The sequence below is a fragment of the Lacinutrix sp. YIN62 genome (assembly GCF_057219185.1).
On record NZ_JBXVVH010000015.1, the window covers coordinates 57,672 to 109,683 of the forward strand.

Annotated in this window: 51 protein-coding genes and 1 tRNA gene (1 of these 52 running past the window's edge); 30 read left to right on the forward strand and 22 right to left on the reverse strand. The window is 32.9% G+C overall.

Annotated features, from left to right (window positions below; all coding sequences use genetic code 11):
* On the reverse strand, nucleotides 1-456 hold the beginning of the coding sequence (locus AC2D8I_RS11140; RefSeq protein ID WP_484706088.1) for a 3-deoxy-D-manno-octulosonic acid transferase. 825 nt of this gene lie to the left of the window's left edge; the window shows 456 of its 1,281 coding nt (coding positions 1-456); it begins with the start codon at nucleotides 454-456; its stop codon lies beyond the left edge, outside the window.
* A gap of 26 nt (nucleotides 457-482) precedes the next feature.
* Here AC2D8I_RS11140 and AC2D8I_RS11145 point away from each other — a divergent pair, with 26 nt between their 5' ends.
* Together AC2D8I_RS11145 and galE are read left to right on the forward strand one after the other, a co-directional pair.
* On the forward strand, nucleotides 483-1,634 hold the full coding sequence (locus AC2D8I_RS11145) for a DegT/DnrJ/EryC1/StrS family aminotransferase (protein WP_484706089.1): 1,152 nt from the start codon (nucleotides 483-485) through the stop codon (nucleotides 1,632-1,634).
* Nucleotides 1,635-1,782: 148 nt separating this feature from the next.
* Nucleotides 1,783-2,793 carry a UDP-glucose 4-epimerase GalE gene (gene galE / locus AC2D8I_RS11150; protein ID WP_484706090.1) on the forward strand — a complete coding sequence of 337 codons (1,011 nt, stop codon included), beginning with the start codon at nucleotides 1,783-1,785 and terminating at the stop codon, nucleotides 2,791-2,793.
* A gap of 222 nt (nucleotides 2,794-3,015) precedes the next feature.
* Here the strand turns inward: galE and lspA are convergent, their stop codons facing one another.
* The 3 genes from lspA to AC2D8I_RS11165 all read right to left on the reverse strand — a co-directional run bounded on the left by lspA (nucleotide 3,016) and on the right by AC2D8I_RS11165 (nucleotide 6,115).
* Complete coding sequence (gene lspA, locus AC2D8I_RS11155; protein WP_484706091.1) at nucleotides 3,016-3,519, reverse strand: signal peptidase II; 504 nt, start codon at nucleotides 3,517-3,519, stop codon at nucleotides 3,016-3,018.
* A 6-nt stretch (nucleotides 3,520-3,525) separates the two neighbouring features.
* Entirely contained in the window at nucleotides 3,526-4,410 is an 885-nt protein-coding gene (fabD, locus tag AC2D8I_RS11160) for an ACP S-malonyltransferase (protein WP_484706092.1), read from the reverse strand.
* 148 nt (nucleotides 4,411-4,558) lie between these two features.
* Complete coding sequence (locus AC2D8I_RS11165) at nucleotides 4,559-6,115, reverse strand: NAD(P)/FAD-dependent oxidoreductase (RefSeq protein ID WP_484706093.1); 1,557 nt, start codon at nucleotides 6,113-6,115, stop codon at nucleotides 4,559-4,561.
* Nucleotides 6,116-6,406: 291 nt separating this feature from the next.
* Between AC2D8I_RS11165 and dnaG the strand changes: the two genes are divergently transcribed.
* Nucleotides 6,407-8,371 (forward strand): DNA primase, encoded by a 1,965-nt coding sequence (dnaG, locus tag AC2D8I_RS11170; protein ID WP_484706094.1) that lies wholly within the window; start codon nucleotides 6,407-6,409, stop codon nucleotides 8,369-8,371.
* On the opposite strand, the gene AC2D8I_RS11175 is transcribed toward dnaG, so the two are convergent.
* Both AC2D8I_RS11175 and nadE read right to left on the reverse strand, forming a co-directional pair.
* Nucleotides 8,348-8,977, reverse strand: coding sequence for a response regulator (locus AC2D8I_RS11175; RefSeq protein ID WP_484706095.1), 630 nt, complete (start codon nucleotides 8,975-8,977; stop codon nucleotides 8,348-8,350). The two genes, dnaG and AC2D8I_RS11175, sit on opposite strands and share 24 nt — an antisense overlap.
* Before the next feature lie 94 nt (nucleotides 8,978-9,071).
* On the reverse strand, nucleotides 9,072-9,863 hold the full coding sequence (gene nadE, locus AC2D8I_RS11180; RefSeq protein ID WP_484706096.1) for an NAD(+) synthase: 792 nt from the start codon (nucleotides 9,861-9,863) through the stop codon (nucleotides 9,072-9,074).
* 178 nt (nucleotides 9,864-10,041) lie between these two features.
* Here nadE and gldB point away from each other — a divergent pair, with 178 nt between their 5' ends.
* Both gldB and gldC read left to right on the forward strand, forming a co-directional pair.
* Entirely contained in the window at nucleotides 10,042-11,004 is a 963-nt protein-coding gene (gldB, locus tag AC2D8I_RS11185; protein WP_484706097.1) for a gliding motility lipoprotein GldB, read from the forward strand.
* Nucleotides 11,004-11,336, forward strand: coding sequence for a gliding motility protein GldC (gene gldC / locus AC2D8I_RS11190; protein ID WP_484706098.1), 333 nt, complete (start codon nucleotides 11,004-11,006; stop codon nucleotides 11,334-11,336). The genes gldB and gldC overlap by 1 nt, the downstream gene beginning before the upstream one ends.
* 32 nt (nucleotides 11,337-11,368) lie before the next feature.
* Here the strand turns inward: gldC and AC2D8I_RS11195 are convergent, their stop codons facing one another.
* The 8 genes from AC2D8I_RS11195 to AC2D8I_RS11230 all read right to left on the reverse strand — a co-directional run bounded on the left by AC2D8I_RS11195 (nucleotide 11,369) and on the right by AC2D8I_RS11230 (nucleotide 20,146).
* The gene (locus AC2D8I_RS11195; protein WP_484706099.1) at nucleotides 11,369-12,115 is read right to left on the reverse strand and encodes an alpha/beta hydrolase family protein; all 747 of its coding nucleotides are present in this window, start codon (nucleotides 12,113-12,115) and stop codon (nucleotides 11,369-11,371) included.
* 64 nt (nucleotides 12,116-12,179) lie between these two features.
* Nucleotides 12,180-13,451: a rod shape-determining protein RodA gene (rodA, locus tag AC2D8I_RS11200; RefSeq protein ID WP_484706100.1), complete on the reverse strand. Its 1,272-nt coding sequence runs from the start codon at nucleotides 13,449-13,451 to the stop codon at nucleotides 12,180-12,182.
* The gene (mrdA, locus tag AC2D8I_RS11205; RefSeq protein WP_484706101.1) at nucleotides 13,435-15,336 is read right to left on the reverse strand and encodes a penicillin-binding protein 2; all 1,902 of its coding nucleotides are present in this window, start codon (nucleotides 15,334-15,336) and stop codon (nucleotides 13,435-13,437) included. The genes rodA and mrdA overlap by 17 nt, the downstream gene beginning before the upstream one ends.
* Nucleotides 15,333-15,692, reverse strand: coding sequence for a rod shape-determining protein MreD (locus AC2D8I_RS11210; RefSeq protein ID WP_484706102.1), 360 nt, complete (start codon nucleotides 15,690-15,692; stop codon nucleotides 15,333-15,335). The genes mrdA and AC2D8I_RS11210 overlap by 4 nt, the downstream gene beginning before the upstream one ends.
* A 142-nt stretch (nucleotides 15,693-15,834) precedes the next feature.
* The gene (mreC, locus tag AC2D8I_RS11215; RefSeq protein WP_484706103.1) at nucleotides 15,835-16,656 is read right to left on the reverse strand and encodes a rod shape-determining protein MreC; all 822 of its coding nucleotides are present in this window, start codon (nucleotides 16,654-16,656) and stop codon (nucleotides 15,835-15,837) included.
* A gap of 13 nt (nucleotides 16,657-16,669) precedes the next feature.
* Nucleotides 16,670-17,698: a rod shape-determining protein gene (locus AC2D8I_RS11220; protein ID WP_484706104.1), complete on the reverse strand. Its 1,029-nt coding sequence runs from the start codon at nucleotides 17,696-17,698 to the stop codon at nucleotides 16,670-16,672.
* Nucleotides 17,699-17,923: 225 nt separating this feature from the next.
* On the reverse strand, nucleotides 17,924-19,456 hold the full coding sequence (purH, locus tag AC2D8I_RS11225; RefSeq protein WP_484706105.1) for a bifunctional phosphoribosylaminoimidazolecarboxamide formyltransferase/IMP cyclohydrolase: 1,533 nt from the start codon (nucleotides 19,454-19,456) through the stop codon (nucleotides 17,924-17,926).
* Nucleotides 19,457-19,687: 231 nt separating this feature from the next.
* Nucleotides 19,688-20,146 carry a GAF domain-containing protein gene (locus AC2D8I_RS11230; RefSeq protein WP_484706106.1) on the reverse strand — a complete coding sequence of 153 codons (459 nt, stop codon included), beginning with the start codon at nucleotides 20,144-20,146 and terminating at the stop codon, nucleotides 19,688-19,690.
* A 93-nt stretch (nucleotides 20,147-20,239) separates the two neighbouring features.
* Between AC2D8I_RS11230 and xrtF the strand changes: the two genes are divergently transcribed.
* From xrtF to AC2D8I_RS11260, 6 genes are all read left to right on the forward strand, one after another.
* Complete coding sequence (xrtF, locus tag AC2D8I_RS11235; RefSeq protein ID WP_484706107.1) at nucleotides 20,240-20,791, forward strand: exosortase family protein XrtF; 552 nt, start codon at nucleotides 20,240-20,242, stop codon at nucleotides 20,789-20,791.
* A complete protein-coding gene (locus tag AC2D8I_RS11240) occupies nucleotides 20,784-21,212 on the forward strand; it encodes an exosortase F system-associated membrane protein (protein WP_484706108.1) in 429 nt (142 codons plus the stop codon). The genes xrtF and AC2D8I_RS11240 overlap by 8 nt, the downstream gene beginning before the upstream one ends.
* A 79-nt stretch (nucleotides 21,213-21,291) precedes the next feature.
* Entirely contained in the window at nucleotides 21,292-21,702 is a 411-nt protein-coding gene (locus AC2D8I_RS11245) for an HYC_CC_PP family protein (RefSeq protein ID WP_484706109.1), read from the forward strand.
* Between the two features lie 88 nt (nucleotides 21,703-21,790).
* On the forward strand, nucleotides 21,791-22,027 hold the full coding sequence (locus tag AC2D8I_RS11250) for a hypothetical protein (RefSeq protein ID WP_484706110.1): 237 nt from the start codon (nucleotides 21,791-21,793) through the stop codon (nucleotides 22,025-22,027).
* 2 nt (nucleotides 22,028-22,029) lie between these two features.
* The gene (locus AC2D8I_RS11255) at nucleotides 22,030-24,270 is read left to right on the forward strand and encodes a TonB-dependent receptor (protein ID WP_484706111.1); all 2,241 of its coding nucleotides are present in this window, start codon (nucleotides 22,030-22,032) and stop codon (nucleotides 24,268-24,270) included.
* A gap of 10 nt (nucleotides 24,271-24,280) precedes the next feature.
* A complete protein-coding gene (locus tag AC2D8I_RS11260) occupies nucleotides 24,281-24,634 on the forward strand; it encodes a heavy-metal-associated domain-containing protein (RefSeq protein ID WP_484706138.1) in 354 nt (117 codons plus the stop codon).
* A gap of 96 nt (nucleotides 24,635-24,730) precedes the next feature.
* On the opposite strand, the gene groL is transcribed toward AC2D8I_RS11260, so the two are convergent.
* The 7 genes from groL to miaB all read right to left on the reverse strand — a co-directional run bounded on the left by groL (nucleotide 24,731) and on the right by miaB (nucleotide 31,998).
* Nucleotides 24,731-26,377, reverse strand: a complete 1,647-nt coding sequence (gene groL / locus AC2D8I_RS11265) for a chaperonin GroEL (RefSeq protein WP_484706112.1) — start codon at nucleotides 26,375-26,377, stop codon at nucleotides 24,731-24,733.
* Nucleotides 26,378-26,473: 96 nt separating this feature from the next.
* Entirely contained in the window at nucleotides 26,474-26,752 is a 279-nt protein-coding gene (locus tag AC2D8I_RS11270) for a co-chaperone GroES (protein ID WP_484706113.1), read from the reverse strand.
* 166 nt (nucleotides 26,753-26,918) lie between these two features.
* The gene (secG, locus tag AC2D8I_RS11275; RefSeq protein ID WP_484706139.1) at nucleotides 26,919-27,284 is read right to left on the reverse strand and encodes a preprotein translocase subunit SecG; all 366 of its coding nucleotides are present in this window, start codon (nucleotides 27,282-27,284) and stop codon (nucleotides 26,919-26,921) included.
* Nucleotides 27,284-28,234, reverse strand: coding sequence for a hypothetical protein (locus tag AC2D8I_RS11280; RefSeq protein WP_484706114.1), 951 nt, complete (start codon nucleotides 28,232-28,234; stop codon nucleotides 27,284-27,286). The genes secG and AC2D8I_RS11280 overlap by 1 nt, the downstream gene beginning before the upstream one ends.
* The gene (locus tag AC2D8I_RS11285; RefSeq protein ID WP_484706115.1) at nucleotides 28,234-28,737 is read right to left on the reverse strand and encodes an LptE family protein; all 504 of its coding nucleotides are present in this window, start codon (nucleotides 28,735-28,737) and stop codon (nucleotides 28,234-28,236) included. The genes AC2D8I_RS11280 and AC2D8I_RS11285 overlap by 1 nt, the downstream gene beginning before the upstream one ends.
* 328 nt (nucleotides 28,738-29,065) lie before the next feature.
* A complete protein-coding gene (locus AC2D8I_RS11290) occupies nucleotides 29,066-30,331 on the reverse strand; it encodes a sigma-54 interaction domain-containing protein (RefSeq protein WP_484706116.1) in 1,266 nt (421 codons plus the stop codon).
* 221 nt (nucleotides 30,332-30,552) lie between these two features.
* Entirely contained in the window at nucleotides 30,553-31,998 is a 1,446-nt protein-coding gene (gene miaB, locus AC2D8I_RS11295; protein WP_484706117.1) for a tRNA (N6-isopentenyl adenosine(37)-C2)-methylthiotransferase MiaB, read from the reverse strand.
* A 138-nt stretch (nucleotides 31,999-32,136) separates the two neighbouring features.
* On the opposite strand from miaB, the gene AC2D8I_RS11300 reads away from it, so the two are divergent.
* From AC2D8I_RS11300 to AC2D8I_RS11340, 9 genes are all read left to right on the forward strand, one after another.
* Nucleotides 32,137-32,904 carry a hypothetical protein gene (locus AC2D8I_RS11300; protein ID WP_484706118.1) on the forward strand — a complete coding sequence of 256 codons (768 nt, stop codon included), beginning with the start codon at nucleotides 32,137-32,139 and terminating at the stop codon, nucleotides 32,902-32,904.
* A gap of 397 nt (nucleotides 32,905-33,301) precedes the next feature.
* Nucleotides 33,302-34,213 (forward strand): lipid A-modifier LpxR family protein, encoded by a 912-nt coding sequence (locus AC2D8I_RS11305; RefSeq protein ID WP_484706119.1) that lies wholly within the window; start codon nucleotides 33,302-33,304, stop codon nucleotides 34,211-34,213.
* Nucleotides 34,214-34,307: 94 nt separating this feature from the next.
* The gene (topA, locus tag AC2D8I_RS11310) at nucleotides 34,308-36,821 is read left to right on the forward strand and encodes a type I DNA topoisomerase (RefSeq protein WP_484706120.1); all 2,514 of its coding nucleotides are present in this window, start codon (nucleotides 34,308-34,310) and stop codon (nucleotides 36,819-36,821) included.
* A 3-nt stretch (nucleotides 36,822-36,824) separates the two neighbouring features.
* A complete protein-coding gene (locus tag AC2D8I_RS11315) occupies nucleotides 36,825-37,991 on the forward strand; it encodes a formimidoylglutamase (RefSeq protein ID WP_484706121.1) in 1,167 nt (388 codons plus the stop codon).
* A gap of 169 nt (nucleotides 37,992-38,160) precedes the next feature.
* On the forward strand, nucleotides 38,161-39,543 hold the full coding sequence (gene porK, locus AC2D8I_RS11320; protein ID WP_484706140.1) for a T9SS ring complex lipoprotein PorK/GldK: 1,383 nt from the start codon (nucleotides 38,161-38,163) through the stop codon (nucleotides 39,541-39,543).
* Nucleotides 39,544-39,612: 69 nt separating this feature from the next.
* Nucleotides 39,613-40,248, forward strand: coding sequence for a type IX secretion system motor protein PorL/GldL (porL, locus tag AC2D8I_RS11325; RefSeq protein WP_484706122.1), 636 nt, complete (start codon nucleotides 39,613-39,615; stop codon nucleotides 40,246-40,248).
* Between the two features lie 44 nt (nucleotides 40,249-40,292).
* On the forward strand, nucleotides 40,293-41,867 hold the full coding sequence (gene porM, locus AC2D8I_RS11330) for a type IX secretion system motor protein PorM/GldM (protein WP_484706123.1): 1,575 nt from the start codon (nucleotides 40,293-40,295) through the stop codon (nucleotides 41,865-41,867).
* Between the two features lie 36 nt (nucleotides 41,868-41,903).
* Nucleotides 41,904-42,803 (forward strand): type IX secretion system ring subunit PorN/GldN, encoded by a 900-nt coding sequence (porN, locus tag AC2D8I_RS11335; RefSeq protein WP_484706124.1) that lies wholly within the window; start codon nucleotides 41,904-41,906, stop codon nucleotides 42,801-42,803.
* A gap of 141 nt (nucleotides 42,804-42,944) precedes the next feature.
* The gene (locus AC2D8I_RS11340) at nucleotides 42,945-43,985 is read left to right on the forward strand and encodes an NAD(P)/FAD-dependent oxidoreductase (RefSeq protein WP_484706125.1); all 1,041 of its coding nucleotides are present in this window, start codon (nucleotides 42,945-42,947) and stop codon (nucleotides 43,983-43,985) included.
* 13 nt (nucleotides 43,986-43,998) lie between these two features.
* Here the strand turns inward: AC2D8I_RS11340 and AC2D8I_RS11345 are convergent, their stop codons facing one another.
* Entirely contained in the window at nucleotides 43,999-44,379 is a 381-nt protein-coding gene (locus AC2D8I_RS11345; RefSeq protein ID WP_484706126.1) for a DUF983 domain-containing protein, read from the reverse strand.
* 153 nt (nucleotides 44,380-44,532) lie between these two features.
* Between AC2D8I_RS11345 and AC2D8I_RS11350 the strand changes: the two genes are divergently transcribed.
* The 10 genes from AC2D8I_RS11350 (at nucleotide 44,533) to AC2D8I_RS11395 (ending at nucleotide 51,872) form a co-directional block, all read left to right on the forward strand.
* Complete coding sequence (locus AC2D8I_RS11350; protein ID WP_484706127.1) at nucleotides 44,533-46,443, forward strand: ABC-F family ATP-binding cassette domain-containing protein; 1,911 nt, start codon at nucleotides 44,533-44,535, stop codon at nucleotides 46,441-46,443.
* A gap of 91 nt (nucleotides 46,444-46,534) precedes the next feature.
* Nucleotides 46,535-47,062: a hypothetical protein gene (locus tag AC2D8I_RS11355; protein WP_484706128.1), complete on the forward strand. Its 528-nt coding sequence runs from the start codon at nucleotides 46,535-46,537 to the stop codon at nucleotides 47,060-47,062.
* 102 nt (nucleotides 47,063-47,164) lie between these two features.
* Entirely contained in the window at nucleotides 47,165-47,299 is a 135-nt protein-coding gene (locus tag AC2D8I_RS11360) for a hypothetical protein (protein WP_484706129.1), read from the forward strand.
* On the forward strand, nucleotides 47,286-47,729 hold the full coding sequence (locus AC2D8I_RS11365; protein ID WP_484706130.1) for a transposase: 444 nt from the start codon (nucleotides 47,286-47,288) through the stop codon (nucleotides 47,727-47,729). The genes AC2D8I_RS11360 and AC2D8I_RS11365 overlap by 14 nt, the downstream gene beginning before the upstream one ends.
* A gap of 209 nt (nucleotides 47,730-47,938) precedes the next feature.
* Entirely contained in the window at nucleotides 47,939-48,343 is a 405-nt protein-coding gene (locus AC2D8I_RS11370; protein ID WP_484706131.1) for a hypothetical protein, read from the forward strand.
* 468 nt (nucleotides 48,344-48,811) lie between these two features.
* Nucleotides 48,812-48,884, forward strand: a tRNA-Met gene (locus tag AC2D8I_RS11375).
* A gap of 547 nt (nucleotides 48,885-49,431) precedes the next feature.
* Nucleotides 49,432-50,049 carry a hypothetical protein gene (locus AC2D8I_RS11380; protein WP_484706132.1) on the forward strand — a complete coding sequence of 206 codons (618 nt, stop codon included), beginning with the start codon at nucleotides 49,432-49,434 and terminating at the stop codon, nucleotides 50,047-50,049.
* Nucleotides 50,050-50,093: 44 nt separating this feature from the next.
* Nucleotides 50,094-50,447 (forward strand): hypothetical protein, encoded by a 354-nt coding sequence (locus tag AC2D8I_RS11385; RefSeq protein ID WP_484706133.1) that lies wholly within the window; start codon nucleotides 50,094-50,096, stop codon nucleotides 50,445-50,447.
* Between the two features lie 187 nt (nucleotides 50,448-50,634).
* Nucleotides 50,635-50,958 (forward strand): hypothetical protein, encoded by a 324-nt coding sequence (locus AC2D8I_RS11390; RefSeq protein ID WP_484706134.1) that lies wholly within the window; start codon nucleotides 50,635-50,637, stop codon nucleotides 50,956-50,958.
* The gene (locus AC2D8I_RS11395; protein ID WP_484706135.1) at nucleotides 50,955-51,872 is read left to right on the forward strand and encodes a hypothetical protein; all 918 of its coding nucleotides are present in this window, start codon (nucleotides 50,955-50,957) and stop codon (nucleotides 51,870-51,872) included. Before AC2D8I_RS11390 ends, AC2D8I_RS11395 begins: the two co-directional genes overlap by 4 nt.
* The last annotated feature ends 140 nt before the right edge of the window (nucleotides 51,873-52,012 follow it).

Here is a 52,012-nt window from a genome sequence, read left to right on the forward strand (position 1 = left end):
TAAAATATTAGGCCAAATATCATACTTTACAAAAACAGTGAGTTCTGGATTCACAAGATCTAAAAAACGTTTAGCATTTTTTACGGTGTCTAGCGGTAAATAGGTAACGATATTTGCAATGGGGGTGTTTTTTCTTATTTCATAACCAGAAGGCGAAAAAAAAGTAAGCACGATTTTATGGTTTGGGTAACGCTGTCGTATTTCAGAAAAAACAGGAAGCCCTTGTTCATATTCTCCTAGCGATGCGCAATGAAACCATAATGTTTTGTCTGTTTTGCAAAGCTTGTTTTCTAGAACTTTAAAGGTATTGTTACGACCTTCTACGCCAAGTTTTATCTTGTGGTTAAAAGGTGAAATAAATTTTAGACCCAAATTAGCAAGGTGTATTCCTAAAGAGTAAAGCATATTTAATTTAAAAAACGTTTGTGCTAAAATACATAATTCATTGTTTAACATTTATGAATTTTGTAATTTCGTTGGGTATGAAAAAAATTCAAATGGTAGACCTTAAAGGTCAATACGCAAACATAAAAGATGTTGTAAACGATTCTATACAGGAGGTTATAGAAAACACTGCATTTATAAATGGACCAAAGGTTCATCAATTTCAAAAAAATCTTGAAGATTATTTAGACGTAAAGCATGTTATTCCATGTGCTAATGGTACAGATGCGCTACAAATAGCGATGATGGGACTTGGCTTAAAGCCAGGAGATGAGGTAATAACAGCCGATTTTACTTTTGCTGCAACAGTAGAGGTTATTGCACTGTTAAATTTAACACCAGTTCTTGTAGATGTAGATCCAGAAACCTTTAATATAGATATAGAGGCGGTAAAAAATGCGATTACACCTAAAACGAAAGCAATAGTACCTGTACATTTATTTGGACAATGTGCTAATATGGAAGCTTTAATGGAGATTGCTAAAACGCATAACTTATTTGTTATAGAAGACAATGCACAAGGGATTGGTGCAAAATATAAGTATAGCAATGGTAAAGACGTTATGTCTGGAACTATGGGTCATGTAGCTTCTACATCCTTTTTTCCATCAAAGAACTTAGGATGTTATGGCGATGGAGGTGCTATTTTTACTAATGATGATGATCTAGCTCATGTCATTAGAGGTATTGTTAATCATGGGATGTACGAGCGTTATCACCATGATGTTGTAGGAGTGAATTCGCGATTAGATTCTATTCAAGCAGCAGTTTTAGATGCAAAATTACCGCATTTAGATGCATATAACAGTGCAAGACGAAATGCAGCAATAAAGTATAATAAAGCGTTCGAGAATCATCCTAATATTATAACACCTAAAACAATAAATGGAGAGCTAAGTGAAACTTACACATACCATGTATTTCACCAATATACATTAAAAATAAAAGGAGGACATCGCGATGCTTTGGTAAAACATTTAAATGATAAAGGGATTCCTTGTGGGGTGTATTATCCAATTCCATTGCATAAACAAAAAGCATATTTAGACTCTCGCTATAAGGAAGAAGACTTTACGGTAACGAATCAATTGGTGAAAGAGGTTCTTTCTTTACCCATGCATACAGAGCTAGACGATGAGCAAATTAATTTTATAGCGCAAACAGTGATTGATTTTGTGAGTAATAATTAGTGTTTCTTAAAGCTGTTGTAAAATAGACTCTTAAAAGAAACTAGTAAATACAAATTTAATAAGCACTCTCTGTCAGAGTGCTTTATTTGTTGTGTTGCACAAATTTATACTGTGTTTTCCTTTTTTAATTAGAAAAATATTTGAGAATATGAAAATATTAGTAACAGGAGGGCTGGGGTTTATAGGTTCTCATACTGTTGTAGAGTTGCAGAATTCGGGATATGATGTTGTTATAATCGATGATTTGTCTAATGCATCAACAGACGTTTTGGATGGCATTACTACAATTACAGGAAAGCAACCTACTTTTGTGTCATTAGATTTAAAGGTAAAAGAAAAGGTGCAAGCCTTTTTTAACGAGCATAAAGATATAGAAGGTGTTATTCATTTTGCAGCAAGTAAAGCTGTAGGAGAGAGTGTAGAAAAGCCTTTGATGTATTATGAGAATAATATTAATACTTTGATTTATGTTTTACAAGCACTTACAAACTTGAAGCATGCTCATTTTATTTTTAGTTCCTCATGTACGGTTTATGGACAAGCTAGTATTATGCCTATAACAGAAGAAGCGCCAACTAAATCTGCGGAATCCCCTTATGGTAATACAAAAAAGATAGGCGAGGATATTATTAGAGACAGTTGTAAGGCCATTCCTAATTTTAAAGCTATAGCTTTACGGTATTTTAATCCTATAGGAGCTCACCAATCTGCAATGATAGGAGAATTGCCCATAGGTGTACCGCAAAATTTAGTGCCATATATAACACAAACGGGTATTGGTATACGATCGGAATTATCGGTATTTGGAAATGATTATCCAACGGTAGACGGCACTTGTATTAGAGATTATATTCATGTTGTGGATTTGGCAAAAGCACACGTTATTGCATTACAACGGTTATTGAAGGATAACAATGAATCTAATTATGAGGTTTTTAATTTAGGGACAGGAACAGGGAGTTCTGTTTTAGAGGTTATCCAATCTTTTGAACGTGTTGCAAATAAAAAGCTAAACTATAAAGTTGTAAATCGCCGAAAAGGGGATGTGGTCTCTGCTTATGCCGATACTACAAAAGCTAATACTGTTCTAGGATGGCGTGCTGAATTATCATTGGATGATGCGATGCTTTCAGCTTGGCAATGGCAGCAAAAGTTATAATGTTATTAATGAGTTTTTTGTATTCTTATGGTATTTAGTTATTTAAGAGATGGTAGTTAGCGGAATACGCATATAGTAAATTAAAGATTGTTCTTTAGATAAAAGATATTGTAATTAAAAGAGGGCGTGTTATAAATAATAAGAGCTCGATGGTTTATCGAACTCTTAATTATAATTTTAATTGGGAATTTAACTTTAAAAAGCCAATGCAATGATAGCGTTTTATAGCGTAACTTTTTCCGTTTTATTTTTTTTGTTTCTAAAATTAGATAGTAATAAGCATCCCATCCCAACCATTACGGAAACATCTGCAAGGTTAAAAATACCTGTTCTAAAAACACCACCTAAATCTATGTGTAGAAAATCGGTTACAGATCCGTAAAGTATTCTGTCGTATATATTCGCAATACCTCCTCCTACAATAGATGAAAAACCAATAATAGATAAACGGTCTAAGGTTTTGTCTCTAAAAAGGTGAATAAGTACAAATGCTAAAACAATTATGGGTAATACATTAAGTAATACTATTTTGAGTATAGGGTTAAAATCGCCTCCTAATCCTAAAAAAGCACCGTCATTTTCTACATTGTGCAATGAAAGGTATTGCCCTAAGAGCTCTTTTCTACTTCCAAAAACAACCTCGGCTCTAACCCAAAGTTTCGATAATTGATCTAATACGATATTAAAAACGATTAGGGAACTTATAAAAAGAATTCTAGAATTCATTAAGATTTATTTTGAAGTTGCAGAAGTTGTTTGTACTTCTCTGTTTATTTTTCTAACCAATCCTTGCAGTACTTTTCCAGGGCCTACTTCGGTAAATGAAGTTGCACCATCGGTAATCATTTGCTGTATGGATTGTGTCCAGCGTACAGGTGCTGTAAGCTGAGAGATTAAGTTCGCTTTAATATTAGTTTCGTCTATTATTGCGCTAGCTGTTACATTTTGGTATATAGGACAGTTAGGCTTATTGAAATGTGTATTTTCTATAGCTGTAGCCAATTCTTCACGTGCGGGTTCCATTAATGGAGAATGAAATGCTCCTCCAACGGGTAATACTAATGCACGACGCGCGCCTTTTTCCTTTAGGCTATCGCAAGCAATATTTATAGCTTCTATTTCTCCTGAAATAACCAATTGCCCTGGGCAGTTGTAGTTTGCAGGAACAACAATGCCTGCTGTGTCAGCGCATACTTTTTCAACAATAGCATCTTCTAATCCTAAAACGGCAGCCATTGTGCCAGGTTTTTTTTCACAAGCCTTTTGCATCGCAAGCGCACGTTGCGCGACTAACTTTAAACCGTCTTCAAAGGTCAATACGCCGTTAGCAACTAAGGCAGAAAGTTCTCCAAGAGAATGACCTGCAACCATATCAGGTTTAAAGGAGTCTCCTAATGTTTTGGCTAGTATTACAGAATGTAAAAAAATGGCTGGCTGTGTTACTTTAGTTTCTTTTAAGGCTTCAGGAGTACCTTCAAACATGATGTCTGTAATGTTAAATCCTAAAATTTCATTAGCACTTTCGAATAAATGTTGTGCTTCAGGTGAGTTTTCGTATAAGTCTAAGCCCATTCCTGAAAATTGAGCTCCTTGACCAGGGAATATATATGCGTTCATTAATTTGTTTTTTTATTTAATGCTGCAAAAATAGGAATAATATCTTTAAAAAAAATCGAAGATTATTTTATTGAAAAGGGTAATGTTCATGGGTTTTGTGTGAATTAAAGCCTGACTTAAATTCATATTGATTTTTATAGAGGCGTTTTTAGAGGTTAACTACTGCTGCTTCAGCACAACGTTCACCATCCATTGCTGCCGATATAATACCTCCTGCATACCCACCACCTTCACCGCAAGGGAAAAGATTTGAGATTTGTGGGTGTTTTAATGTTTCGTTTCTTGGAATACTTACTGGTGATGAAGTTCTAGATTCTACGCCCACAATATTTGCTTCTTCTGTATAATAGCCTTTCATTTTTTTACCAAAGGCATTAAATCCTTTTCGTAAACGGCTACCAATCAATTTAGGAAGTAATGAGTGTAATGGCGCCGATTTTAATCCTGGTTGATATGAGGTTTCATTTAGGGTATTAGATAAACGGCCCTCCACAAAATCGGTTAACCTTTGTGCGGGAGCAACCTGACTTCTTCCGCCAGCAGTAAAGGCTAAACGTTCTAAGTCTTTTTGAAATTCAAGCCCCTTTAATTCGCCATAGTGCTCGTATTTTTTTAAATCTTTTTCAGCATTTATCTCAACCACAATACCCGAATTTGCAAATTTGTTATTCCTGCGAGAGGGAGACATACCATTAACTACAACCTCTCCATTTGCTGTTGCAGCAGGTACAATGAAGCCGCCAGGACACATACAGAAAGAATAGACGCCGCGTTCATTGACTTGTTGTACCAAACTGTAAGCTGCTGCTGGTAATAATTCATGACGATTCTCTGTACAATGGTATTGTATTGAATCTATAATATGCTGCGGATGTTCCACACGAACACCCATAGCAAAGGATTTAGATTTTATAGTTATATTTTTACGGTTTAGTAAATGGAAAATATCTCTTGCAGAATGCCCTGTTGCTAATATAACACGCTCTGTATCTAATGTATTCCCGTTTTGTAAGATCAAGGATTTAATGCTAGCATTTTTAATATCGAAATCGACAACCCGTGTTTCAAAATGTACTTCTCCACCATATTTTAGAATATTCTCACGAATATTTTGAATGATTTTGGGTAATTTGTTGGTGCCTATATGTGGGTGGGCATCTATTAGAATTTGTTCTGTGGCACCATGATATACGAGGTTTTCAAAAATCCTGCGAACATCTCCTCGTTTTAAACTTCGGGTATATAATTTTCCATCGCTATAAGTACCTGCTCCACCTTCACCAAAACAATAATTAGAATCTTCATTTACAAAGTGGTCTTGGTTTATGGCCTTTAAATCACGGCGTCTGTCTTGTACATTTTTACCGCGTTCTAAAACAATAGGTTTATAGCCTAACTCTATACAGCGTAAAGCAGCATACATTCCAGCTGGGCCAAAGCCAATAATGTGTACTGGTTTTGCTTTAGATACATCGTTATAGTTAAATTGATATTCAGATTGTTTAGGTAAAGCTTCCTTTATGTAAACTGCTATTTTATAATTGAAAATAATTTTAGGCTTTCGTGCATCAATAGATTTTCGAAGTATTTTTATTCCAGTAATATCTTCTTTAGCAATATCTAAATAATGCGCTGCTTTTATTATTAATATATCGTTACGTTCTTCATCTTTTAATGCAATACGAAGTTGAATTTCTTTTACCATTCTGCGAAATTAAGTAAAATTGAGCGGTTTTTGGTTAAGGTGTCGTTTTTCAAGTGCTAAACATTCAAATAATGAATCCTAAAAATGGGTTTAATTATATTGATGTTACTTGAAGAGGATTTATTTTAAATGGATAATTACTAATACTATATATAGGAAAAGGAATTGTTGTAAAATATAGAAAGGCATAGAATTTTCAAGAGAATTTGAATTATAGTACATTTACAAAGTGAAAAGAAACGTAAAGGAAGCGTTTTTTAAGTGCTATTTTAATTATAAATATTTTTTAAATTGATATCTAAGTCTACGATAGATCAAGTATTTGAAACGGCTCGTTTGGAGGAGGTTATAGGTGATTTTGTCCAACTAAAGAAGTCTGGAAGTAGTTTTAAAGGCTTAAGTCCTTTTAGTGATGAACGCTCTCCCAGCTTTATGGTCTCTCCTGTAAAGCAAATATGGAAGGACTTTTCTAGTGGAAAAGGAGGGAATGTGGTTGCCTTTTTAATGGAGCACGAACATTTTACCTATCCAGAAGCTATAAAATATTTAGCAAAGAAATATAATATAGAAATTGAAGAAACAGAGCAATCCAATGCACAAAAGGTAGCTGCCGATAAAAGAGAAAGTTTGTATTTAGTTAGCGAATATGCTAATACGTATTTTCAAAATATAATGCATAAAACCGATCAAGGAAAAGCGATAGGTTTGAGTTACTTTAAAGAGCGTGGGTTTACTTTAGAAACGATAAAGAAATTTGATTTAGGATACGCTCTCGATGAATGGAGTGCCTTTACAGATGAGGCTTTAAAAAAGAATTATAACTTAACGTTTTTAGAAGGTACAGGGTTAACTATAGTTAAAGGAGAAAGGCATTTCGATCGTTTTAAAGGGCGTGTTTTGTTTCCTATAAAAAGTATGAGTGGCCGTGTATTAGGATTTGGAGGTCGTATCTTAATTAATGATAAAAAAGCGGCAAAGTACTTAAACTCTCCTGAGAGTGAGATTTACTATAAAAGCAAGGTGTTATATGGAATATATCACGCTAAGCAAAGTATTGCTAAAGAAGATAATTGTTATTTAGTAGAAGGTTACACCGACGTTATTCAGTTTCATCAAAGGGGGGTTCATAATGTAGTGTCTTCGTCTGGAACAGCGCTAACAAGCGATCAAATACGATTAATAAATCGTTTAACTAAGAATATTACGGTGCTTTTTGACGGTGATGCTGCAGGAATGAGAGCTTCACTTCGAGGGATCGATTTAATCCTGGAACAAGGGATGAATGTTAAGGTTTGTACTTTCCCAGAAGGCGAAGATCCAGATAGTTTTGCTAAGCAGAATACTTTAGACGAATTAAATTTGTACCTTGAACAAAACACAAAAGACTTTATACAATTTAAAGCTTCAGTTCTCTATGAAGATTCAAAAAATGATCCTATAAAAAAGGCCGATACAATTAGAGATATTATTAATAGTATTTCTAAGATTCCAGACCGTATTAAAAAAGAAATTTATATTCAAGAATGTGCAAGAATAATGGACATTAGTGAAGATGTCTTGTTTTCTACTTTAGCTCAAATAAATAAAAAAGAGACTGAGGACCATGCTAAAACGGCACAAAAAGAACAAAAAACATTTGAAGTAATAAAAAATCAAGAGCCCGTAAAAAGAGTAAATGTACAATATGTTTTAGAACGAAAAATTATAGAAGTATTGTTGCTTTATGGAAATACCGCACAAGATTTTGAGGATTTGGTTTTGAAAGAAAATGAAAAAGGGGAATTAGTCTTAGAACCTGTAATACATCAAGCAAAAGTGTTTGAAAAAGTATTCTTGGACCTTCAAGATGATGAAATGGAATTTTCTAACACACAATTTAAAAGTATTTATTATAAAATAATAGAGACACTTAATCAGAATCCTGATTTTGAGTTAGATAATTTTATAAATATTGTAGACCAAGACATTGCTTTAGAAGTGACCTCTATTTTAATGGATGATGAACGTTACGCTTTATCTGATTGGGAACGGAAAAATATTTTTCCGAAGGCCAAAAAAGAGACGATAGCACAATTAACAAGCGAAACTATTTTAAGTTTAAGATGCCATCTTATAGATCAAAAAGTCGTTGGTTTTAAGGATAAGACGCTAGGCCAAAAAAATATGGTTAACAGAGAGGTGCTAGAAGAAGTTATGGATTATAATAAGCTTAAAAACTTGCTTTCTAGGAAATTAAAACGCGTTTTGCAATTTTAATTGATTTGCTTGACTCACTAAATCTACCAAATTTGTCACATTTAATTTTGTCATTAAACGCGCTCTGTATGTGCTTACTGTTTTTTCGTTAATACTTAACTCTTCTGCAATTTCCTTATTTCGTTTACCAGATGATAATAGTTTTAAAACTTCAACCTCTCTGGTAGATAGTTTTTTGTAAAACGGATTAGCTTTTGTTCCCATAGCCATGCGCTTTGTGAGTTCTTGACTTAAATACACATCGCCGTTATTTACTTTAACAATTGCATTTTCAAGGGTTGTAACCTCTGCTGTTTTGGAGACATACCCAAGAGCACCAGCTTTCAAGGCACTAACTGCATAAATAGATTCGGGTTGGGCACTGTATATAATAACCTTTGTTTTTGAAAAATCTTTCTTTAAGCGCCTTAAAGCTGTAATGCCATTTAATTTGGGAAGGTCAATCTCAGTGACTATAACATCTACCGGGGTCTTTTTGATAAAATCGAAAATAGCTTCGCCATCTTCTACGCTTCCTTTAAAGTTAATTTTTTGAGAAACGCCAAATATCAACTCTAGCCCTTTTCTTACAATAGGATGTTTATCCACGACTAATAGTTTGATCATAATTTATAAGTTTAAAGATATGGTTCTTTAAATATAACCATAAATAGATAAATAAAAAGCCTTGTAAAGGTAGTGATTTTAGAGATATGTTTAATTATTCCTTGAAATCTTTAGGAATTTCGCAAATAGGAATGGGGTTCATCTTATGCTTATTGGAGTTATTATAGCGTTTGTATATTTTAAATACTTCTTTTTTTCTTCCTGTAAAATCCGTTTCGGTATGCTTTGTTTCGTCCATTTTCATAGCCCATTCTAATTCTGGATAGGAAGCTCCTAATTGGTCTTCATCACTTCTAGTGTCACCAAACAACCCATCGCTAGGAACAGCGTTCATTATGGTATCTGGGACTTTTAAAATGTTACCCAGCGCATAAACTTCAGATTTAAACAAGTCTGCGATAGGACTTAAATCTACACCACCATCGCCGTATTTAGTATAAAAGCCTACACCAAAATCTTCAACTTTATTACCTGTGCCAGCAACAAGCAGTCCTTTTAGGCCAGCATAGTAATATAAGGTAGTCATTCTCAAGCGAGCCCTTGTATTTGCTAGAGCCATAGCTAGAACTTCTGGATTGCCATCTGTAGAAACTTTTGTTTTAAACGTTTCAAAAACAGGAGTTAGATCAGCGCTAACCGCAGTAACATTATTAAAACGTGCTTTTAATTGTTTAATGTGTTCGTGAGCACGGGAGACATGACTCTCGGCTTGATGAATGGGCATCTCAACGCATAGTACATCTAAACCTGTTTTTGCGCAAAGTGTAGAGGTTACTGCAGAATCTATACCGCCAGAAATACCAATAACAAAACCATTAACTTTAGCCTTAATCGCATAATTTTTCAACCAATCTACAATATAATCAACAATTTTTTCTGTTTGCATTTTTTAAGAATTTAGCACAAAGAATAGTACCTTTGCTTAACAAAAATAAAGGAAACACTTTAAGTATGAAAATTAAGAGACGCCAAGTTTATGTGCTAAAAGTAGTCCAGGATTTGTCTCTAAAAAGCGGTGAACAGATATAGTGTTACAAATAATCTTAAATAATAATTTATAATTGATGAAAACGTATATTCTTTACTTTTTAATTGTTTCTACCCTTGCATCTTGTGGTAAAGAGAATAAGAAAGAAGCTGAAATCGCAAAAGTTGAAGCAAATGTTGTACTAGATCGTTTTGATTTGGCCTTTGCAGATGCCTCGGTAACTGAGTTGCCAAAGTTGAAAGCACGTTTTCCTTTTATGTTTCCCAAAAAATATAAAGACTCTTTTTGGATAGCACAAAAACAAGATACTTTACAGATACAACTGTATAATGAAACACAGAAAACGTTTAAAGATTTTACGGAAGAAACACAAGAGATAGAAAAACTATTCAAGCACTTGAAGTATTATTTTAAAACGTTTCATTTGCCTCGTGTAATTACCACAACTTCATATGTCGATTATAGAAATAAAGTGATTGTAACCGATACTATAGCGCTAATTTCTTTAGATACCTACTTAGGTGATAATCATTACTTTTATGAAGGAATACAAAATTATATTAGAAGTGGTATGAGGCGAGATCAAATTGTGGTAGATTTAGCCACTAAGTATGCCGAAAAGTATATCTATCAGCCTAAGCGTAGAACTCTGCTTGATGAGTTTATCTATGCTGGTAAGGTTTTGTATTTTAAAGATCAAGTGATCCCATTTAAAACCGATGCTGAAAAAATAGGGTATACAAAAGCTCAGTTAGATTGGTCACGTGTAAATGAAGAATATATATGGCGTTATTTTGTAGACAAAGAACTGCTATATAGTACGGATTCTAATTTACCCAATCGTTTTATTAATCCAGCACCTTTTTCCAAATTTTATTTGGAAGAAATAGATAAAGAATCTCCAGGGAGAATAGGAGCGTATATAGGTTGGCAAATCGTTAAAGCATATATGGAGAACAATGATGTTAGTTTGCAAGATATGCTAAACGAAACACCAGAAAATATTTTTAATAAAGCAAAATTTAAACCGCGTAGATAATGGCAAATATAAAATCTGAAATAAAATTGAATGTAGAATTGGATGAGAATCGTATTCCTGAGCATTTAAGTTGGACCGCACAAGATGGTGGGATTGATAATGAAGAAGCTAAAGCGATGATGCTTTCGGTTTGGGATTCTAAAAAGCAAGAATCCTTGCGGATAGACCTTTGGACAAAAGATATGCCAGTAGATGAAATGAAAGTGTTTTTTCATCAAACATTAGTTGCGATGAGTGATACTTTTAATAAGGCCACGCAAGACGAGCGAATGACAGCTACAATGAAAGATTTTTGTGATTATTTTGCTGAAAAACTTGAGTTGAAAAAATAAAAGAGCTTCTTTGGCGTAACAGGAGGTCTTGTTTATATGGTTGTTTTAAACCAGTTTAGTATTTCTAATTGTAATGCAATGTTTCCTCGAAGTATAAAAGAACCATGTTTGTTACCATCGGCTATAATTACTTTTTTATAGCCTTCCGTCAATGCATATAAATCATTCGCCCATTGTGCTCGTTTCCCCTCTTGTTCTTTTTCAGAAGCAATATAAAAAGCGTTATTAAAGATTAGTTTTTGGTTAGAGCCACCGAGGTTTTGAACTGCATCTGTTTTTGAAGAAATAGAAACTATAGACTGTATGTTGTAGTTTTTTGAAGCCGAAGCTACACAAGCCAAATTGGCTCCAATGGAAGCGCCTATAATACCTATATGCTTTGAATCGATATTTGTTTTGTTTTCTAAGAAATCGATAGCAGCTAATAAATCTAAAGGCGCACGATTTGGGTTGTTAAATAAATTGTTAAGATCGCCATTATCTTTTCCTGATGTGCCATGAGTTCTAATGTCATAAGCTAGAAGCGCATAGCCAGCATCTAATAAATTATTCCATAGCGGTAGGGCTTTCCATTCATTTCGAGAAGATCCACCTTGATGAATTAGTATTAAGGCCGGTACTTTCTCGTTTTTAGTGATTTTAGATAAAGCAAAAGTAGCATGAATTATCACACTGTCTTTAGTTTTAAACGTAACGCTTTCTTCGTTATTGCTTGTCTGAGCATTAGAATAACTAGTGAATAAAAGAATGGAGAAAAGAAATTGAATAATAATTTTCATTTGAAACAGTTTAATCTATTAATGTACATAATGGCTTTGTAAATACTAGTTATGCTATTTTATTCTACCATTGGTTAATTCTGTTGGAATCTAATTTAATAAAGATAAATAATAAAATAGTAAACCCCCAAAGGCCAGAGCCTCCATAGCTAAAAAAGGGTAACGGGATACCTATAGTAGGAATTAAACCCATAACCATACCAATATTAATCATAAAATGAAGGAAAAATATAGAGGCTACCGAATAGCCATAAACGCGGCTAAATTGAGACTTTTGAAGTTCTGAAAGATGTAATATTCTTAGTATTAAAAGTATAAAAAATAATACGACCAAAAACGAACCTACAAAACCCCATTCTTCACCTACCGTACTAAATATATAATCTGTATGCTGTTCGGGAACAAATTTACCAGTTGTTCTAGTGCCTTCTAAGAACCCTTTGCCTTTAAATCCACCAGAACTAATTGCTTTCTCAGATTCGTTGAGGTTATAAGCGGCTGTTTTTTTCATTTTCTCTAGCTTTAAAGGATCTTTCTCTAGACGAAGCCAAATTGTTATTCTATCTTTCTGATGAACAGGTAAATGATTGAAGGTATATTTGATCCCAAATGAAATGATTACAGCAATTAAAAAAGTGAAAAAAGGCTGGATAATGCTTGGTTTTTTTACTCTGGTATAGTGGCGGACTATTATAATAATTAAAACAATTGAAGCTGTTATTAAAACGCCAAATTTAAGAGCGAAAATGGAAAGTAAAACAATTAAAAAACTAATAATAAGATATATTTTAGGAAGGCCTTCTCTATATAATACAAAGAAAAATGAAGCATAGACCAATGTGCTCCCAGCATCTTTTTGAAGTAAAATTAGGAGTGCAGGAATGCTTAAAATTATAAATAACTTTATTTGATCTTCAAGACGTTTTATGTCCGTTTGTAAGTCGCTTATATATTTTGCTAAGGCCAAAGCTGTAGCTGCTTTGGCAAATTCACTAGGTTGTAAAGTCATAGAGCCTATGGCATACCATGAAGTAGCGCCATTTATATTTTTACCAAATAGAAATAGGCCTAAAAGGGATATTAAAGAGACTAAATAGATTACACTGGAAAAGCGTTCATAGAATTTGGAATCTATAGATAATATTATAATGATTAAAAATAAGGTAAGCCCTATAAATATTAATTGTTTACTATAAGGTTCGGAAAAGCCAAAATACTCAATGGTTTCTCCTGTTTGAGACGCCGATAAAATATTAAGCCAACCAAAAGAGACTAAAGCAAAGAAAAGTAAAATAGTAACCCAATCAAATTTAAAATGTCTATCGGTTTGTCTCATTGGGCATGGGTATAACTTGTAATTGTGCTTGGCCGTTTATTTTAAAGGGTTTTTTAGAGTACGGTTTTGCATATTCATTCTCTAAACTATGGGTTAGAAGCCAGTGTTCTAAATCGGTTCTAGTTATTGTTCCTTTTAAGTATTTTTCAATCATTAAGCTAGCTATTTTTCCTGCAAATCGATTTCCCCAGTACCCGTTTTCAACAAATACAGCAATGGCAATTTTAGGATTGTCTTTAGGGGCAAAAGCGACAAAGATTGAATGATCTGTAAGTTGAGTACGTACGCTGTCAATTTTAATATAATTTTCAACAGTTCCTGTTTTTCCTACAATATCAATCCCTTTTACCTGAAGTGACTTTGCAGTTCCTTTTTTGTATACTTCAAACATGCCGTCTATAACAGGTTCAAAATGTTCCGTATCTATAGACGTATGCTTTGGGGTTGTGAATTTTTTAGGAAGCGTTTCGTCTTCAATAGATTTTATGATATGTGGTGTATAATAAAAACCGCGGTTAGCAATGGCTGCTACCATATTAGCGAGTTGTATTGGAGTTGTGGCTACTTCGCCTTGGCCAATGGCATTAGAGATGGTGTAAGTGGCGTAAAAACGATTGGGATATTGTTTTTTATAATATGCTCTATCTGGAATTCTACCTGGTTGACCAACCGATAAGTCGTTGTCTAAATAATTGCCTAAGCCAAAACTTTTTACATGCTTACTCCAGTTATTTATTCCCTCAGATGCAGAGCCTGTTTTATCTAAAATACGTCTATATACTGTTGCGAAGTACGCATTACAAGATTCTTCTATGCCTTTAGACATGTCATTTCTAGCGCCAGAGACGCAATGACATTTCATAAATCTATTTCCGTATTTATAACCAGCATAACAGGTTATTTTTTCAGAAGTGTTAATTACATTTTCTTGTAAGCCTATCAAGGCATTCATTAGCTTAAATGGAGAGCCAGGTTCATAAACTCCTTGAATACTTCTATTAAAAAGAGGTCTAGAGATGGAGTCTCTATGTAGTTTTGTGTAGTTTTTTGAGCGGTTTCTACCTACTAAATCATTAGGGTTATAGGTAGGAGCTGCTATCATAGCTAAAATTTCTCCACTACTAGGCTCAATGGCTATAACACCACCGCGTTTGTGTTGCATAAGGGTTTCTCCATAAGCTTGTAATGTGGCGTCTATAGTAATCTTGATATCTTTTCCCGCTTTTGGTAAGGTGTCTAAAGTACCATTTTTAAAAGGGCCAATATCTCTATTAAATCTATCTTTTTGAATGAATTTAATCCCTTTTCGACCTCTTAATGTTTTTTCATAAGAATCTTCTACACCTTGTTTGCCTATTAAATCCCCTTTTTTGTAATAGGGATCTTTTTGTATGTTTTTATCATTAACTTCGCCAATGTCTCCTAATACGTTAGCACCTATGTTAGTAACATATTGTCGTAGCGAGCGTTTTTGAATATAGAACCCGTCATATTTACGCATTTTTTCTTGTAACACAGCATAATCCTCTTTGGATAAATGTGATACAAATACAGAAGGAAGCCTTGAAGAGTAATGTTTTGCTTTGTTATATTTTTTTAAAAATTGAGTTTTATCAATCTTTAAAAGGCTGCAAAATTCCAAAGTGTCCAAAGGTTCTACTTCTCGTGGAATAACCATAACGTCATACGAGGGTTGGTTGGAAACTAATAGTTTTCCGTTTCTATCATAAACAAAACCACGTTTGGGGTAATCATAAACTTTTCTAATGGCATTATCATCTAATGGGTCGTAAACATCGGATGCATATACCTGTAAATAAAATAGTCTTGCAGTAAATACGACTCCTACGAGTACAACACAAAGGAAAAGTAAAATTTTTCTCATTTTTTATTAACGCTACTAAAAATTATAGATATTAATACACATAATACTATTGTAAAGATACTTGAGAATAACGTGTTTTTAAGAATTAAAATTATTTTAGAAAAGTTAAAAATATCAAGTGAGAATAAAATAAAGTTGTGTATTGTTGTTAGAATAGCAATGTATACTATTCTTTGGCCTAAATTTATAGTTCCAAACTTTATAGTTTGATGGTCATAAACGGTACCGAAACTAAACTTTAAAGCGACAGGTCTAACGTAAGCAATGGTTAGCGCAGCGGCGGCATAGACGCCTCCAGAATCCATAAACATATCTATTGATAAGCCTAAAAGAAAACTTAAAAAAATAAATAACATGCGGTTGTTTTTTACCGGATATAGAATAATGAATAGTATATATAGATAAGGGTTAATATAACCAAGGAAGTTAATGTGATTTAATATTAAAACTTGAGTAAGAATCAAGATGATAAATCTAACAGTATGTATAGATAAAAGACTATTCATTGGTTTGGTCTATTAAGTCCTTGATTGTTTTGGCATCTTTGTTTTCAATAATGTATACATGTTCTATATTTGTCATATCATTAAAGAGCGCAACTTCTATTTCATAATAATTTTCGGCATTATCTAATTTGAAATCGCTAACAATACCTATAGGGACGCCTTTAGGGAAAATATCAGACCGACCAGAAGTTATTATCGTATCTCCCTTGGCTACTGGAGCAATCTCTGGAACATCAGTTAGTTGTATGTGTTTTTCTGAATTGCCGTTCCATTTTAAACTCCCAAAGTGATTTGTATTCTTTAATTGTGCGCTAATACTATTTGTTGTATTTAAAATAGATATAACGGTAGCGTAATTAGCATTGGTGTTTTCTACTATACCTAAAATTCCTTTAGATGTAATAACGCCTAAATCTAATTTAATACTGTCATTGCTGCCTTTGTTAATGGTAAGTATATTGTTCGTTTGTGTATAACTGTTTTTTATAACTTGAGCGGGAACAAACTTATATTTTTTATTAAAGGAAGTGGTATCAATATATGCTGTATCTAAAATAGTTTCAGTATTATAAATAATTGATCTAAGTCTGTTGTTTTCTTCTTGCAGGAGTCTGTTTTGTTGCCTTAAACCAAAATAATCACTAATATTATTTGATGCATTGTAAACCCCTCCGCTTAAAAAGTTTGCAGAATTTATAAACTTACTCCTATGATAAGAGTGAGATTGAATGGTAAATAAAATAGAAACTGAGAATAGTAATAGAAATAATAGAAAGACTTTATTTCTAATGATGAAGTTTACTATTTGTTGCATATTATTCGGGGCGCTACTTTATCAACACGCTTTTGTATTTGGTTATGTTTTTTAGAGTAATGCCTGTGCCACGAACAACAGCTCGTAAGGGATCTTCGGCAATATAAACTGGAAGATCTGTTTTTTGAGAGAGGCGTTTGTCTAAACCACGTAACATGGATCCTCCGCCAGCAAGGTAAATACCTGTATTGTATATATCGGCAGCTAATTCAGGTGGTGTTTGGGATAAGGTTTCCATTACAGCATCTTCAATTCTTAATATAGATTTATCTAAAGCTTTTGCTATTTCTCTGTAAGATATTTGAACTTGTTTGGGCTTACCAGTTAATAAATCACGTCCTTGAACACTCATGTCTTCTGGCGGAAGATCTAAATCTTCCGTTGCTGCTCCTATTTGAATTTTAATTTTTTCTGCAGTTCGCTCTCCAACATATAAGTTGTGTTGCGTTCTCATATAGTAAATAATATCATTGGTAAAAACGTCCCCTGCAATTTTTACAGATTTATCACAAACAATTCCTCCAAGTGCTATTACAGCAATTTCGGTAGTACCACCACCTATATCTACCACCATATTTCCCTTAGGTTGCATAATGTCCACTCCAATACCTATAGCTGCAGCCATAGGTTCATGAATTAAATGGACTTCTTTTCCATTAACACGTTCTGCACTTTCTTTTACGGCTCGCATTTCTACTTCTGTAATGCCAGAAGGAATGCATATAACCATACGTAAAGCTGGGGTGAATAATTTCTTTTTTAAGGCAGGAATATTTTTTATAAACATACTAATCATTTGCTCGGAAGCATCAAAATCAGCAATAACCCCATCTTTTAGAGGTCTAATAGTTTTTATGTTTTCATGTGTTTTCCCTTGCATCATATTGGCTTCTTGGCCAACGGCAATGATCTTCCCTGAAACACGGTCTCTAGCAACAATGGATGGGGCATCTACCACAACCTTGTCATTATGAATAATTAGCGTGTTTGCCGTACCTAAATCTATTGCGATTTCTTCGGTTAGGAAGTCAAAAAATCCCATACTTATGTGTGTAATTAAAGAAAGTTATTAATAAGAATGTGTAAAAGTAATAAAACTAACGAAAAAAAAAGAGTTAATTGTATTTAGTTATAGTATAAATTTTTAATGCTGAATTATTTACGATTCATAACAGAGATTTGGATGTTTCTGTTTTAAAAAAGATATAAAAAAAGCTTCAGTATTTTTTCTGAAGCTTTTTTTTATGAAGTAAAATCACTTATACCATTAATGTTTAAAATGACGCGTACCAGTAAACACCATTGCGACATCATTAGCATTGCAATAGTCGATGCTTAATTGATCCTTAATAGAACCTCCTGGTTGTATAACAGCGCTGATACCCGCTTTTTCAGCGATCTCAACACAGTCAGGAAAGGGGAAGAAAGCATCACTAGCCATAACACTACCTTTTAAATCAAAATTAAAAGATTGGGCTTTATGTATGGCTTGGTTTAAAGCATCTACACGGCTTGTTTGCCCTGTTCCACTTGCACATAACTGCTTGCCTTTTACTAAAACAATTGTATTCGATTTTGTGTGCTTGCAAATTTTGGAAGCAAAGATTAAATCGTCTAATTCCTCTGGAGTCGGTTTAGAGGAGGTCGCATGTGTTAGTTTGTCTTTAGAATCTGTGATATTGTTTCTGTCTTGGACTAAAATTCCGTTTAAGCAAGTTCTAACGGTCGTTTGAGCTAATTCTATATCATTTAAAATTAATAGAATTCTGTTTTTCTTACCTTTTAAAAGCTCTAGGGCATCATTAGAAAACGAAGGAGCTATAACGACTTCACAAAATAATTTATGAATTTCTGTCGCTGTATTTATATCAATCTCAGAATTAGCAATTAAAACCCCTCCAAAGGCAGAGACCGGATCTCCTGCTAAAGCGTCTAAATAGGCTTGATGTAACGTATCTCGCTGTGCTAATCCACAGGCGTTATTGTGTTTTAAAACAGCGAAGGTTGGAGCATCGTTTTTAAACTCATCCATTAGGTTAACAGCAGCATCAACATCTAAGAGGTTGTTGTAGCTTAATTCTTTTCCGTGTAGTTTTGTAAATATTTCATCAAAATCGCCAAAGAAATATCCTTTTTGATGCGGGTTTTCTCCATAACGAAGGGCTTTACCATTCGTTTTACTTATTTTTAAGGCTGCAATATCATTTGTTTTGTTAAAATAATTGAAAATAGCAGAATCATAATGCGATGAGACATTAAACGCTTTTGCTGCAAAGCCTTTTCTGTCTGCTTCAGAAAGCGTTCCTTTTTTTTCTGTAATTAAATCTAAAAATTCAGAATAATCATTAACGGAAGAGACGCAAATAACATCGGCATAATTTTTTGCAGCAGCTCTAATTAAAGAAATACCGCCAATATCGATTTTTTCAATAATGTCTTGGTTTGAGGCTCCAGAAGCCACCGTTTTTTCAAAAGGATACAAATCTACGATAACGACATCTATTTGAGGGATGTCGAATTCTGTCATCTCAGCAATGTCACCATCGTGATTTTGACGGTTTAAAATGCCTCCAAATACTTTAGGGTGCAGTGTTTTTACACGTCCTCCTAAAATAGAAGGATAGGAGGTAACGTTTTCTACAGGAACTACTTTTATGCCGAGGTCGTTTATAAATGTTTCGGTTCCTCCAGTAGAATAAATAGTAACACCTTGTGCATTTAATTCGTGTACTATGGGGGCTAGCCCTTCTTTACTAAATACCGAGATTAGTGCAGATTTAATTGTTTTGTTGTTGCTCATTTGTAGTTGTGTTAATAAGCCATCAAATGTAATGAATTGCCAAATTTAAAAACCTATAAAGCCGTTGATTTTTTTTAACTAAAACAAAGCGAGTTGTTAACAGTTTAACTTCATAAAAAAGAATGAAACTTTAAGCCTTGTATTTGTTAATTGATTTTTAAAACAATCGTTAGTAGGAGTTTAAACGGTGTTCGGTTTTATGTAAATAGGCTGGTCGTAACGAAAAACATATTACTGTAACTGCTTAGAAACTTTTTCACAAACAAATTCTAGAAAACGTTCATCGGCTTCTGTAAATGGGTTTGGAGTATTGGAATCAATATCTATTTGGCCTATGTTTTCTCCATTTACAAAAATAGGAATAACAATTTCAGCCTTAACAGTAATACTACAAGCAATATAATTATCTTGGGCGGTAACGTCTGGAACTACAAAATTTTCATTACTAACTGCTACCTGTCCACAAATCCCTTTTCCAAAAGGAATAATAGTATGGTCTGTTGGTGCTCCAACATAGGGGCCTAGTTTGAGCTCATTTTTATCTCCGTTTTTAAAATAAAACCCAACCCAATTGTAATAATCTACATTTGTTTCTAAGAGTTTACAAATCTGTAATAAGCTATCGTTTAACGAATTATTAGCGTTGGAGAAAATGGCTTCTATTTGTGGTTTTAGTGTCTCTAAAATCATCGCTGTAAAAATTTTGGTAAAAGTATTTAAAAAGGCGTAATTTCAACCCCTTAATTGGTATAAATTTAACATCTATTATTCTAAGATTGAACAGTGAAAGCGCTTTTAATAAAATATAAGACCGTATTAAAATTTATCGTTACATTTTTGTTCGTTTATGTGGTTTTGTCTTTCGGGTATAAATTATATTTAGATTTACCTCAAGCGTTTAATTACTATCCAGATTATATTACAAATGTAGTCGCAAGACAAACGGAGTGCCTTTTAAATTTAATAGGTTATCATTCTGAGGTTTTACCGCATCCTAATGAACCTTCAATGAAATTACTGGTAAGAGGAAGGTATTTAGCACGAGTAATCGAAGGCTGTAACTCAATAAGTGTTATAGTCTTATTTATTTCATTTATTGTAGCCTTTTCAGGAAAGCTAAAAACGACAGTCCTTTTTATAGTAATAGGAAGTCTAATTATTTATGGGGTGAATTTATTGCGAATAGTGATATTATCCATCGGTTTATACCATTATCCATGGCGAAGTGAAATATTACATTCTGTAATTTTTCCAGGGTTTATTTATGGTATGGTTTTTCTATTATGGATGATTTGGGTTAATAAATTTTCTAATATAAGTAAACATAATGGGTAGGTATATAAAATACATTTGGTTGTTTTTGTTGTTTAGTCTACTCGCTTTAATTCGTTTGTTTGAAGTTGAGTTGTTCTATGATCCCTATCTTACGTTTTTTCAAAATGATTATTTGTACCTAGATTCTCCTAGGCAAGAAGTTTTTAAACTTACTTTTTTTACAAGCTTACGTTATCTCATCAATACGGTCATTTCATTAACTATATTATTAATCTTTTTTAAAGATAAAGGAGTTGTAACGTTTTCTGTGTTAATATATGCGTTGGCTTACTGCGGGTTGCTTCCTCTGTTTTTGTATTTTGTTATTAATCCAAAACAAGAGGATTATTATTTGTTTTTTAACGTTAGGCGCTTTTTAATACAACCATTAATTTTATTGCTATTGCTTCCTGCATTTTACTACCATAAGAAAAACCAATAAACATTTTAATAGATTAGTAATATGTTAATCATTTTGTAAAATAACTTTCGGGAACCCTTTTTTTGTAAATTTGAAAATTATGATACAAGTATTGCAAAAGCTTTTCTCTATTACTTTGGCACTTTTGATATTGTTTTCTACAATGTCTATAACTGTTGAAAAGCATTACTGTGGAGATCGGTTAATAGATGTATCTATTTTTTCTGAAGTACATGATTGTAGTATCACATCAGAAAGAACAAACAAAAATATTAAAAAACAGAAGCATTGTTGTAAAGACATCGTGGAAGTTATTCATGGTCAGGATGAGTTACAAACTAATAATTATAATGACTTAATTTTCAGTCAGAAACAATTCGTTTCAGTATTAATCTATTCTTATATTGCGCTTTATGAGGATTTGCAAAAGCAAATAAACCCTCACAAAAATTATGCGCCACCAAATTTAGTCTTCAATATCCAACTGCTGGATAATGTGTTTTTGATTTGATGTTATAATCACTTTTTAATTCTTGCTTAATTGAACGAAATAGAGCAGAAAATGGATATAAAAGGATTAAATCATCAATACTAAATACATGGAATACATATGCGTAGTTATGGCTTTAAGCTCTAGTCGCTATAAAAGGTTTATAACACATAAAATTAAATTACAAAACAGTCTAAAAGCAGCGGTTAAATTAGATAAGCTTAGGGTTTTTAATGAAGAGATACAGTCTGTTTTAATTAAAAAAATACAAAACGCTTTACCAATACATTGGATGCTTTCAAACAAGGTCAGGCAAAATCAATTAGTAGCAATTTTAACGGTGTAAATATGAAAAAAATAGTATGCACTTTAATATTGTTACCTATGGTATTATTGTCTCAGGAAACCATAACTGGAACCATAATAGAAGAGCACTCTAAAAAGGAGAAAATAGGATTGCCAGGCGCTAATGTTTACTGGTTAAATACTAAAGTAGGAACGGTAACCAATTTTGATGGGGACTTTAGTTTGCCATATAAAAAAGAATACTCAAAGTTAATCGTTAGTTATGTCGGTTACGCTACAGATACAATAACTGTACTAAGTCCAAAACCAATTTTACATGAGTTACAGGCTAAGAGTAATTTAGAAGAAATAACTATAACTTCACGAAAACAAGGGATAGCCAAATCGTATTTACAAGCCAAAAATACCATAACAGTAAGTAGTGACGAATTACTAAAAGCGGCTTGTTGTAACTTATCTGAAAGTTTTGAGACCAATCCATCTATAGATGTGAATTTTGCCGATGCTGTAACAGGAACGCGACAAATAAAAATGTTGGGTTTAACTAGCCCATATATATTAATTGTTACAGAGAATATTCCTTCCATTCGTGGAGCTTCACAAGCCTTTGGGTTGAGTTTTATTCCCGGAACATGGGTCGAAAGCATTCAAATAACAAAAGGCGCAGGGAGTGTGGTTAATGGTTATGAAAGTATTGCGGGACAGATTAATGCAGAACTGGTAAAACCGAACACAGATAATACTTTGTTTGTAAATGCTTATGGTGCTGCAAATGCTCGGGTAGAATTAAATACTCATTTTAATACAAAAGTAAACAATAAGTGGAGTACAGGGCTGTATTTACACGGCGACTCTAGGTCTGAAAAGTTTGATAAAAATGATGATTCTTTTCTCGATGTACCGCTTGCAAAACAAGTTAATCTTATGAACCGTTGGCAGTATACCGATGCCGAAAAAGGTTTTGTAAGTTTTATTAATTTGAAATATCTCAATGATGAGAAGCAGGCTGGACAAGTTAGTTTTGATCCCGATGATGATAAATTTACAAATACTGCTTGGGGAAGCGAAATAAAGACTAAACGGTATGAGGTTTCTGCAAAATTGGGTTATGTTAACCCAGAGATACCATACCAGGTTTTGGGAGTTCAAGCGGCTTTTAGTAATCATAAACAAGATTCTTATTTTGGATTTAATGTTTACGATATTAGTCATAATAGCATATATACTAATGTGATTTATAATTCTATAATTAGTGATTCTAGGCATAAAATTAAAACTGGGGTAAGCTATACTTACGATAATTATGAAGAATTGGTTAATACTTTAAACATAGAAAGAACTGAAAACTCAGCAGGCGCTTTTTTTGAATATAATTATGACAATTTGGATAAGCTCAACCTAACAGCAGGATTACGAGTAGATACACATAGTACTTTGGGTACATTTATAACTCCTCGATTGCATGTACGATATACACCTTGGGGAAAAGCGGCATGGCGAGCTTCGGTTGGAAGAGGGAAAAGAAGTGCTAATATTTTTGCTGAAAATCAGAAAATATTTTCTACTTCTAGAGGTATTAATGTTTCTAATGAGAATGGGGAAATTTATGGATTGAATCCAGAAATAGCCTGGAATTATGGTGTTTCTTTCTTGCAAGGATTTAATTTTTTTGGACGTAAAGCAGATATTACTGTAGATTTTTATAGAACAGATTTTGAAAATCAAGTGGTCGTAGATTATGAAACTCCAACAGAAGTTAACTTTTACAATTTAAAAGGGTCGAGCTATGCAAACAGTTTTCAAATAGAAATGAATTATAACGTTTTTAAGCATTTCGATTTGCGTTTGGCTTATAAGTATTACGATGTAAAGACACAATATAATTCTGGAAAACAAGAGAAACCGTTAACCTCAAAAGATAGAGTTTTTGCTAATATATCTTACGCGACGCTATTGCGTGGCGCAACGGGCGGACAATGGAAATTTGACGTGACCTACAATTGGTTAGGGAAACAACGTTTCTCTTCAACAGAGAATAATCCACAGGAGTATCAGTTGCCAGAATATTCACCAACACTTTCAACATTAAATGCGCAAACCACTAAGGTGTTTTCTTCAAAATTTGAAGTATATTTGGGAGTAGAGAATTTAACAAATGTAAAACAAGAGACTCCAATTTTAAGTTCAGAAAACCCTTTTAGTACTCATTTTGATACTACATTTGTATATGGACCAATATTTGGAAGTAGTTATTATGCTGGATTAAGATATAAAATTAAATAAATACAAGATGATGAAAAGACTTATAATATTAGTATTACTTTTAGTAAGCAGCCTAACCTTTGCTCAAAATAAAAACGAGAAAGCGTCTTTAGAAGTGGATGGTATCTGTATGATGTGTAAACAACGTATTGAAAAAGCAAGTTTGAAAACAAAGGGGGTAAAATCGGCCGTTTGGGATGTTAAAACTCATGAATTAAAATTAATTTACGATGCACGTAAAACAAATTTGGAAACGATTACTAATAGTATTGTATCTGTAGGCCATGATACAAAAACATTAAAGGCAACAGATGAGGCTTATGCTACGGTTCACCCGTGTTGTAAGTACAGAGATGATGCGGTAAAAGATGAGCATAAGGAGTAGCTCTAAAATGGATTAAAAAAGAAGTCCAATAATAAAAGAAAACCTGTGTCTATAAAATTAAGACACAGGTTTTTTTTATGTTTAAAAGAAATAATATTACATCATTCCTGGCATTCCACCGCCCATTGGAGGCATACCTCCTCCAGCAGCAGGAGCATCTTCTTTAATGTCTATTAATGCGCACTCTGTAGTTAAAATCATTCCAGAAACAGACGCTGCATTTTCTAAAGCAATACGTGTTACTTTCTTAGGATCAATGATTCCAGCTTTAAGCATATCAACATAGGTCTCAGACTTGGCATCGTAACCAAAATCAAAATCGTGTTCACCTTCTGTTATTTTAGAAACAACTACACTTCCTTCGCCTCCTGCATTTTCAACAATAGTACGAATTGGAGATTCAATAGCGCGAGCAACAATTTGAATACCTGTTGTTTCGTCTAAATTTTCTGTTGTGATTTTTTCTAATACAGATTTTGCTCTTATTAACGCAACACCACCACCAGCAACGATACCTTCTTCTACTGCAGCACGAGTTGCATGTAACGCATCATCTACACGGTCTTTCTTTTCTTTCATTTCTACTTCACTAGCAGCACCAACATAAAGTACAGCAACACCTCCAGCTAATTTAGCTAAGCGTTCTTGTAGTTTTTCTTTATCATAATCACTAGTTGTAGATTCTATTTGAGACTTAATTTGATTAACTCTATTTTTTATAAGTTCTTTATCTCCAGCACCGTTTACAACGGTAGTATTATCTTTGTCAATAGTAACACGTTCTGCTGTCCCTAGCATTTCTAAGGTTGCATTTTCTAAAGTAAAACCTCTTTCTTCTGAAATTACAGTCCCGCCAGTTAAAATTGCAATGTCTTCTAGCATAGCCTTACGTCTGTCTCCAAATCCAGGAGCTTTAACAGCAGCAATTTTTAAAGAACCACGTAACTTATTAACGACTAAAGTAGCCAATGCTTCTCCATCCACATCTTCAGCAATAATTAATAAGGGTTTACCAGATTGTGCAACGGGTTCTAAAACCGGTAATAAATCTTTCATCGTAGATACTTTCTTGTCATATAACAAGATGTAAGGGTTTTCTAGATCTGCGATCATTTTTTCGCTATCTGTAACGAAGTACGGCGAGAGGTAACCTCTGTCGAATTGCATCCCTTCAACAACATCGACATAGGTATCTGTTCCTTTGGCTTCTTCAACTGTAATAACACCTTCTTTGCCTACTTTTCCAAAAGCACTAGCTATTAAATCTCCAATAACTTCGTCGTTATTAGCAGATATAGAGGCTACTTGTTTTATTTTTTCAGAAGAACTTCCAACTTCTTTCGTTTGTTTACCAAGGTCTTCAACAATTGCAGAAACAGCTTTGTCTATCCCGCGTTTTAAGTCCATTGGATTTGCGCCTGCGGCAACATTTTTTAAGCCTTCTTTTACAATCGCTTGTGCTAATACTGTAGCGGTTGTTGTGCCATCTCCAGCTAAATCGTTGGTTTTGGAAGCGACTTCTTTTACCATTTGAGCGCCCATATTCTCTAATGGGTTTTCAAGTTCTATTTCCTTTGCTACGGAAACACCATCCTTTGTTACTTGAGGTGCTCCAAAAGAACGGCTTATAATTACGTTACGTCCTTTGGGACCTAAGGTAACTTTTACTGCATTAGCCAATGCATCTACACCACGTTTTAAACCGTCGCGTGCTTCTATGTCAAATTTTATGTCTTTAGCCATAATAAATAATTTTGTTTGTTATTTCTGTAACAACAGAAACTTTTAAAGCTGTTTTTTTGTTTTTTTTAGAACCTTACCTTTAGGTAAGAAAATAGATTATATAATCGCAAGAATATCTTCTTCTCTCATCATTAAATAATCACCACCGTCTAACTTTAATTCAGAACCAGAGTATTTTCCATAAAGGACTTTGTCTCCTACTTTTACAGTTAGTGGTTCGTCTTTTTTTCCTGAGCCTATGGCTACAACAGTACCTTTGTGTTGTTTTTCTTGTGCCGAATCAGGGATATATAATCCTGATGCTGTTTGAGTTTCAGCAGGTAGTGGTTCTATAAGAACGCGGTCTGCCAATGGTTTGATATTAACTGTGCTCATTGCGTATGTTTTAATTAATTATATTATTTTTTTAAACTATACTAAAAATGTGCCAATAAGAAGCGGCTGACAAAGTTTCAGATATGTTTTTAATACTAGGAAAGTTTAAGCTAAAAAAAAGAGCCAACTTATATAAGTTGGCTCTTTTTTTAAACGAATATGTTTATTATTTTGTTGTAGAATCTACCGATTTAGTTGCAGCATCTTCAGTTGTTGCAGGAGCAGCTTCTTGTATTGGTGCTGTTGTTTCTTCAATAGCTTCTGAATCTAAAGCTCTAGAATCTTGTAATCCAGAAGTTCTGTTTATTGCGAGATTAGATGCTAAAACTAGTGCTATTAATATTGTAGCCAATGTCCAAGTACTTTTATCTAAAAAGTCGGTAGTTTTTTTTACGCCACCCAATTGTTGAGTTCCTCCACCTCCAAAAGAAGAAGATAATCCTCCGCCTTTTGGATTTTGTACCATAATTACTACTATTAGTAGAAATGCTACTACGACCATTAGTGTTAAAAATATTGTAAACATATTAATTATTTTGTGTTATTTTGTTCTTGTAATTGTTTTATTGCCTTAATTTGGTCTGCAAAGAAACCACTTTTTTCTGGATATTTCAAACTTAAAATCTTATAAGATTGAATTGCTTTCTTATAGTTTTTTTGTTCGACGTATATTCTTGCCAAAGTTTCTGTCATCAAAGCCTCTGGTTTAATCATCTGTGCTTTGGCTATATTATGACTAGAGGTGCTTTTCTTTGGTGGTGATAATTTAGGGTTTTTTGCTATAAATTGCTCTATAAGCTCAAATTTTTTATCTTTTGTTATGCCTTCCTTTTCCTGTTTGTTTTCTTTTTTAGATGAAAGAATCTCTTTTGTTTCATCTTCTCGATTAATAGGTTTTAGGCTTGTTAGACTAAGCCATTCATTAAAGGAATGTGTTTCTGTTTGCTCAAATTGAAACGGTTTCCCTAGGTTTAGAACTTCTTTTGCCGAGGATGTGTTTTCTGTTTTGTTTCCCTCTTCTTTCTTTGTATCTGCAATTTTAGAATTAAAATTAGTGACTTGATTTACATCCTTTTTTGGTTGAAACAAAGCGGGATCCATAATGTCTTTAGCGCTATCAAACTCAAGTCCTAAAAGTGGGTCTATGGCTATGTCTCCATAAGACGAAGGGTCTTCAAAATTCACTTCAGAATCTTCTAAGTGCGATGTGTTTTTCTGAATGAATAGTGAAATTTGATCTTGTTTAAAATCTTTAGCCGTAATTAAATCAAATAAGATACTCCTGTCTGTTGTGTAGGCAGCAGTGGTTTTAAGGGCTTGATTGTATTTAAAACTTTCTAAATTTTTTAAGCCTTTTAAATACATTGCTCTGGCAGACTGAAAGTAAGGGAATTCCGTTATTATGGACCGTAAGTCCTCGGTTTGTTCCTTAGAAACTGCTTGCGGGTGCTGCAATATGTTTGTGAAATCGGTTTGATTCATTACCAATTAGCTAATGAGGCATTAAAAATATCTTGTGTTAAGCGTTCAAAAATTTCGGCAAAAGCGGCATCTTTTGTGCTTCCAGATAATTGTGCGCTTCCAGGGAAATCATAATAGAAAGAGAACGATTTGTTAAAGTCATCTTCTTCTTTGTTTTTGTTATAAAACTGAACTTTAACCCCAATGGTTAGTCTATTTTGTGCTGCGGTATTATCTGCTGTTGCTGTAGTTGGTGAGATCCTATAGGTTGTAATTTCCCCTTCGTATACCAAATCGCCATTAGATGTTACCAAATCTAGGTTCGTTTGGTTTAATATTAAATCTTGCAAAGCTACCGTGAAATCTCTGTCTAAGCCAGGCTCGACTAAAATAGCATTGTTTTGAAAATAATTAACTTGATAAGTTTTGGCGTCTCCTGTATCTGCTCCCGAAAGCGAATAATAACCACAACTAACTAATAAAGTAAATAGGGTTAAAAAGAATATATGTTTTACTGTTCTCATATAAGTACTCATTGTTATTGAGTGCGTTTATTTTATCTATAGCGTTTAATACAAAGGTAGTTTTTTCTTTGTTACGATTTAAGTTGTTCTTAAGATGCGGTAAATTTATTAACGATAATTTATCAAAAGAGGGTATTTTTTCTAAAAACGATATGCCGCGGCAATTGATTTTGCTTGTTGGTCGATGATAGGGATACTGTTTTAGAATATATAATTTAAATGCTAAGCCCAAAATGTTTAGACTCAAAACGAATCTATTTAATAGCCTGTAGTAAAATAGATTTGATTATGTTATTTGGTAGGTGCACTTTGTAAAATGGACGCTTTTTTAAAGATCAAATTGTTTTATTTTTCGATATAAAGTACGTTCACTAATACCGAGCTCTTCGGCTGCAAGTTTTCGTTTTCCGTTATGACGTTCTAAAGATTTTTTTATGAGTTCTAATTCTTTATCATGTAGTGATAAAGTCTCTTCTTCTTGAATTTCTTCAGCAAAATCATAGTTGTTGTTTTTAGACTCATAAGTTTCTTCTGTCTTAGTAGTCTCTGGAATAGAGAGCACTTGTAAGTCGTCTAAATTTTCTTCATAGCTAGGTGTAGGTTTATCCTCACCATATATTTTTTGGATTAAGCCCTCATTATCTTTTTGTACATCTTGAGAGTTCCCTGTTTTCATAAGCTCCATAGTAAGCTTTTTTAAATCGTTTAAATCCGCTTTCATATCAAACAATACTTTATATAATATTTCGCGTTCACTAGTAAAATCACTTTCAGATTTCGAAGTTTTTATTACAGCAGGGAGATTGTCTCCAGAAGTTGGTAGGTAGTTACGTAATGCTTCTATAGAGATATTTCTGTTCTGTTCTAAAACAGAAATTTGTTCGGCAACATTTCTGAGTTGTCTTATATTACCGCTCCAACGAAACTTTAAGAGCATTCTTATGGCGTCTTCAGTAAGTTTTATTGTTGGCATCTTATATTTTAGAGCAAAGTCACTTGCAAATTTCCTGAAGAGTAAATGAATATCTTCTTGGCGCTCTCTTAAAGGCGGTAAATTGATGTCTACAGTGCTTAATCTATAATATAAATCCTCACGAAATTTCTCTTTTTTTATGGCCTCAAACATATTTACGTTTGTTGCAGCGACTATTCTAACGTTTGTTTTTTGAACTTTACTAGACCCCACTTTTATAAATTCGCCATTTTCTAAAACACGTAATAAACGCACTTGTGTTGTTAAGGGCAATTCACCCACTTCGTCTAGAAAAATAGTTCCGCCGTCGGCAACCTCAAAATAGCCATTTCGTGTTTGTGTCGCTCCTGTAAAAGCCCCTTTTTCGTGGCCAAAAAGTTCACTGTCTATTGTGCCTTCAGGTATAGCGCCACAATTTACAGCAATGTATTTTCCGTGTTTTCTATGAGATAGCGAATGAATAATTTTAGGGATACTTTCCTTTCCAACACCACTTTCTCCTGTTACTAAAACAGAAATATCTGTTGGTGCTACTTGAATGGCCTTTTCTATAGCACGATTAAGTGCTGCGCTATTCCCTATTATTCCGAAACGTTGTTTTGTGGTTTGAATAGATTCCATTGGTTTGTGTAAAAGTATTTAAGTAAATGGTGTTAATTTAGATTACTAAAAGCTAGTGTATTTCACTAGATCTGATTTTTAGATATTATAGAGAGCACAGGTTATCATTTCTATTAATCGTGTCGTAATTGTAAATTAAAATTATAGTTTATTATGTTAATGTTTACATAATTCCAGTTTTTGAAGGAATGTAAAAGTAAATTTCATTTAGTTTTTCTAGGTCAGTTCTTTTCAGAAAGCCCAATAGCTTCTCCTATTAGTGTCGCTTTAGTACAATCTGTTACTTTTACTTTTACAAAATCTCCAATATTATATGTTTCTTTAGGGAAAACAGCAACGATGTTTTGAGCGCTTCTACCAGACCAATGTTTGTTAGATTTTTTTGACGCTCTTTCTATTAAAATTTCTACAGTAGTTCCAAGATGTTCTCTGGTTCTAAATTCACTATGTTTAAGCTGTAAATCAATAATCTCTGTTAAACGTCTGCTTTTCGTTGTTTCAGGGATGTCGTCTTCTAGCTTACGTTCAGCAAGAGTTCCGGGCCTTTCAGAATAAGTAAACATATATCCAAAATTGTATTTTACATATTCTAAGAGTGAGAGGGTGTCTTGATGATCTTCTTCTGTTTCGGTCGGGAATCCTACAATAATATCTTGACTTATTGCACATCCAGGGATGATTTTACGAATATTGTCTATAAGTTCGAAATATTCTTCACGGGTATGCAAGCGGTTCATCGCTTTTAAAATGCGGTTGCTACCACTTTGAACAGGTAAATGGATGTGGTTACAGATGTTATCGTATTTGGCCATAGTTTTAATAACATCCATAGACATATCTTGCGGATTGGATGTTGAAAAACGAATGCGCATTTTGGGTTGTGCTTCTGCACAAATAGATAATAGTTTAGAAAAATCTACAGCAGTAGCTTTCTGCATTTCTGTCGCTTTTTCAAAGTCTTTTTTAAGCCCTCCACCATACCATAAGTAGCTGTCTACGTTTTGTCCTAGTAACGTGATTTCTTTATACCCTTTGTTCCATAAGTCATTAATTTCTTCAATAATGCTTTGCGGGGCCCTGCTACGTTCTCTACCACGAGTAAATGGGACAACGCAAAAGGTACACATATTGTCACAGCCTCTAGTAATGGATACAAAAGCGGTGACACCGTTGGTATTAATACGAACAGGAGATATGTCGCCATAAGTTTCGTCTTTAGAAAGAACTACATTTATGGCGTCTCTACCGTCTTCAACCTCTGCAAGCAGATTAGGTAAATCTTTGTAAGCATCTGGACCAACGACTAAGTCAACTATTTTTTCTTCTTCAAGGAATTTACTTTTTAAGCGTTCTGCCATACAGCCTAAAACGCCCACTTTCATTTTGGGATTCGTTCGTTTTACAGCATTGTATTTTTCTAGCCGTTTTCTTACCGTTTGTTCAGCTTTATCTCTAATAGAACAGGTGTTTACTAAAACCAAGTCTGCATCTTGAAGGTTTTGGGTGGTATTAAAGCCTTCGTTCTGTAAAATAGAAGCCACAATTTCACTATCACTAAAATTCATAGCACAGCCATAGCTTTCTATAAAGAGTTTCTTTGTGTTTTCTTCCTTTTGCTCTAAAGCCAAGGATTGGCCTTGTTTATTTTCGTCTATAATCTTTTCCATATAAATATCGTGATACGATCACGTCAATAAGTATGCAAAGATATAATTATTTTAAATACTGTGACAAAGTGGCAGTGTTGTAAATATGTTAAAAAGAATATTTACATTTGGTGTGCTAACTAAAACAGAATAAAATTAATGACGCTTGTAGAATTAGAATCGAGAGTAGCAAAGGCTAAAACATTAGATTTTGGAGACTTGTTTGACAAATGTATTAAATTATTTAAAAAAATATGGTTACAAGGGTTTATCTCTATATTGATAATGGCTTTGATTTCTATACCCTTTTATTTTGCCTTTGCCTTTTTTATGGAAATATTAGGAATTCATAATGTATTTGATCCAGACCAAATGATCGAATTTAATGCTAATGGTGTTTTTGAGACTTTTGCTACCAATGCTTTGTACAACATTCCTCTAGCTATTATAACGAGTACAGTATCCTTAGCTGTAACTGCTGCTTTTTACAGAATTTGTAAGCAGAAGGATTTGAATGCACATATTTCTGAAGATTATTTTTATTTTTTTAAAGGCCGTTATTTAGGGAAAATATTTATATTAGGTTTAGCTTATACCGCTATCGCTACCATTGCACAAATGATGTGTTTTATACCATATATATATGCCTTTGTCCCGTTAATGTATTTTTCTGTGATTTTTGCTTTTCATTCAGAAAAAAGTGCAGAAGATATATTGAAAATAAGTTTTAAGCTAGGACATAAAAAATGGCTGATGTCATTTGGACTTTTGGTTGTAACAGGGCTTTTAGCAATGTTGGGCTTTGTTGCTTGTGTTGTAGGCGTGTTTTTTACAGCTTCTTTAATGTACCTTCCTGTATATACTATTTATAAGGAAGTTATTGGTTTTGATGATGAAGATGATATAATGAAAATAGGTAAGGAGTAAATCGGTTAAAATAGAATTGCATGCTTTGTTCTCAATAAACTATGAAATGATATTTCTAGAGTTAGAATACAAAAAGGGCAACGGTTAGATTTTATGAGCCTTTTTTGTAATGTTTATTGTGACTTATAAGTATGCTCTTAATCCTTGTTTATCGGTTTGAAATATTGTACGATCTGGTAGATTTTAGTTTAGGACGTAAAAAATAATTTATGCTTTTTTGATTAATTATGATTACATTTAATTTGTAGCAAATGGTCGAAATGTTAATGTGTTTTATAGAGGCGTTATGTAATGGCTTCTTTTGTATATTTATCTCCCTATTGATTTATAAAGAATGTGCGTTTTGATGTTACTACTAATATAAAGAATAATAGGAAATAAATAATATGTGCTTTTTTTGAATAAGATCATTCTATTTTTTTTAGCGTTTATAATTACAGGAGCACTCTTTCCTCAAGATATTAAAGAGGAAATAGAAGTTGCTGCAGAAAATGATCAATTGGTTTTTCAAGACCGGTATTATACTAGTGGTTTATTTTTTTCTTATAAACGAGTTTTAGAGAATGATTTTTTATTCAAAAAGGATGCGTCTAACACTTTACAATTAGATATCACACTAGGTAATGAAACTTACACGCCCGATAATATAAGTGGGGTGGATACTAGTTTGTTTGACAGGCCTTTTGCTGGTTGGATGTTCTTAGCATTTCAACTTGCCACTGTAAAGAAAAAAACGGCTTTCCTATTAAGTACAGAGATCGGAATAACAGGTGAAGAATCTCAAACGGGGAGTTTGCAAAGGTGGTTTCATAATGTTTTAAATACAAAAGATGTTCCGAGCTGGTTTCAAGAAATAGAATTTAAGTTTCTCGTTAATTTAAAAGCAAAATATATTTTAAACAAAGCCTTTGGCAAATATCATAGTGTACAGTATTATGGAGAAGGAGCTTTAGGGTTAAAAGATATTTATGCAACTGTTGGAGTCGATTATTTTTTTGGTAAATTTAATGAATTACGCAACAGCTCTCGAATTGGTATGATAGATAAAAAAGCAAAAAATGAGTTTTTTGGTCTTTTTGGTTTGGGATATAAGTATGTTGTACATAATACATTAATACAAGGGAGTTTAGATTATAATGATGCTTCCTTTACAACGGAAATAAAAAGGGAAATTGTGAAATTGCGGTTTGGTACTGTTGTTAAAATGCGGAAAACTATTTTTAAATTGATTTATAACTTTAATACAAATGAAACCCCAAAATCTGTAGATCATTCTTACGGAACATTTGTTGTTAGTAGAAGTTTTTAGAAAAAGAGAAAAGTATAATTAAAACTCAAATTGTATTTAAATTAGGTTCATGTATTTTTTTTCATATACATTTGTAACTTCAAAAAAATGAAGAATGGCGAAGAATTTAGTAATAGTTGAGTCACCAGCTAAGGCAAAGACGATAGAAAAATTTTTAGGAAAAGATTTTAAAGTAGAATCCAGTTATGGACATATTTCCGATTTACCTTCTAAGGAGTTAGGGGTCGATGTAGAAGGCGATTTTAATCCGAAATATGAAGTGTCTACAGATAAAAAGGCAGTTGTAAAAAAACTGAAAGATTTAGCAAAAAAAGCAGAAACAGTTTGGTTAGCAAGTGATGAAGATCGCGAAGGAGAGGCCATAGCATGGCATTTAGCCGAATCTTTAAAATTGAATAAGGAAAAAACAAAGCGTATTGTATTTCATGAGATTACTAAGTCTGCAATTCAAAAAGCAGTTGAAAACCCTAGAAATATCGACTATGACTTAGTCGATGCGCAGCAAGCACGTCGTGTATTAGATAGAATTGTAGGGTACGAATTATCACCAGTACTTTGGCGAAAAGTAAAAGGAGGGCTTTCCGCAGGACGAGTTCAATCTGTATCTGTAAGGTTAATTGTTGAGCGTGAAAGAGAAATTCAAAACTTTAAAGCCGAAGCATCTTATAGGATAGATGCGGAATTTTCTAACGAATCAGGACAATCATTTAAAGCAAAATTGCCTAAGTCGATTAAAACAAAAGCTGAGGCATTAGCGTTTTTAGAAAAAAATGCAAATACAACATTTAAGGTTTTAGATTTAGAAAAGAAACCTGCAAAAAAAGCTCCAGCAGCACCATTTACCACGTCAACTTTACAACAAGAAGCGTCAAGAAAATTATACTTTTCTGTAAGTAAAACCATGACAATGGCGCAACGTTTATATGAAGCCGGTTTAATCACTTATATGAGAACAGATAGTGTTAACTTATCTGATGAAGCTCGAAAAGGCGCTAAAGAAGAGATTATAAAAGCTTACGGCGGAGAATATAGTAAGGAGCGAAACTATAAAGGAAAAGCGAAAGGTGCTCAAGAAGCGCACGAAGCGATACGTCCTACAAATTTTGCAGCACATTCAGCAGGCTTAGATTACGATCAAACACGATTGTATGAGTTGATCTGGAAAAGAGCAATAGCGTCACAAATGAGCGATGCCCAATTAGAAAGAACCAATGTAAAGATTAGTGCTGCTTCTCATAAAGATATTTTTAGTGCTAATGGAGAAGTGATTACATTTGATGGCTTTTTAAAAGTATATTTAGAAGGAACAGATGACGACGATGTAGAACAAGAAGGGATGTTACCAGCAATGAAGGTTAACGAAACCTTACTTAACGAATACATTACTGCTACAGAACGCTACACAAGATCGCCGTATAGATTTACAGAAGCTTCACTAGTTAAGAAGTTAGAAGAATTAGGGATAGGACGACCATCTACATACGCGCCAACAATTTCAACCATTCAAAACAGAAAATATGTTGAAAAAGGGGCCATTGAAGGAGTAGAGCGAGATTACACGAAGTTAGTGTTAAAAAATAATACGGTAAGTGAAAATTTATTGACAGAAAAAGTAGGGTCAGATAAGGGGAAACTTGTTCCTACTGATATCGGGATGATTGTAACTGATTTTCTTGTGAATCATTTTGAAACTATTTTAGATTATAGTTTTACAGCAAATGTAGAAAATCAATTTGATGATATTGCAGATGGTAAAGTGGACTGGAAAAAAGTGATGAAATCATTTTATACAGATTTTCATCCTAAAGTAATTGATGTTCAGGAAAATGCAGAAAGAGAGTCTGGAGAGCGAATTTTAGGAGAAGATCCTAAAACAAAAAAACGCGTTAGTGTACGTTTAGGTAAGTTTGGCCCTATGGTGCAATTAGGAACAGTAGATGATGAAGAGAAACCTACATTTGCAAGTTTAGGACCAGATCAACAATTAGGAAGTATCACTTTTGAAGAAGCAATGGATTTATTTCAGCTTCCAAAAAATTTGGGTAGCTACGAAGACAAGGACGTTGTTGTTAACAATGGTCGTTTTGGGCCTTATGTTAAATTTGGTACTGCTTATGTGTCCTTGCCAAAAGGAGTAGATCCTTTAACGGTGGAATTAGATGACGCTATTGTATTAATAAAAGAGAAGCAAAAAGCAGATGCTCCTATATATATATATAAAGAGTTACCTGTGCAAAAAGGAAAGGGGCGTTTTGGGCCATTTATTAAATGGAACAATATGTTTATAAACGTGAATAAAAAATACGATTGGGATAATTTATCTGAAGATGATATTATTGAATTGATTGAAGTTAAAATTCAAAAAGAAATAGATAAAGTTGTTCATAATTGGGAAGATGAAGGAATAAGAGTAGAGAAGGCAAGATGGGGAAGACATAATGTACTTCAAGGAAAAGTGAAAATCGAATTACCGAAAACGGTTGAGGCAGCAAAATTAACGCTTGAAGAGGTAAAAGCTATCATCGAGAAAAATGCGCCAAAGAAAAAGGTGGCTAAAAAGAAAACCACCACAAAAAAAGCAACAAAAAAAACGACAAAGAAAAAGTAATATATGAATTTTAATTTCTTATCGCCTGTTTCAGATATAGTCTTAGCCCATAACGAGTTACTGCCTATGCAAGCAATGGGGCGAAAATTGAAAATTCACGCTTTGCAAAATGAAATCCCAGATTTAGAAGATGTTTCTGTCGCAATTATAGGTGTTTTAGAAAATAGAAATGATGTTAATTATATAGGGGAATCATTCGAATTGAATGAAATAAGAAAGTCTTTTTATTCACTATTTCCTGGGAGTTGGAATACTACAATAGCAGATTTAGGTAATATTAATGCAGGAGAATCTGTAGAAGATACTTATTTTGCTCTAAAGACTACCGTTTCCATATTAATCCAAAAAAAAATCATTCCCATTATATTAGGAGGAAGTCAAGATCTTACCTATGCGATCTATCGTGCTTACGATAATTTGATTCCTATGGTAAATATTGTGAATGTAGATTCTAAGTTTGACCTAGGAGATTCTACCAAACCTATAAAAAATACAAGTTTTGTAGGAAAGATTATATTAGATCAGCCATACAATTTATTTAACTATGCAACTTTAGGCTATCAAACCTATTTTAATTCGCAAGAAGAGATCGATTTAATGGAAGCACTGTATTTTGAATCTTATAGATTGGGAGAAGTCTGTAATGACATTACCATTGTTGAGCCTGTAATGAGAGATGCAAATGTAGTTAGTATAGACCTGGGAGTTATTAAAGCCTCAGAATTAAGTTTAAAGCAAAGAACATCCCCAAATGGACTGGATGGAAAAGAAATTTGTGCCGTAGCGCGTTACGCAGGCATAAGTAATAAGCTTACAGCATTTGGAATATATGAGTATAAGCCGTCTTATGATGATGAGGTAACTGCAATGTTAATTGCGCAAATGCTATGGTATTTTATAGAAGGGGTTAATTGCAGAGTTAAAGATGATGACTTTGTTAATGATAATAGTCATCAAAAATTTATTACATTAGCAGACACACAAGAGTTAATATTTTACAAAAGTATGAAAACGGGACGTTGGTGGATAGAGATTCCTTTTTTGTCAAATGTTAATAATAAATTAAAAAAACACACGTTATTACCGTGTACACATCAAGATTATTTGGATGCTTGTAACGGTAAAATACCCGATAGATGGTATAAAGCGTATCAAAAGAACAGTGTTTAATAAAAAGAAAAAAGATTAGCAATTTTAAAGTTCTATCGTTAAAGAGTTTATTTTTGACGATTAAATGTATTTTTTTTTATTAAAAAAGTTGTTTATTAAAAAATATATAAATATGTTTACGCTCTTAAAAATTTAAGAGTAATTAATTAACCTCGAGTTTTCTATGAATATGAAGAAGTTTGTATTATTAACGGCAGTTTTGGCACTTTTAGCAAGTTGTGGCTCTAAAGATAAGGGTCAGTTGGTAGGTGTTAAAGGGAAGAAGTGGCATCCAGAAAAACCTTATGGGATGACTCTCGTTCCAGGTGGAGCATTTACAATGGGTAAAGCTGATGATGATTTAGCTGGTATTCAAGATGCCCCGGCAAAGACAGTTACAGTCGCAGCATTTTATATGGATGAAACGGAAATCACTAATAGTGAGTACCGTCAATTTGTGGAGTGGGTTAGAGATTCTACGATAAGAACAAGACTGGCAATTTTGGCCGATGAGGTTGGGGAAACAGATCCTGAGTCTGGTGGGATTGCACAGTTCGCATTTAAAGATGCAGATACTACAGGAATTAGTGTCTATGAAAAATATATGATGGATAACTATAGTGGTCTAGGTGAAACGGGCTACGAAGGACGAAAATTAAATCACGATATTGACTTGATTTTTGATACAGCAGATTATCCAGATGAATATTATGTGGAGGTTATGGATACAATGTATCTTCCTCTTGAGGAATCTTATAACGGCCAACGTACTTGGGATGTTCGTAAGTTTAAATTCCAATATACTTATATGGATATTCAGAAAGCAGCAAACAATAGAAAATTGAGTCGTAAAGATGTTATTGTAACAGAAGAAGTTGAGGTTTATCCAGATACGACTTCTTGGATTAGAGATTTTGCTTACTCTTATAATGAGCCAATGCACAACGATTATTTTTGGCATGATGCTTACAGTGATTATCCTGTAGTTGGTGTGACTTGGGAACAAGCTAAAGCTTTTTGTGAATGGAGAACATTATACCACAATACGTATAGAAAAGAAAAAGGCGTACATAATGTAAGTCGCTATACACTTCCATCGGAAGCTCAATGGGAATATGCTGCAAGAGGCGGATTACAAGGTGCTACTTTTCCATGGGGAGGACCTTATGCAAAGACTGATAGAGGTTGTTTTATGGCAAACTTTAAACCTTTACGTGGGGATTACTCTGCAGATCAAGCATTGTATACTGTAGAAGCAGATTCTTATGAGCCAAATGATTATAACTTATATAATATGGCTGGAAATGTTTCAGAATGGGTGAACTCATCATACGATCCGTCATCATATGAGTTTGCATCTACAATCAATCCTAGTGTTAACGATAAAAATAATCAACGTAAAGTGATTAGAGGAGGATCTTGGAAAGATGTAGCTTACTTCCTTCAAGTTAGTACAAGAGATTATGAATATGCAGATTCTGCTAGATGTTATATAGGATTTAGAACCATTCAAGATTATATGGGAACAGATGTAACAGCGAATGCAACTAATGGCACTAATGCAAGACACTAAAAACGAAACAAAATATTACCTACTAAAAATAACATAAATTAAAAATTAACTACTTAAAAATTAGAAATTATGGCACAGAAAGGGAAAATTTCATCAATGAATATGGTCTATGGACTTGGAGCAGCAATCGTTATTATTGGCGCTTTATTTAAAATCCAACACTGGCCTTATGGTTCACTTATTTTAACACTAGGTATGATTGTGGAAGCTGTGGTATTTACAATTTCAGCATTTGAAAGACAAGCGGGAGATTTAGATTGGTCTTTAGTATACCCAGAATTATCAGGTGGCGCATCAACTACAAAAAAAGCTAAGAAAGAAGAGCCTAAAGATGCAGAAGGATTATTATCTAAAAAATTAGACAGTTTATTAAAGGAAGCTAAAATTGATGGCGAATTAATGCAAAGTTTAGGAACTAGTATTAAAAACTTCGAAGGAGCTGCAAAAGGAATTTCACCTACAGTAGATTCTATAGCTGCAACAAAAAAATATGGAGAGGAAATGTCTCTAGCTGCTGCACAAATGGAATCATTAAACAGTTTATATAAAGTGCAAATGGAAAGTGCTAATCGTCAGGCTGCTATAAATGAGGAAGCTGTAGAAAATGCGGCAAAATTAAAAGAGCAAATGCAATCTTTAGCATCTAACTTGTCATCTTTAAATGGTGTATATGGAGGAATGTTATCTGCAATGAACAAAAACTAATTAGAAGTTAGTATAAATTTTAATAACTAAAAAACTAATTAGAAATGGCAGGAGGAAAACAGTCCGCAAGGCAGAAAATGATTAACCTGATGTATTTGGTATTTATTGCAATGATTGCAATGACAATGTCAAAAGAAGTATTATCTGCATTTGGGTTAATGAATGTGAAATTTGATAATGCTAATGAATTGGCAGCTGTATCAAATGATGGGATTCTTAATCAATTAACAAAAAAAGCAGAAGAGAAGCCTGAAGATTTTGCTGTAGTTGCTAGTAAAGCACAACAAATAAGTAAGGTTTCTAACGAATTTTACGACTTTTTAGCTAATGTTAAAGAAGAAGACATTATTACAAAAGGAGGATACGAAAGAGATGAGAATGGTGTGTTACCATACGAATCTATGGATAAAGGCGATAAGCTTAATGAACTATGGTTTACAGGAGATCGTTTAACCAAAAGAGGTGATGAAATAATGGCAGCCATTAACAAATATAAAGATGATATTAAAGGTATTGTTGGAAATGATGTTAAGTGGAGTAAAGTTATTGCTAGCTTCGATGGGCGTTTTAATTTAGAAGATGTTACCGATGGTGAAGGAGTAAAGAAAAAATGGTTGGACTATCACTTCCAAGGATTTCCTGCGATTGCTTCTTACACGAAATTAACAGCTATGCAAAACGATATTAAAGCAACAGAAACGAATATGTACAATGGCTTTTTAGGGAATCTTGTTACTGAAGCTGTATCTTTAAAGAACTATAAAGCTATAGTATTGGCAGATAAATCTGCGTTTTTTGCAGGAGAGAAATTCCAAGGACGTGTTGTATTGGGTAAATATGCTAATGTAACACCAACTAAATTAATGGTGCAAGGTAAAGAAATAGACTTGACTACAGCCATTGATTCTACAGGTGCAGCAACATTAGATTTTAATGTTGGTAATGTTGGAGAACATGATGTTAAAGGACAATTTACATTTTTGGAAGATGGCGAACCATTAGATATTCCTATTGTAGGGAACTATGTAGTAGTGCCTAGACCAAATTCAGCAACCATCTCTGCAGACAAGATGAATGTAGTTTATCGTGGTGTTGTAAACCCTATGACAATTTCTTTTGCAGGTGTACCAGACAATAAAGTATCTGCAAGTGCTCCAGGATTGAAAAAAGGATCTGGAGTTGGTAAATATAATATGATACCAACAACAGGTAGAGAGGTTACTATTAATGTTAGCGCAACTTTAGACGATGGTTCTAAAGCTTCAGACAAGCAAACATTTAGAATTAAAGATATTCCACAACCTTACGGAAAAATAGCAGGTAAAACAGGCGCATTTAAATTACCAAGAAAAAATGTTGAAATTGGAAAAGTACTTGCCGATTTTGGAAGTGACTTTGATTTCGATTTACCTTTAAGAGTTACAGGGTTTAAATTTAAAGTACCAGGACAACCAAGTGTAACGGTTCAAGGAAACAAGCTTAATGGTCAAGCTAAAGCTGCTTTACGTAAAGCAAAAAGAGGCGCATCTGTACAAATTTTTGATATTAAGTCTAAAGCTACAGGGAAGTCACTTAAAGTTAAACCAGCAGCACCGATTATAGTAACTTTGTCTAACTAGTCGAAATTTGTAATTAAAAAATTAAATTATTTTAGAATGAATTATAAATCATTATTATCAGTCGTTTTTGGTGTGTGTTTAGTATCAAGCACATTTGCCCAGACTAACATATTAAACGCCAAAAGCCCTTCTGAAATAGGAGTTAGAACTGAAGCACAGAAGGAAATAGACAATGATAAACCTTTGGAATATGGTTATGTGGATGATAGAGATGTTATGTTCGCTAAAATAACATGGGAAAAAATTATCCTTGATGAGCGTGTTAATTTTCCACTGTACTATCCTGTAGATACAAATAATATAGGAAGTAACAGACGTTCTTTGTACGATGTTTTGACTAAGGCTGTAAAAACTGGAAAGATCAAAAAAATCTATAATGATTCTTACTTTACAGGATTACGAACTAAAGAAGAATTAGCAGATATCACTTCTAAAATAGATACATTAGATGTTGGTTATGATCAATTCAATGCAGATGGTTTTGTTGATAAAGAATACATTACAGAAAGAACAATAGCATCTTATGATGTAAGCGCATACTTAATAAAAGGAATGTGGTATTTTGACAAGCGTCAAGGCGAAATGAAGTATCGATTATTAGGGATTGCTCCAGCAGCACCAGATGTTAACTTTATCGATTCTAATGACGAAGCAAATAAAGAACCAAATGCATTATACTGGGTCTTTTTCCCAGATGCTAGAGAGGTATTACACGAAGCAAGATCTTTTAATTCTAAAAATACTGCAATGCCTTTTTCTTTCGACTATATTTTAAACTCTAGACGTTTTAGCAGTATTATTTATAAGGAAGAAAATGTATACGGTGATAGAGAAGTACATGAGTATATTGCTGAAAATTCACTAATGCAATTGTTAGAATCTGATAGAATTAAGGATAAGATTAGAAATTTTGAATTGGATATGTGGTCTTACTAGACTCATAATCTATATAATTTATTTAGGCGCTCACTTTTTAGTGAGCGTCTTTTTTTTGTAATTTTTTATTTGAAGTCAAAGTAGAATAGAGAAAGGAGTATCTTAGCAAGACGAACACAATTATCAAAAAAATAAAAATAAATGGATTTAGATTACCTAATAGTAGGCTGTGGTATGGCAGGAATTGCTTTTTGTGAGACATTGATCTCAAATAATAAATCCTTTGTTGTTTTCGATAATAATTCACAACATGCTTCAACAGTAGCAGGTGGGTTATATAACCCAGTAATCTTAAAACGGTTTTCAAGTGTTTGGAAAAGTGAAACGCAATTAAACTTAGCCTTGCCTATGTATAAGGACATCGAATCGCGTTTAAATATTACATTAGATCATAAAACCCCAGTTTATAGACGATTTACCTCTATAGAAGAGCAAAATGATTGGTTTGCAGCCTCAGACAAGCCTAAATTAAGCACATACTTGTCTCCTAAAGTGCTTAAAAATGAAAATAAAGCAATACATGCCGATTATGGTTTTGGCGAAGTTTTAGGTACCGGACGTATCGATACGAAAGTGCTCATTAGTCATTATCGTACATATCTAAAGGAAAGCAATAGATTAATTCAAGATGCTTTTAACTACGAGGTGTTAGTTTGTGAAAATAACAAGGTAAATTATAACTCTTTAAGCGCAAAGTATATTGTTTTTGCAGAAGGTTTTGGTATGAAAAAGAACCCTTTTTTTAATGATTTACCCTTAAAAGAAGTTAAAGGCGAACTATTAACAATCCATGCTCCAAAATTAAAAATGAACTTTGTTATGAAGTCTAGTGTATTTATAATACCTATAGGAAAAGATCTCTATACAGTTGGTTCTACATACGATTGGAAAGATAAAACAGATACAATAACACAAAAAGCTAGAGAAACGCTTTTAAATAAGCTTAAAACGCTTATAAATTGCGAATTCACTATAGTGAAACAAGTCGCAGGTATTAGGCCAACAGTAAAAGACAGAAGGCCGCTTGTAGGAGCACATAAAACTCATCAGTGTATGTATATCCTTAACGGCTTAGGAACAAGAGGTATAATGATTGGGCCTTATGTCGCAAAGGCATTATATAATCATATCGAAAAAGGAGAAAATTTAAACACAGAAATTGATATAAAACGTTTTAATTAAATTAAACGAAATATTATTCAGATTTTGATTTATCATAACTCATAAACAGATTAATCCATATATTTCTTGAAAGACGCATAATTACTGGCATAAAAGCAATTAAAGTAACCACAATAGCGCCAAAAGCAAATTTTAAACTTGCGCCTAAAAAGAGATGGCTAATAACAAAAGCAGCCACTGCAAAAGCAATACCTAAGCCATAACTTACATACATAGAACCATAGAAAAAAGAAGGTTCGATTTTGTACTTCGTATTACAATGACTACAACGTTCATGCATCACTAAGGCTTCACGAAGCACGTAAGGGTTCGTGTTTTTATACATAGATTCTTTGTGGCACTTAGGGCAAACCCCTTTTAAAATACCGTATAATTTCGATCCTTTTTTAAACATATAAATTAATGTACTTTTGCATTCTCAAAAGAGAAATAATATCTTGATTACATAATCAAGGTTTCAGTCAAATTAGTATCCCATTAAGATCGGGATATAAATACAAAGTTAGGTTTTATCAATTTAATACCTAGTAACAATAGCCATAATTATATGCTTAATATTCATAATTTATCAATATCATTTCAAGGCGAATACTTATTCGAGGACATTACTTTTAAGTTGGGTAATGGTGACAGAGTGGGACTTATAGGGAAAAACGGTGCCGGTAAGTCAACCATGTTAAAAATTCTAGCTAAAGACCTTGAGCCAGATTCAGGACAAATAGCTGCAGACAAAACCTTGAAAATTGGATTCTTGAAACAAGATATAGATTTTATACTAGGGCGTACCGTTTTAGAAGAGTCTTACCAAGCTTTTACAGAAATAAAAGCATTGGAATCCAAAATGGAAGAGATTAATACGCAATTAGCAGAACGAACGGATTATGAAAGTGAATCGTATAACCAATTGATGATTGATTTGAATGAAATACAGCATCAATATGAAATATTAGGAGGATATAATTATCAAGGAGAAACAGAAAAAATACTTCAAGGCTTAGGCTTTAAGCGTGAGGATTTTAATAAGCTAACCGATACTTTTTCTGGCGGATGGCGAATGCGTATAGAATTAGCAAAATTGCTATTGCAAAATAACGATATCCTTTTATTGGATGAGCCTACCAATCACTTAGATATAGAATCTATAATCTGGTTAGAAGGGTTTTTGAGAAACTATTTTGGAGCAGTCGCTATTGTGTCGCACGATAAAATGTTTTTGGATAATGTTACAAATCGGACTATTGAAATCTCCTTAGGGCGTATTTACGACTATCCTAAACCTTATTCAAAATATTTGGTTTTGAGAGAGGAAATAAGAACCCAACAATTGGCCTCGCAAAAAAATCAGCAAAAACAAATTGAGCAAACAGAAAAACTCATTGAAAAATTTAGAGCAAAAGCATCTAAAGCAACAATGGCACAATCGCTCATTAAAAAATTAGATAAGATTGACCGTATTGAAGTTGACGAAGACGATAATAGTGTTATGACGTTAAATTTTCCAATATCGATAATACCAGGGAAAGTCGTGGTTGAAACCAAAGCAATTTCTAAAAGCTATGGCGATAAAAAAGTATTATCGGAAATAGACTTAATGATAGAGCGTGATATTAAAACAGCTTTTGTTGGACAAAACGGACAAGGGAAATCTACATTAGCGAAGATTTTAGTCGGTGATATTAAGTATGATGGAGATTTAAAGTTGGGGCATAATGTTCAAATTGGATATTTTGCACAAAATCAAGCTGAATATTTAGATGGTAATAAAACCGTTTTAGAGACTATGATCGATGCTGCAAATGAGACAAATAGAAGTAAAGTTAGAGATATTCTAGGTTCTTTTTTGTTTAGAGGATCAGAAGCCGAGAAATATGTTAGAGTACTATCTGGTGGAGAACGTAACCGTTTAGCATTAGCAAAACTAATGTTACAACCGTTTAATGTTCTTATAATGGATGAGCCTACCAATCATTTAGATATTAAATCAAAAAATGTATTAAAAGAAGCTTTACTGCGTTTTGAAGGGACGCTTATTTTGGTTTCTCATGATAGAGATTTTTTACAAGGGCTAACAGATACAGTATATGAGTTTAAAGATGAAAAAATAAAGGAGTATTTAGGCGATATAGATTATTATTTGGAACAACGTAAAGTTGAAAATCTTAGAGAAGTCGAGAAAAGAACAGTTATAAAAGAAACACCAAAAGAAAAGAATAAACAATCTTATGAATCTCAAAAGAAAATAAAATCACTCCATAATAAATTGAGTAATACAGAGTCTCAAATTAATCAACTGGAGAAGGAAATAAAAGCGATAGATGTCGAATTAGCAACAAATTACGATGCTGTTGTTTCAGACAAAGAGTTTTTTGCTAAATACCAAAAAAAGAAAGATAAATTAGAAGCATTAATGGAGAAGTGGGAAGGTGTACAAATGGAAATAGAGGCTTTTGGATTTTGAATTTAAATTTTTAAAGTGTATTTCGTCGAAAAAATTTGTTTTTAAGCGTGTGGTTAGATAATTTTGGGCGTAACCTTACCAAGCCTACTATATGAAAACCCTTAAATTCACATTAATGTTCTTATTCGCATCTACATTAACTTATGCTAATGTGCCTAAAAAAGAAAAAGAAGCTTTAGTTGCATTATACAATGCAACACAAGGCGAACATTGGAATAATAAATGGGATGTAAATACTAATGTAGCGACCTGGTATGGGGTAACTGTCGAACAAAATAAGGTTGTAGAAATAAACTTGGCTCATAATAACCTTTACGGAAAAATACCAGCGGAAATAGGAAATTTAGAACACCTAAGAAAAATTAACTTAAAATTAAATAAGCTAGAAGGGGATTTACCTGAAGAATTAAGTCACTTGAGTCATTTAGAAACGCTCATCTTATCTGAAAATAAATTAACAGGGGTTTTACCATTACAGTTAAATCACCTTAAAAAATTAAATACATTATTGATTAGCGATAATAAGTTATCTATAGATTATAAAAATGTATCTAACGACAAATCTAGTATCGAAAAAATGTTACTTATTACTCCAAAAGCGAAGACTTATATTGTTTAAAAGAAATAAATTAGACAATCATTTTATGGAATTTTAAAAAAAGGCTATCCAAAAAGGATAGCTTTTTTTTGCAAATTTTCAAGCTGCTTTATAACTTTAAGAATGAGCAGAAAAGTGATTTTTAAGACTCACCATCAAGATCAGTTAAGTCTTTTACCGCCAAGTTATGATGATTTAGTTCCAGCTAATCATCCAGTTCGTATTGTAAACACCATTATTGACCATGTTGCTTATTAGTGCTTTAGAAAAAAGTTGCAAAGCTGGTGGCACATCGCGTTATCATCCACGGATGTTACTTAAGGTTATTATTTATGCCTATTTGCGTAATCTATATTCATCACGTAAGATAGAACAAGCTTTGCGTGAGAACATTCATTTTATGTGGCTCAGCGGACAAAGTAAACCAGACCATAATACTATAAACGCTTTTCGAGGGAAACGCCTTCAAGGCCATTTAAAGAAAATATTTCATCAGGTTGTTTTACTTTTAGCAGAACAAGGGGTGGTTAGTTTAAAAAATATTTTTGTAGATGGCACCAAGATAGAAGCTAATGCCAATCGTTATACTTTTGTATGGGGCAAGCGTATAAAAACCTCTAAAGCACGTATAGATAAGCAATTAAGAACACTTTGGTCTTATGTAGAAAAAGTTTATAAAAACGAGTAACATCCCCCCAACACGGTCAGTTAAAACCAGCTTATAATCTTCAAGCCTCAACCAATAATCAATAGCTTACCAATTACACACTAGCCCAAACCACAGCAGATACGGCTACTTTAAAAGACCATGTCAACGACCATATTGAAAACGATCAACAGACTCCAGAAACACTTACCGCAGATGCAGGATATGGCAGTGAAGAAAACTACACCGACTTGGAAAACAAAGACATTACAGCTTACGTAAAATACAATTACTTCCATAAAGAACAGCAAGACAAAAACAAAGGAAAGACAAATCCATTCCATCCAGACCAGTTACACTACCATAAAGATACGGACACTTATTATTTCCCAATGGGTCAAGCCTTAACCAATATAGGCAACTATAAAAAGAAAACAAAAAATGGTTTTGAGCAAACTATACATCGCTATCAAGCTCAGAACCGTAACGCCTGCCCGCTTAGAAGCCTATGCCATAAATCCAAGTACAATCGTATTATAGAACGTAATTACAATCTCATGCGATTAAAAGCTAAAGCCAAAGCATTACTCATAAGCGAAAAAAGGCATAGCCAAAAGAAAACAACGTTGTTGGGATGTAGAAGCTGTTTTTGGTAACATCAAACAAAATATGAACTTCAAACGGTTTATGTTAGTTAAGAGGGATGGAAAAGGTCAATGTGCAAATAGGGCTAATTGCAATGGCTCACAACCTTAAAAAGTAAAGCTAGCTTATATGGCTAAACTAGCTTTACTTTTTAGACGACCTCTTATTTTGTTTTTTTAGATAAGAAATTAATTCACCGAGCGAAAACATCATGAAATAGCACTTTTAACCCTATATTTCATAAAATATAAGTTGCAAGTCTACCTATAATCTTAATTAAAAATACTAGAACGATTACTTAGGTATATTTCTTTTAAACATAACTGTCTTGTTTTTATTTAGTTATATATTTATTGTGTTTTTTTTATAAATAATGCTTGTAATATATAAAAAGGGTTGTATATTTGCACTCACGAAACAACGCGGTCAGTATTATGAGCTGAGAGTTTAAAGCTAAGTTGTGTATTTCGAAATAAAATCGCGGGATAGAGCAGTAGGTAGCTCGTCGGGCTCATAACCCGAAGGTCACTGGTTCGAGTCCAGTTCCCGCTACTAAATTAGAAGTCAATTATTTGTAAATCAGATAATTGGCTTTTTTTATTCCCGAAATCCTCCCGAATATTTTTGTTTACACTTATTTTGTTCAATTATTGTTATTTGGGTTTTCATATAAGTTCATTGTATTTCATTATAGATTTTCTTTTAAAACAGTTATGTGATTAGAAAATTTGAAAATGAAGTCATAGGGGGTGTAATCAAAAACAAGCTTTAAATAATGATTGTGTTGTATAGTAGATAGACTAACAATCACTCTTTTAATTTTTATAGGACTATGTTTTTTTCTAAAACCAATTTGAAGCAAATCAAGGGTTATAAACTCTTTTTGTAATAAAAACATTAATTCTATATAAAGTGTCTTTCCCTACAAAAAACATATATGCGTACGTAGGTTGTAATTAGATACGATATTTAGTGATTTTTTTGACTTAATAAATAACTGTTTTATTGGGTTTTGACATGGGTGCTCTCTCTTTTACTCTTTTAAAATGCAATCTTTAAATTTATTATAACTTTATAGATTATAAATATTGTTTCATAAATGAATAATAGAAAAATTAACATAGAATTGATTAAGGGAGGAATAGATGGCTTTGTTTTTATTGTTTGTAATTATATAAAATGTAATAATAGATCCCTTATTAAAAAACAAATTTTGAAATCAGATGATATTACTATTAAAGGACTAGAGAATTTTGATGTAATGGATTTAGCTGATGTTGTAAGATATATTTCAGAAGGAGTTTTACAAAACTATGACGAATCTGATTATGTTAAAGAAGCTTTAAAAGGAGATATTATGCTTTTTGGAGGTGGAGATACTAATTTAGAGAAATGCCAAAATTTTATTTTAAAATCAGGTTTAGAAGATGAAGAAAAAGAAAGTTTACTAAAAGAATTACAAAAAAGTGAATTTCATTATAGTCTTTTTGAGTTGTTTAGGGGGATTTTTATTGACGACTATCCTGATTTTTATAAAGCAATTTCTTTTGTAAAAGATTTTTCTATTGAAAAGGAATTTAGGTTAACGCAACTAAATAGTATTTTTTTAGAACTCAATAAAGCAATTAGTAATAATAAAGAGCTTATTGATATTGATACACCAAGTCATATAAAAGATTGCGCAAAAATAGCTAATAAGTGCTATGAACATTTTTAAGTACAATTAATAAGGATCTTTCTGGCTATGTTAGCGAATTAAATTTGGGATATTTGGACGATGTTAATATATCTAAAAAAAATGTTATTAGTAAACTAATCAATAAATCAACTAAAGAATTATTTGATGCTTATGAGGATAAATTAGTTTCTCTAAAGTTTTTGTCTGGAGATAGAAACAATTGGTTGAAAGGTTCGGCAGATTTAGTAAGGTTCTATAATTACTGCGAACGTCAAGAAATTATAAATAGAGCTTATAAAAATAAATCAAGAGGAATGAAACTTTTACGAGAGCTCTATAATTATTTTGAAAACGAAACCATTGATTCTCCTAGGAGTAAAAGGTTAAAACAAGATGAAGGTAGTGTAGGGCAATTTAATTTTTTAGATATTATTTAATTAAGTCCATTTTTAGTCTATTAAGAAAATTTTATGATTCTGTTTTTTAATTACAACTGCCCTGTATTATGAATGTTTTATACTGTTTCATAAAGTCTACATTTATTGGGGTTTTTTAAAGTCATTGTTTTTTTGCTTCATAAAGCGATAAGATGAGCTTATTGTTAATAAGTAAGATGTAAGTTAAATGACTTTAAAAGAACAACAATTTGTACAATGTTTTCAATTGTCAATGGAAGATTTGAAAATAATTATTAAAGAAGCAGTTAAAGCTGTTATTCCTCCAATCCCACCAATTAACGATTCAATCTCTATTTTGTCTCCTAGTGATTCAAATTCTGATGATGACTTATTAAGTCCTAAAGATGTTATGGGGATTTTAAAAATTTCTTCCACGACATTATGGAGGTTTAATAGAGATAGTATTATTAAGCCTAAAAATAAGATTGGAAGAAAAGTCTATTATTCTAAAAAAGAGGTGTATAATTTTATAAATAATACTGCTCAATGATAGATTTAATTAAATACTTTGTCCTAGAGAAAGATGATTTTGTAAGTACTATAAAAGACTCTGACAAAGTAGATTTAAAAGTATGTGTTAACTATAATACAGGAGAGTTTCTAAATAAGATGAATGCAAACTACAACAATATGTTTGTTGAAATCACAGATAATCGAGCATCATTAAAAGGTAGCTTGCACAAATATTTTAATACTATAGAAGGTTTTGGTAGCCATAATCATAATGATTTTAGTTTTTGTGACTTTGAGTATGCTATAAACCATTTACAGGATGAATTTGGAATAGATAAAAGCAACACTAAAATCACAAATTTAGAGTTCGGGTTAAATATTGAAATAGACAGAGACCCCCAAAATCTGATAGATAAGCAAATCTTAATGTATAATTATAAGCTGCCTAATAGAAATGAAAAATTTTATGGTAAAGGGGATTTTATAGAATTTAAAACAACTGATTATAGTCTGAAAATCTATAATAAATCAAAACAGTATAAATTAAACGATAGGCATATTTTAAGAGTAGAATTGAAAATAACTAAATCAAGATATTTAGTTAATCATTTTAATATAAACTCAATAACTGATTTAGATAACAAAAGATTTTACCTTTTGTTTAAAAAACTTTTAGAACACTTCAATAAATTAATGATAATAGACTCTTTAGATTTATTTAATAGTGATGATATTGAAGACAGAGTATTATTTAAGCTTGGTACTAATCCATATCATTGGTTAGAATTAAATGAGAATAGTAAAAGGAAAATGAAGTTTAAAAGAAAGTTTAATACACTTTTAAAGGATTATGATTTGGTTAAAACTAAAACCTATTTACGGTTGTGTTTAGAAAGTAAGTTCAATCAATTAATAAATTGTAATTGTGATGTGCTTAAAAATGTGGCTTAAACTAGAAGGACTAATTGTAAGTAGTTATATAGCTTGGGCAGTATCTCATAAACTGTGTAAGTTTAAAAATCTCGGGGTTTAATTCACCCTCGAGATTTTTTTATTTATTAACTTTAACACATTTATGAAACCAGAAGATT

What these genes read in the sequence shown, in the direction of transcription:
- AC2D8I_RS11165 (WP_484706093.1), bottom strand. Translation starts at nt 6,115, where the DNA reads ATGGTAAAAGAAATTCAACTTCGTATTGCATTAAAAGATGAAGAACGT.
- purH (WP_484706105.1), bottom strand. Translation starts at nt 19,456, where the DNA reads ATGAGCAACAACAAAACAATTAAATCTGCACTAATCTCGGTATTTAGT.
- AC2D8I_RS11360 (WP_484706129.1), top strand. Translation starts at nt 47,165, where the DNA reads ATGAGCAGAAAAGTGATTTTTAAGACTCACCATCAAGATCAGTTAAGT.
- AC2D8I_RS11210 (WP_484706102.1), bottom strand. Translation starts at nt 15,692, where the DNA reads ATGTTATTTATTTTTTTAAGTTTTCTTTTAGGCTTATCAATAGATATG.
- nadE (WP_484706096.1), bottom strand. Translation starts at nt 9,863, where the DNA reads ATGCAAACAGAAAAAATTGTTGATTATATTGTAGATTGGTTGAAAAAT.
- AC2D8I_RS11260 (WP_484706138.1), top strand. Translation starts at nt 24,281, where the DNA reads ATGAAAAGACTTATAATATTAGTATTACTTTTAGTAAGCAGCCTAACC.
- AC2D8I_RS11270 (WP_484706113.1), bottom strand. Translation starts at nt 26,752, where the DNA reads ATGAGCACAGTTAATATCAAACCATTGGCAGACCGCGTTCTTATAGAA.
- miaB (WP_484706117.1), bottom strand. Translation starts at nt 31,998, where the DNA reads ATGGAAAAGATTATAGACGAAAATAAACAAGGCCAATCCTTGGCTTTA.
- AC2D8I_RS11280 (WP_484706114.1), bottom strand. Translation starts at nt 28,234, where the DNA reads ATGAATCAAACCGATTTCACAAACATATTGCAGCACCCGCAAGCAGTT.
- lspA (WP_484706091.1), bottom strand. Translation starts at nt 3,519, where the DNA reads ATGAATTCTAGAATTCTTTTTATAAGTTCCCTAATCGTTTTTAATATC.
- groL (WP_484706112.1), bottom strand. Translation starts at nt 26,377, where the DNA reads ATGGCTAAAGACATAAAATTTGACATAGAAGCACGCGACGGTTTAAAA.
- AC2D8I_RS11355 (WP_484706128.1), top strand. Translation starts at nt 46,535, where the DNA reads ATGAAAACCCTTAAATTCACATTAATGTTCTTATTCGCATCTACATTA.
- AC2D8I_RS11365 (WP_484706130.1), top strand. Translation starts at nt 47,286, where the DNA reads ATGTTGCTTATTAGTGCTTTAGAAAAAAGTTGCAAAGCTGGTGGCACA.
- porM (WP_484706123.1), top strand. Translation starts at nt 40,293, where the DNA reads ATGGCAGGAGGAAAACAGTCCGCAAGGCAGAAAATGATTAACCTGATG.
- AC2D8I_RS11345 (WP_484706126.1), bottom strand. Translation starts at nt 44,379, where the DNA reads ATGTTTAAAAAAGGATCGAAATTATACGGTATTTTAAAAGGGGTTTGC.
- AC2D8I_RS11195 (WP_484706099.1), bottom strand. Translation starts at nt 12,115, where the DNA reads ATGAAAATTATTATTCAATTTCTTTTCTCCATTCTTTTATTCACTAGT.
- AC2D8I_RS11285 (WP_484706115.1), bottom strand. Translation starts at nt 28,737, where the DNA reads ATGAGAACAGTAAAACATATATTCTTTTTAACCCTATTTACTTTATTA.
- AC2D8I_RS11350 (WP_484706127.1), top strand. Translation starts at nt 44,533, where the DNA reads ATGCTTAATATTCATAATTTATCAATATCATTTCAAGGCGAATACTTA.
- porN (WP_484706124.1), top strand. Translation starts at nt 41,904, where the DNA reads ATGAATTATAAATCATTATTATCAGTCGTTTTTGGTGTGTGTTTAGTA.
- AC2D8I_RS11390 (WP_484706134.1), top strand. Translation starts at nt 50,635, where the DNA reads ATGACTTTAAAAGAACAACAATTTGTACAATGTTTTCAATTGTCAATG.
- AC2D8I_RS11175 (WP_484706095.1), bottom strand. Translation starts at nt 8,977, where the DNA reads ATGATCAAACTATTAGTCGTGGATAAACATCCTATTGTAAGAAAAGGG.
- gldC (WP_484706098.1), top strand. Translation starts at nt 11,004, where the DNA reads ATGGCAAATATAAAATCTGAAATAAAATTGAATGTAGAATTGGATGAG.
- AC2D8I_RS11220 (WP_484706104.1), bottom strand. Translation starts at nt 17,698, where the DNA reads ATGGGATTTTTTGACTTCCTAACCGAAGAAATCGCAATAGATTTAGGT.
- gldB (WP_484706097.1), top strand. Translation starts at nt 10,042, where the DNA reads ATGAAAACGTATATTCTTTACTTTTTAATTGTTTCTACCCTTGCATCT.
- AC2D8I_RS11245 (WP_484706109.1), top strand. Translation starts at nt 21,292, where the DNA reads ATGATACAAGTATTGCAAAAGCTTTTCTCTATTACTTTGGCACTTTTG.
- AC2D8I_RS11240 (WP_484706108.1), top strand. Translation starts at nt 20,784, where the DNA reads ATGGGTAGGTATATAAAATACATTTGGTTGTTTTTGTTGTTTAGTCTA.
- mrdA (WP_484706101.1), bottom strand. Translation starts at nt 15,336, where the DNA reads ATGAGAAAAATTTTACTTTTCCTTTGTGTTGTACTCGTAGGAGTCGTA.
- rodA (WP_484706100.1), bottom strand. Translation starts at nt 13,451, where the DNA reads ATGAGACAAACCGATAGACATTTTAAATTTGATTGGGTTACTATTTTA.
- AC2D8I_RS11290 (WP_484706116.1), bottom strand. Translation starts at nt 30,331, where the DNA reads ATGGAATCTATTCAAACCACAAAACAACGTTTCGGAATAATAGGGAAT.
- mreC (WP_484706103.1), bottom strand. Translation starts at nt 16,656, where the DNA reads ATGCAACAAATAGTAAACTTCATCATTAGAAATAAAGTCTTTCTATTA.
- AC2D8I_RS11380 (WP_484706132.1), top strand. Translation starts at nt 49,432, where the DNA reads ATGAATAATAGAAAAATTAACATAGAATTGATTAAGGGAGGAATAGAT.
- porL (WP_484706122.1), top strand. Translation starts at nt 39,613, where the DNA reads ATGGCACAGAAAGGGAAAATTTCATCAATGAATATGGTCTATGGACTT.
- AC2D8I_RS11250 (WP_484706110.1), top strand. Translation starts at nt 21,791, where the DNA reads ATGGAATACATATGCGTAGTTATGGCTTTAAGCTCTAGTCGCTATAAA.
- AC2D8I_RS11340 (WP_484706125.1), top strand. Translation starts at nt 42,945, where the DNA reads ATGGATTTAGATTACCTAATAGTAGGCTGTGGTATGGCAGGAATTGCT.
- AC2D8I_RS11315 (WP_484706121.1), top strand. Translation starts at nt 36,825, where the DNA reads ATGAATTTTAATTTCTTATCGCCTGTTTCAGATATAGTCTTAGCCCAT.
- AC2D8I_RS11395 (WP_484706135.1), top strand. Translation starts at nt 50,955, where the DNA reads ATGATAGATTTAATTAAATACTTTGTCCTAGAGAAAGATGATTTTGTA.
- fabD (WP_484706092.1), bottom strand. Translation starts at nt 4,410, where the DNA reads ATGAACGCATATATATTCCCTGGTCAAGGAGCTCAATTTTCAGGAATG.
- AC2D8I_RS11300 (WP_484706118.1), top strand. Translation starts at nt 32,137, where the DNA reads ATGACGCTTGTAGAATTAGAATCGAGAGTAGCAAAGGCTAAAACATTA.
- galE (WP_484706090.1), top strand. Translation starts at nt 1,783, where the DNA reads ATGAAAATATTAGTAACAGGAGGGCTGGGGTTTATAGGTTCTCATACT.
- porK (WP_484706140.1), top strand. Translation starts at nt 38,161, where the DNA reads ATGAAGAAGTTTGTATTATTAACGGCAGTTTTGGCACTTTTAGCAAGT.
- AC2D8I_RS11145 (WP_484706089.1), top strand. Translation starts at nt 483, where the DNA reads ATGAAAAAAATTCAAATGGTAGACCTTAAAGGTCAATACGCAAACATA.
- AC2D8I_RS11230 (WP_484706106.1), bottom strand. Translation starts at nt 20,146, where the DNA reads ATGATTTTAGAGACACTAAAACCACAAATAGAAGCCATTTTCTCCAAC.
- AC2D8I_RS11255 (WP_484706111.1), top strand. Translation starts at nt 22,030, where the DNA reads ATGAAAAAAATAGTATGCACTTTAATATTGTTACCTATGGTATTATTG.
- topA (WP_484706120.1), top strand. Translation starts at nt 34,308, where the DNA reads ATGGCGAAGAATTTAGTAATAGTTGAGTCACCAGCTAAGGCAAAGACG.